The following is a 57671-nucleotide window of genomic DNA, read 5'->3' as shown; positions in this document are numbered from 1 at the left end:
TGTGATTGCTGTTGCCGTTGTAGCGATTCAATTCTTCTCCCGTCGTCAACAGGAGTGAAAGAATTGAGGTTAAGCGTTGGGATGGGATTGGGGATCGATGCTTAGGGGAAGTAAAATTAAATAAAAAGGTGCTTAAAATAAAAGCCGAGGGCTGAGAATTATGGAAAGGCGTGAATTTACAGACGCTCTAGCCTGGACTCCTGAAGCAAAAGCTAAGCTAAAAAATATTCCCTATTTTGTTCGTTCTCAAGCACGGCAACGGATTGAGCATTTAGCTCGTGAAGCCGAATTAGATGTGGTGACAGCGGAAATCGTTGAGCAGGCAAGGGCTGAGTTTGGGCAATAAGCGATCGCCCTAATCCTAAGGAATTTCTATGCTGTGAAATCTACACACAGCAAGGAAAACAAAACAAGCTGACGGCTTTCTGCTATGTTCAACTAGCAGACGTAGAGTTGGCTTGTTGACGTGCCACCTCACCCATCACATCTTCTGGAAACTGCAACAACAAACCATACTCAATACCCTCTACCACAGCCTGATAAGATGCCTCAAGGATATTAGTCGAGACACCCACCGTTGTCCAACGTTGATGCCCATTGCTGGATTCAACCAATACACGAGTCTTTGCCAATGTCCCAGCGCCACTATCGAGAATCCGCACTTTATAGTCTGTCAATTGAAATTGTGCAATCTCTGGGTAGAAGTTTTGGAGAGCTTTTCGCAGCGCTGTATCCAGTGCTGAAACCGGGCCATTTCCTTCCGCTGCTTCCAGGATGTCTTCGCCATTCACAGCAACTTTAATTGTTGCAACAGCGTTATTGTATTGAACGTTTGTCCCTCGCAGCATATCGCAATGAACTTGAAAGCCTTTGAGTTCAAATGGTTGCTTCCGATGTCCCAGTGCTTCTCGCATCAGCAAGTCAAAACTAGCTTCCGCTGCCTCAAATTGATACCCTTCACTTTCAAGTCCTTTAAGGCGATCGAGGATTTGGCGACAAGCAGGGTCTTGTTTGTTGAGGTCATGCCCGAAGCTACGGGCTTTTGCTAAAACATTGCTCAACCCAGATTGGTCTGAAATCACAATTCGACGCCGATTTCCAACCTGTTCTGGTTCAATATGTTCGTAAGTGAGAGGGTTGCGTTCAACGGCTGAAACATGAATTCCACCTTTATGAGCAAACGCTGAACGACCCACAAAGGGGGCATGGTCATCCGGGGCAAGGTTAACCACTTCACTAATTAGTCGGCTAGCTTGCGTCAGTCTCCCTAGCTGCTCATCCTCAATACATCTGTAACCTAGCTTTAACTGCAAATTAGGAATCAACGAACAGAGATTCGCATTACCACAGCGTTCACCGTAGCCATTAATTGTCCCCTGCACCATCCGTACCCCTTCCATCACACCAGCAAGGGCATTGGCAACGGCTGTCTCTGAGTCATTGTGGGTGTGGATACCCAGAAGCGGAGAGTTATGAGTCGGCAATTTACTACTAGGGGCTGATAGCTGAGGGCTGATAGCTGAAGGCTGACTTCCTACTCCCGTCTTCTCAACAACATCTCGAACAATTTGACCCACTTCATGAGGCAGAGTCCCGCCGTTGGTGTCGCAAAGGACTAACCATTCTGCACCTGCATCCTTAGCAGTGATGAGAGTCTTGATTGCATAGTCGGGATTGTGTTTATAGCCATCAAACCAGTGTTCTGCATCGTAAATCACCCGCCGACCTTGGCTACGCAGGTACTCAATCGTATCCTGAATCATCGCCAGGTTTTCTTCCAAGCTTGTATTCAGTCCTTCAGTAACTTGCAAATCCCAAGACTTGCCAAAAATCGTCACCCAGCGAGTACCTGCTGCAAGAATAGGTTGCAACATTGGGTCAGCAGCAGCAGTAATATTGGGTCGTCGAGTCGAACAAAAGGCAACCACTTCTGCCTGAGTCAGTGGTTCTTCTTTGAGTTGCCAGAAAAATTGCACATCTTTGGGATTTGCTCCCGGCCATCCCCCTTCAATGAAGGGAATCCCCAACTGATCTAGTTGCTTTGCTATTCGCAACTTGTCTTCTAGTGACAGCGACAATCCTTCACGCTGGGAACCATCCCGGAGCGTTGTGTCGTAAATCCAGAGGGGGTTTGATTCTTGCAAGGTCATGGGCAGGGAAGAAGAATGGAGTTCGGCACCCGTCATAGTGGCTTTCGTGGACTATTCAAAGAAGTCGGCTTTCTTGTTCACAGTTTGTAAAGAAATGTAAACTGTAAAATGAAAGCAAAAAACGAATGGAGAGATTAGTGAATGCCTAAAGTAACAGCTCAAGGGAAGACATTTGAATGTGATTCAGGCAGTAATCTCCGTAAAGTTCTATTAGAGCATGGCATTGAGCTTTATAACGGCAATGCCAAAATCATTAACTGTATGGGTATCGGTACCTGTGGCACTTGTGCCGTTCAGGTAGAAGGGGAAGTTTCAGAACCCAATTGGAAGGATAAGGCAAGGCGTTAGCCGCAAGGCGGCGCGCTAGCGCCTCGCTTCCTCCCCATTCTCCCACAGCCAATCGTCGCTTAGCCTGTCAGACGCAGGTTCTTGGCGATATCAAGGTGACGAAATTTGAAGGGTTCTGGGGGCAAGGTACAGAAAGTGTATGGACACCAAAAAGCTAATTTCCCTTACTCATAAAAAGCTCCAGAGACAATAAAGAAAAGAGTTTTAAGCTGTGTCACCAAATCTTCAAATTCCATCAGAGTTAAAGCAACCTAACTTATCAATTTTTCGTATTTCTCCTCTAATTCGTCTCACGTTAATGGCGCTTTATCTGGCGCTGACGATTCCTTTACCCTTTCTCTCGCAAGTATCAGCTTCGCCTGTATCACCCGTCATACTATGGACAGGAATTGGATTGGGAGCAACAGCGCTTTTTGGTGCGTTGAGTGAACGGGTGATTGTGGATGAGGAAAAAATTCAAGTCGCTTATCCCCGCTGGGTTCCCCGTTTCTTTCGCAAAGGTTGGTCGCTAGCTTGGGCGGAGGTGAAAGATTTGAAAATGCGAACGACGGGTCAAGGGGGAATGGTTTACTACTTTATCAGCCAGTCCTCAGAAAAAGCATACTTGCTGCCGATGCGTGTGGTGGGATTTGCGCGGCTAGTCAAGCTGGTGGAAGTGCATACTGGGATTGATACAACAGATGTTCGTCCTTTGGCACAGCCTTGGATGTATCTCATTCTGTTGGGATTTACACTGTTGCTGTTTCTCGTAGATGGATGGACGATTTGGACAGCTCTAACTCAGGGTTTGCTGACGTAAAAACGGTAAACTCCTTGCAATTGCAGCTAAAGCAAGTGAGCCTTGTGACCTCACTGGGAGGCAAGATTACAGGCTCACCTATATTAACGGATATTTCGTTTGAGGTTTTAGGAGGCGATCGCATTTGTCTAATCGGACCCTCTGGCGCTGGCAAAACCTCACTATTGCGGCTATTAAATCGGCTGAGTGAACCGACGAGTGGAGCAATTTATCTAGAAAATCAGGACATCAAGAAAATTCCTGTCATCCAGCTACGGCGGCAGGTTATGTTAGTGCCTCAAGAACCAAAGCTCTTAGGGATGACGGTTAAAGAGGCACTAGCTTACCCTTTAGTGTTGCAGCAGTTACCCAAACAGGAGATTTCGCTGCGCTTAGAGGCTTGTCGGGAACAGGCGCACATCCCCGCCGATTGGCTAGAGCGAACCGAGTTACAACTTTCTGTAGGACAACGACAACTAGTTGCGATCGCACGGGCTTTAATTACTCAACCCAAAATTTTACTACTCGATGAGCCAACATCTGCTCTGGATGCTGGCATCGCCTCTCATGTTCTGGCTGTGTTAACTGACTTAACGCTTCAGGGCAAGATGACAATTTTGATGATCAATCATCAGCTAGATATGGCTCAGCTATTTTGTACACGGGTATTGTATTTGCAGGAAGGTCAGCTACTTCAGGATGCTCCAGTTACCCAGATAGATTGGAAGCAGTTGCGAGAAACCCTAGTTCAAGCTGAGGCTAGAGCGTCTCAAGAGTGGATTTGAGGATTTGGTTGTTAGTTGTTAGTTGAGCTTCCACTTACAACAACTACCTTCCTGCAAAAGATTACCAGTTCCTTATTAAGCTACGGCACATCTAATTGGCATTCAGGTAGTCGTCAAGAGCCTAACCATAAACGGATTTTCCCTTTTTGACTTTTGACTTTTGACTTTTGAGTTTTGACTTGCCTAACGCCACTCATCCCAGTTTTCATTGAAAATTGAGGTGTCTGGAAAAGCTGTGGGATTGCCTGTCTTTTCCAAGCGTTGCCGCAGAACTCGCAGTTGGGGTTCTTGTTGCGGAAGTTGATCAGTTAGCTGGTAAGGTGCTACGCCTGTCTCCAAAGCAAATGCTGCCGTAGTACCAGCCGCTGCGCCTGATGACCACTCAAAGGAATGTACGCGATAGGCGGCGGCGGCGATGTGACTTGTGGCGATACTCTTTCCAGCGACTAACATATTGTCGATTTTTTGGGGAATCATCGCTCTGAGGGGAATTTGGAACGGATAGGCTTGTCCTGCGCCCTGTCGCTCTCCCTCGCGCTCTGTATTATTAGGAGCTTCAGGTGGAGTTTGGGTCATGCAGGGGTGAAAGTCGATCGCATAATGCCCAATCCCTACAGAATCAGGATAAATCGAGGAGCGAGTACGCCTCATCACCTCGTCAGGTTGCTTCTGTCCGCCAATAATCGAGAGGGCTTCGCGTCCAGCTAAGGCTGTCCGTAAGTTGCGATACATTTCAGGGGAGAGCGTCTGACGGTAATAATCTTCCTTATAGTCACGCCGAGAGATGTCGATTTCCCAAACTGTAAAGCCTTCAGGATAACCATAGGTGGGGCGTCCAATAATCCGCCGTCCTTCTCGCATATAAGGATACTTAGACAACCCATGGACTGTTCCCATTGGAGAATCTAACCCAGATAGGTAGCGGTTGTTGGGCTGTGGTTTTTTCACACCATCACCCAACTGGGAATCAGTCGTTCCGGCGACAAGCCAGTGAAAATAGCCTTGAGAGATTTCTTCACCTTTGCGTAGACTGTCTGCGCGTAAGCCACCCATCCAGCCACCAGAGGACAGTTGACCTGTGGCTTGTAACTGTTCGCGAGTAAAAACTAAGTTATCCTCAGCATTGCCGGGGCGATAATCATTACCCCAAGTCCAGTTTTGCATCGAGATGTCTCTCGGTGTTGGAGCGGTGAAATTCACACCACCAAATTTTGTTTGTTCACCCTCTTCAGGACTCCAAATACGTCGATAGGTGAATACCAACCCAAAGTCAGCTAGTCTCTGTAGTTCATAGCTGTAGTAGGGTTCATATTGAGGATAAAACGAAGGCATTCTATGGGTTTGGGCTTCCTCGGTGGCTTCCATTGCAAAGGTGTAGGTAAAGCCTTGCGTGCAATAGGCATCATTTGTGGCACTGGAGGAAGACGGTTCCAAGTGAGAACGAGGGTCGATACCAAGACGGTAAGGAACGTCAGCTAGAGCAATCATTTCACCCGTTTCGGTTGCATCAACAACGTACCAGTTCGGGGCATTTCCTTGCTGTTGCTGTTGCCTTTGGGGAACGAAGCGAACAATGCTCTTCTCAAAGCGGGATGAGTTTTCGTAACGATACCAATCTTCAATCGTTTGAGAGAGGGGTTCTGTGTTGAGAGGAGGCGCACCCGCAGCAGGTTTATGCTGAATTGCAATTGCGCCTTCGATTAAATTTCCGGTTGAGCCGATATCTACTTCCTTGACTACAGTTGAGGGGAACCACTTGAGTTGTCCTTTCCCTCGCTTGGCTGCATCCTGCAAGGTATCAAACAATAGGTTGTGAGCATCACGAGGGAGAAAGCAGGATTCACTCACCCAGCAATCTCCAGGGTTGAGTTCGCCGTATTTGCGATTAATGCGTTCTCGCAATTCTAGGTAGCCACGGGAGTAAAATAAACGCGATCGCTGAGTTGGTCGTTCATCGAGTGCGGAGGTTCCCTGAGATGAGATTTGTCCACCTACCCAGTCAGTAATTTCAGTTAGGCAAACCGTTCGTCCTGCTAGCAAGCCTTCGTAGGCAGTAGCCGCACCTGCTAGTCCGCCGCCAACTACCAAAATTTCACAGGTTTCTTGTTTGTCTGGGTTTCTCGGTGGCGCAGCTAAAGCAACTGGAGCAAGGGATGTCAGAGTAACTAAGCTTAGAGTTAAGTGTCGGAGCGATCGCTTCATAAGTTGAGAATAGACAGTCGTATCTTTTGCTACGTTAAGCAAGAGTCTTGACGCTGCCATCCCCCAAGAAGTTCATTCTAGTGTAGAAAATTGAGGACTGGCGTATAAAGCTACTCTTGACAATATTGGGTTTCTTTGATCATCCCTTTCCTAGCGACTGATGTAGCCCACTTATCGCCAACCTTAAGAGCAGCTAGCCCTTCCCTTTCCCCTAACTTGGAGCAGACTGTAACCAAACATACCTAAAGGATGAGGTAGTCAATGCAGGAATGGAGGCACATGGAAGGAAGCTTTGGTAATTTTCTTTAAAAAACTCAACGATGATTAGAAAGGTAACAGTAACTACCGCCCTCATGGCAGCTGGACTATTCTCTGCATTGGGATACTCGGCTGTTGCTCAGACAACCCGACCTGCGCCCTTGCAAAACCAATCTATGCCTGCACAGACTCAATCCGGGCAGCAGCAAAGGAACCAGCTCAGTGCCCTAGACCAGCAGTTTGTAATCGATGCAGCTCATGGTGGAATGGCAGAAGTTCAACTTGGGCAACTTGCCTTGGAGCGGTCAAGGAACCCTGAAGTGAAGCAGTTCGCACGGCAGATGATTCAGGAGCATACAAGAGCGAACGAGCGACTGATGCGGTTAGCGACTCAAAAAGGAATTACTCCTCCGACCACTCCAGGTCCGAAATATGAAGCAGCTATGAGTCGCTTGATGCAGCTATCTGGAGAAGCTTTTGATCAAGCTTACATGAATGAAGCAGGTGTCAACGCTCACATGGAAAGTGCGGCTGTATACCAGCGTCAAGCCGGACTTGGGCAAGACCCAGACCTAAAAGCTTTTGCTGCCACGATATTGCCAAGAGTGCAAGGGCATTTAGAAATGGCTAGCGAAATGACAGGTTACCGTTTTGCACAGCAGAACAATTCTAGACCTGGTATGTCTATGCCTTAGTAGGCTATGGCTATAGACACAATTTAGGAATTGCTATGAAGCGATCGCATCCACTAAGTTAATTGGAGGGTGCGATCGCTTTTCTTTAAGTCTGAGTGATACAAAGGCTATTAATAACGACATAATTGCGCTTGTCGTTGTTCATGAATTTCAGAAAGCCGTGCGATCGCGTCTTCCGTATATCTTTTTGCTTCCTGCTGAATCGCTAACCAAACCACAGCAAGTGCTTTCAAATCCCGGCAAGAACGAATTAAGGTTGAGCAAGCAGCTACCCACTGCTCTAACTTTCGGTAGCTGATGAAGTAGCCGCCTAAGCCTTCAATATTCACCCAAAGTACATGCGCCCACTTTTCCCAGCGCCAAATCCGGTTCAGGTTAATTTTGAGATACTTGGCAAGTTGCCTTTGGGTGATGACGAAAGTTGCAGGGTTGATGCGGCAACGCAAAGTTTTCATGGCTGTTCTGTTCTACATTCATTGCAGTCTGGTTCATCGGGTGTTGGGTCAAAAACAATTGCAAAAGGAGCGTTTGGCACTAGCTGTCGAAGAATTTTCAGATGAGATTCAGCGTCATTCCGGCGACGAAACCGAGCGACAATCCGCCGTTGTAAATTTGGAAGAGGGCGAATAATGCACCACGGAGACAGCCGATTTTTGTAAGTCACGATACACTCCTCTGTAATCTGGTTAATGGACATGAAAAAGCGATCGCCTAGCCAGCCATACACGCTCTAGGCAATTGTTCGTTTTGTTCTGGCAAAAGCTAACTAAGGCAGCTAACTAGCCATACGCTAGTAATTTGGTCTGCCTACCTGTTGTTACCCTTAAAAACCCTATTTAAAACCGATTAATTTCAGTGTTTTTTATAATATGGCAAGACCAAAGAAAGGTCAACCACAGGAGACAGACTCTCCATTTAAAAAACTGCGTCTAGAGGCTGGACTCACTCAAGATGACTTGGTAAGGCTCATGGGTGTAACCTCCTCAACCATTCGTCGTTGGGAAAAGGGAGAAGCAGAACCGACGATGACGGTTTACCAGATGAAGGCTTTCTGCAAAGCGGTTAACAAGACGCTCGACGAACTGCCTGACTCGTTATTGCCGCAATCTGAGGAGGATGAGGCGAAGTAAGATAGGTGTGTCTAGCCACTCAGTTGCATAGCTCATGGTTAATACAGGAACTCAACTCACACTAGAAGAATTTCTGGCACTTCCAGAAGGAGATGTAAACTATGAGTTTGTTGATGGTCAGGCAGTCCCCAAAGTGTCTCCAAAATATTTCCATTCGACCTTACAGCTAGCTTTTTTGCTCCTCATACGTGCATGGTGTAAGGGAAAAGGTAGAGTTGTTCCAGAGTGGGCAATTCTCTTAAAGCGTCAAGGGAAAGATTGGGCACCCGTACCTGATTTGACATACATCTCCTATGAACGTCTACCCAAAAGCTGGAAGCAAAATGAAGCCTGTCCTGCCCTCCCAGAACTGGTAATAGAGATTATCTCTCCAGACCAGACCATGAAAGAATTTGAAGATAAGGCTAACGACTATTTTGCTGCTGGTGTATCAAGAGTTTGGGTTGTAGACCCTGAAGCCATCAGTATCAAGGTCTTTTTTCCAGATGTAGTGAATCAAGTTTATACAGACAATATGCCTATTGTAGATACGCTACTTCCTGGATTGGAACTAACAACAAGGCAGGTTTTTGAAGAGGCAGAATTGCTTTGACTAAAGATATACTTAGAAGCTATTACTATTAATTTGTAAACTTAGGGGCACGAGAAATGAATAACGTTGTACCTTTTCAAACAGTACTTGAATACGTTGAGGCTCTTTCAACTGAAGAGCAAGACTTGCTACTAGAACTGATTTATAAAAGACGGGTTGAACAACGCCGTCGGGAAATCGCTAGAAATGCAGCACCAACACTGGAAGCGCTCAAAACAGGTAAAGCTAAGTGTGGTACACTTGCTGACCTGCGGGCTGATTTACTAAGTCAAGAATGAGTGATGTAGAGAAATACATTCTTCTATGAAATTAACATTCTTACTACCTTTACCTATCATACACTTCTCTTCGATGACGAACTTTACTGATGTCGATAGTGCGAGTATTATCATCAACGCTATAGATTACTCGGTAGTCGCCAACTCGAATTCGCCAACTGTTTTGTTCTCCCTTTAGCTTACTGCAACCATCTGGACGCGGGACACTTGCTAACGCTTCAATCTTAGAAGAAATGCGACTGCTAACTTCAGATGGTAGAGAATCCAGGTCTTTTTGGGCTGAGCGTGCGACAACGATTAGATAATCAGACACTCAACTTACCCTTCTCTATCAGCCCATGTTTAACTTCTTCCCAAGGGACTCTTTGTTCATCCTTTCTTGATTCAATAATCAGGCTATCGTAGATATCTTCCCAAAGTTCGCTGTGTTTCTCAAAGTCAAGGAATACCGCGATTTTTTCTCCTTGGTCATCAATTAGGAACTGGAAGTCTATTGGCTCACCACATTCCTCTACTACATCTGCCCAAAATTCGCTGTGCTCTTTCAAATCAACAAGTACACCTGTTTTCCTGCCTTGATAATCAGTTAAAAATTGAATGCCACGCATGGTTTGTCATCCCCAAATTAGCTAGGTATAAATTCTTAAGAAGTTAATAAGTGTATGGGCGATCGTCCATCTTATTGCTGGTTTATAGTTTAAACTTTTCTTGCGAACTTAAGATTCGCAATAGAACTTCTCTCGATAGCCAATCTTTACAAAAGCCGAAAACATTCAGATGGTACACTTCACAAGTCTCTACGTGAGAGAAGAGACCAATAAACCACGTTGTCACCCAAAAAAGGTCGCACCCGCCATAGTCCATAGACGATGTCTCCGGAGGGGAGATGCCCGTTGGGAGCATCTAGGCTGAAGATAAGGTCATCGTAATCATAGAATGTCCAAGAGCCAAATGCGGTAGGAGAGCATTTCACACACCATCCGACATACTCACCAAAGCGACACCCAGTTTCATAGTCAGCATCAGGTGTTCCCCCAACACTTTCCCAAATGCGCTTCTGTACACTAAACCCGAAGCGCCCATCGCTGTATTTTACCCAAAGACTGTCAATCGTGCAGAGGTCTATACAAGGAAAGCTTTCAATAGACTCAATATTCAGCCAAACCTCTGTTTCGCGTCCTGCTGCCTTAAGCATTACAGCGAAAGTTTCTTCATCCGCTTCTTTCCACTTCCCTGCTGCTAGCAAGTCGCGCAGCCGAGTGTAATCTACTCCTCGCTCAGAACTGAGGTCATCAGTCAAACTTCCTGACCTGACATTAAACGGATGACAAGTAGGCTCAATTGAAGTTGGAAGCTCAACACGAATAGGCGATATTCGAGGAATGTGTTGATCAAAAGAGGGTAGGTAATAGGGTACTCTCTTATGGAAATTCGGCTCAGTCAGACTAGAGGGTGGAGAGGGAGGCTCTGAACGTTTTAATCGCAACCGTTCAATTCTCTGTAATGCCCTCACCGCTTGTAGATCGTTGCCAGAAGCCGCAGCCAGTACCCGAATCCATAACTGCTCTGCCAGTTCCAAATCCTCTTCAACTTCAGCTTGATAAGCATCATTTTTCAAGGAAGCAATATCGGCTAGTGTTGCGTATCGCGGGACAAGAATTAGGTGCGACTTAGTGACAGGCTCAGCAATAGTGTATGGTGTTTGCCGAGCCTTCTTATGTTGTCGAACGAGTTCAGGTACTCGAAAGGCTAGGTACTGGTTTAACCGCTCAACCGTAGCGTATTGACCCCGAATGCCTAACCCTTCCAAGAGCGCATGGGTAAAGGCACCTTGTTGTAATGCCTCGATTTCATAAGAATATTCCTGAGGACTACAGGAAAAGATGCTGATAACTCCAGTAGTTCGTGCTTCTTCAGCCGTTTGCCGTCCAATTCCTTCACCAGCACGAGTACCAAGACTGCGACAAGCATCCAAAATTAAGACAACGTTATCAGCGCCACAGCGACGTAGACGTTCAGTAACTTGATTAATTGAAATTGCAGTATTTTCGATGTCTCCTGGATCGCCATCAGAAGGCATAAGATAATCTCGGTTAGCATGGCGCATCCCGTGACCACTGAAGAAAAACCAAAAGTTATCTCCTGCCTCCATGAAGGGGTTTTTAAATAACTCCCGCAACACTCGCAGCAAATTAGCGCGGTAAGGGCGAGTTGATTTACAACCAACATCAGGTGAGTCATCCGAGAAGAAGAAAATCTTCTCAAATCCTGCGTCCGTGCGAAGAAACTCCTGCATCAATTGAGCATCCCGCTTGGCATACTTCAGGGGTTGCAGAAATTCGTATTGATTAATGCCGATCGCGATCGCCCAATTCTTCGCCATCTCACACTTGTTCTGCTCGTTTGAACTTGAGCTTAATTGCTCCTTTGCCTCCCGCTTTTCCTCCGGTTCCGAGAATGCTCACTTCTCCCTCACCATTAATTTCTACCGATAGCTCAATTTCATCCAACTGCATCTTCGGTTTTCTATTAGCCTGCTGCTCAGTCCGGTCAAACAACCGCTCAACTACTTGCAGCAAGTGAGCCATTTCTTCCTCTAGTTTTTTAACTCTAACTTCATGAACAGCAAGTCCACCATCCTCCTTCACAACAACCTTCCTATTGGAAGCGTCCCGTTGCACTTCCTCACCCCAAGAGTGAACTCCTATATCCATCCCAACTTTTGAGCCGTCAGGAGCAACAATTTGAGGAGTATCATCAGTCACAATCCGGATAGTTTCTTCGTCCAGCATAAAGACTCAAAAATCTAAAGGCTTTACCACATGATTACAGATGTCAGCAGTGGATTAGGGTTAGAGAGCAATAAGCGAGTTGCAGAATTTACGGTAAAAGAGCGATCGCACCCCTTTTGCTTGGAACATCGCATGATAGAAGTAGATACTGCCTTGGGGAACAGTGGATGAGCAACAGCTTTGTAAATAAGCTACCCAAAGATGAAATTGCTGCGTTCTGCGATCGCTGGAAGATAACTGAAATTGCCTTATTTGGCTGAATTTTGCGGGATGACTTTCGCCCAGACAGCGATTTGGATGTGCTGATGACGTTTGCACCAGATGCCAAATGGGACTTATTCAAGGTAGTTGGTACTCTTATATAGCGGTTCTCAGTTGTGCGCGGTACAGTTTTAACCTCTCTCCTTGTAGGAGAGAGGCTTTGAAATTAGCCCCCTTCCCTTGTAGGGAAGGGGGTTGGGGGTTAGGTCAGATTGTACTCAACTCATTTGAGAACCGCTACATTCAGGAATTGATAGTTTCTTCCGTCACCTGAATCTTCCGTTGCCTAACCAATATCTCGAAAAGTACAAATAAGAACAATGTTTCAACACAGATGGCTATACTGACAATTTCAAGCCCAAAATAACGTGATAGAACTCCTGCAAGGCTTGGTAACACTGCTACACCCACTGTCGCTGCTGCAACTTGAAATCCTATAGTATTGCTAACATGATTTCGTCCGACACTTTCAGGTGTCGTTGCAATCAGTGAGGGAAAAATCGGTGCTAGTGAAAATCCAATGAGCATTAACCCAAACATGGTTAGAAAGTTAGCAATATTGAGCCAAATCAAAGTTGCCCCTATGACTGCGCTGGTCATGCATAAGCGTAATAAAAGATTGATAGGTGCTCGATTGGCAATTGCCCCAAAGAACACACGTCCAACCGTGAAGCTGCCCCAATAAAGACTTACCCACTGTCCAGCTATTGTTGTCGAAATTGAGCGTGTCTGAGTAAACAAGCTATAAGTCCACTGCCCAACTGAAACTTCCACTCCCGCATACATGAAAAATACACAAATCCTAATCCAGACCACTGGGATGCAGAGTGTACTCGTTGTGCTTGTATGGGCAGCATCTGCCGATGGGGATTGGCTTGAGGCTGTATGAGGTACCCTCCACCAATCTCGTGTCACCGCGAAACAACCCGTAAGCAGCAGTTGCACAGTTGCGACAATCAAGTAGCCCCATTGCCATGGACGATTGGCATCAAGAACGCTAGTCATGATTAGAGGGCCAGTCGTTGTGCCGATACCGTAGCTGGCGTGCAACCAGTTGAGAATTCGTGGACTGAAATGCGTTGCAACATAGGTATTCAATCCAGAGTCAATTGCGCCTGCACCAAGCCCGGAGAGAAACCCGAAACCAATCAGCACCCACCAAGATGGAGCGATCGCATAGCCAAGTAAGCTGATAGCCGTTGCCCCAGCACTAAGACTCAACAGTACGCCAACACTGATACGCGCCAGAATACGACCGCTATTGAAGCTAGACAGCGTATACCCAGCAGTAGATGCAACCAAGAGCGAACCAAGGGCATCCAGAGAGAGCGAAAAAGAGGTGCGGATAGAGGGCCAAGCAACACCGAGGAGACCATCAGGCAAACCAAGACTGATAAAACCGATGTAGGCAAGACAGATAAGTGCTAAACGTGGACGTTGTTGCATTGCCAATCCTCAATTACTGCTTTGGAATTTATCAGACAGGTTTTGTACGGCTGCAATAACGAGATAGAAAAATGGTAGGGGTAGCCGTACCAAAAGCCGCATTACTTCTACCTTTTGTAGAATTTCTACCACAAAATTGCGGGTTAACAACACCCGTTAATTACTAAAGAATTTGCGAGGATGAATCTAGTGGTCGGAGGGCAATTAATGAAATTTTTACGGCAACCGTTCTACAATGCATATCGCTTGATTCTACAAAATCCCAAGTATCGTTGGTTGGTAATTCTAGGCAGCTTAATCTATCTGGTTAGTCCCTTCGATATTGTCACGGATATTGTTCCGTTTGTGGGCTGGATTGATGATGGTTTTATTGCAACTCTGCTGGTTAGTGAAGTTTCTCAAATTATCTTAGAGCAACGTAAAGACCGTAGAGCAAAGAGTACTAGTGTCGATACTGTTTCAGCTAGCTGACCCATAAATGTCTTGTTCAAATTTATAACGTTGCGAGGAACTAAAGATGTCTGAATCTACGAAAGATCAAATCACAACCGATCTTCAGAAAGCAAAATCCGAAGGGAAAATGCGGGCAGAACGAATTCAGGAAATTGTTCGAGATGCTTTTTCTCAGACTATTGCAGAAGTAAAAGAAGGCTCTGGGGAGATTGGAGCAACTGTCAAAGGAACTTTCTCCAAAATTTTGGAAACGAGGAACGCTAGTGAGGAAACTACTGATAAAGCCCCCTCATCTAGTGCCAAATCTATAGCTGTGGTGGCTTTCAAAGCACTTAGCATTCGCTTATTGTCACGTTTGTACAAAGAATTGATAGGCTTGCCGCATCAGTACGCCAAATTGAAGAATCAAGCCGTTAATCTTGATACAAATTTGACTGAACGTTATGGCGATCGCTATTTGGCTGTGAAGCAACGCTTGGAGAACACAGCAGCTTGGTACAACACTACAACAGCACAAGCTAAAACAATCGAACCCAATGTTCTACAACAGCGGCAAGCCGAGGTTGAGAACAAGCTGGGTGAAGCAGGTGCAACGTTCGCTCAAAAAGAACAACACGTTCAACAACAGCTAAAGCAACTTCTCCAAACTGCCGCAGCTAAGCTTTAATAGGCGTGAAATTATTGAAATTAAAGGATTACTCGTGATGAAACTTGTTCGCTTTGCTCTTTCCATTCTTCTTCCACCTGTTGCTATTTTCCTAACCTATGGATTTAGCGCAACCTTGGTGATTAATATCTTGCTGACGGTTCTCGGTTGGGTTCCCGGTAGCATTCATGCTGTCTGGGCGATCGCCAAACACGAAGAAAAAATTAGCCAACAACAAGGCACTGTTGAAAATCCTCCTACTGCCTTGTCCTGAAAGTTGGATTGGCTGAATTTTATTGTTTACAAAACGGAGAACCAAGATGTTGGGATTCTTTCTAACAACGTTGATTAGTGCATTAGGTCTATTAGTTGTTGACCTTGCAGTTCCAGGAGTAACTATTGCCACGTTTCCTGCCGCTCTACTGGCAGCAATCTCCATTGGACTGGTGAATAGTTTTATTAAACCAGTCTTGTCGGTTCTATCACTACCGATTAACCTCTTGACGTTGGGTTCATTCTCACTACTGGTAAACGGTGTATGTTTCTGGCTAGCTTCTCTGCTAGTTCCTGGCTTTACGGTTCATGGGTTACTTGCGATTGTTCTGGCACCCGTCGCCCTGTCTTTGGCTAGCACGTTCCTGAACAAATACTTTACTCAACGAGGTATTGGTCAATCTCTTCTCGGAAGCAATTCCGAGGCAGTGCTTGAAGTTGGAGAACGGTAGTATCTACTACAAGCTAACAACGCCTATAAAACTGAAACAAGCGATCGCTACTTAAATTATGAGAAGCGATCACTTTTGCGTTGATAGGCTGTAGTTATTTCCTACCAAGGTAACCGACTGCCATCCCACGAAAAAAATTCACCACTATCCTTTTCTTGTAGTTGATCGAGAACTTTCAACAGTTGCCCGACAGTACGCTCAACGGTGAATAGTTTCTCTGGGAGAACATTGCGCTGAAATGGACGAGATAACTGCGTATCCGTTGTACCGGGATGCAAGGTAACAACAATTGCCCGTGGACAGGTTCGCTTATATTCAATTGCGGTTGTCCGCATGAACATATTCAGTGCCGCCTTCGATGCGCGATAGCCATACCACCCACCTAAGTAGTTATCGCCGATGCTGCCAATTTTGGCGGAAATCGTCGCCAGAATAGCGCGATCGCTATGCTTCAACAAGGGCTGTACGTGCTTCGCCAACAGCACAGCACCAAGACTATTCACTTGGAAATAGTGCAATAGCTGTTCTGCATTGAGTTGCCGCAAACTCTTTTCCGGTTGCATCGCTCCCTCATGCAATACACCCACGCAATTGATCACATAATGGAGTGCCTCCGTCTCCGTTTGGATTTCTTTTACGACAGTCGCAATCTGTGCTTCTTCTGTAATGTCCAAAGGTAGGCAGCACAGACGAGAATCGGCAATTGTCAACAATTCTGATTGCGGATTTCGATAGGTGGCGTAGACACGAGCAACGCGATCGCTTTCTAGAAATTGACGAACAAACTCCAAGCCAATTCCCTGACTCGCCCCAACGATAAGTGCAGTTGTTAGATTGCTGTTAACCATAGCTGCCATTGGTACAAGGCGCTTTGAGTATATCACCTGAGATGTGGGGACTGGGGATTGGGAATTGGTAATTAATGACTACAATTTAGATAATTCAGGATTTCCGAGATTCGTGGTAACAGTTTTTATCGGTTCCGAATCATCCTCAATTTTGCTCTGACGAAGCCTTAGCTGAGCCAAAAATTGAGTGGCATAGCCTTCAAGCACTCTGCATCTGAGCGATTTGATAAACTTGTCAAATGGATTTAGATCCACAATGTAGTTACCTACTCTCACGCCTAATGGCTCTAAGTGCTTACCTGGTAGCTCTTTGTGCAAAATCGGAAATTTTCTAGTCTTTAATTGCTCAATTAGCCAAAGCACATCACTGTTTTCGCGGATCTGCTTGTCTTTGAATTGGTCGTTCTCGCTACCAGCTAACGTATCCTTATCTAAGGAAATCATGGCTGTCAGGTTGAATAATTGACTGCGTTCAATAAAACACTGGGTTTGCTCTCTAGTTGGCAATACACCTAGTCCAACTCGGTCGAGGAAACGTGCGATCGCGCGGAGAGGAATCGCACTCTCTGTATTGCTAATATCAGGCGCAATCAATAAAGATGGCTGAGCCAGAATTGAGGCACTATCCAAACCAGCATTGCTAATAGTAGTCTCAATCTGCTGGTAGGCATGTCGTTCAACACAAGACCCCGTAATCTGTTTCCAGTGTTCGCCGCTTAGGAATTCTAGTAAAGCGATGTACTTGCAGCCTAAGCTGTGTCCTAGCCAAAAGTAGTTAGCCTTGTCTTGGTACACATCCTGTCGATAGCCTAATCTACTTGCGATTTCTGAGAGTTCTTGGCGCAGAACCTCCTGTTCCTTCAGTAAATCAATGGCAATTGACCAATGACGAAAGCTAAACCTGAAGGGTAGCGCGATGATTGTGTAACCTTCTTCAAACAACTTCTGTAAGAAATATCTGTAGAAAACGGTTGGAAAAGTACCAAAAAAAGCACCACCGATGAATTGTATGACACCTTTAGGTTCGGGATGAATCGCCACCCAGCTAAAGGAAACCGGACTAAACTTAAAAATTTCACGCATAGCAGTCCTTACATTACGAAAGATGTTTTTAGAGAGTACAAACTTAGATACAACCCTATAGGAGCATCACTAGAGGGGTGGGCTGAATCCACCCCTGCTTATGGGTTAAATCAGTCAGTGAAACAGTATTACGAATTGGAGATCTTGAAGACCCCTCCGTTGCTAACTGGGAGTGGATAGACGATTTGATCGAGTCCAATATCAGCCAAAGTCTTACCCTTTAGGTCTTTGAAGAATGTGCCGCGCTGCTCAGGGGTTACGAGCAGCGTAGCCGTGTCTGAGCCTGAAAGTGAGGACAAGAAGATCTCTACATACCCACGAGCCTCGAAGTTTGCCTCTGTCAGCAGTTCAGGTTGCTTAATGAAATCAGGTTGCAGTATGAGCAAACCAGTGCCATTCTCAGGAAGAGTGAACGTAAGCCGCGCTTTATTGTTTTGTGGAACTATTTCTGGAACTAGCGTTGCTTGAGAAAAAGAACCCGAAAAAAGATTTTGTCCTGAAATATCGACAGCATTAATGAAGTCTTTGAACGATGTGGGGCGCTCTGTTAGGTCAGTAGGATCTGATGGAAACTTGATCGTGAAGACAAGAGAGACGGTCACAGGAAAGAAGTTCACATTAGCGATGGTAAGGAAATAACCTTGAATCACTGTACGGCTAATATTTTTGAAACCTGGTGGGTTACTTGGAAATTGTGGTTTCAGGAGAACTTCAAAAGTAGAAACAAGCATTGAACTTTTCTGTTTTGAGCAACTTACAGCTCAAACATAAGTTGTTAGTCATTGGAATGAGTAGTACCCCATCGGGTACCCTTTTGATGACTTGTTTAGAGCGAGGACAGGGTTACGATTGCCATAGGTAGGCTGTTGAGATGGCGAAACTTTGAGCGAGATCTGCAAAACCTACGAGAATTAGGATGGTTGTAATCGTTATTAGTGAGATACTTCAGCTATCACGAATTGCTCTGCTACCCAGCATCTTCAGCTTTTTCCGTAGCTTTGCGATCGCATCCTAACTCTGGTGTTTAGTGCAATGCACTTATGGGCAGTAAACTTAGCAAGCGCGAGTGTGCCTATCGTTCATTCTCTACAGACTATGCGAGAGCTATGACCATAAAACAGGCAACAACCGCATCTGGAAGCTTGTTTTTGAGCTATTGGTGCAGCCGGAGGCAGCAAAGTTAGTAAGCTCTGTGTTACCTTGATAATACTTGCAATGTCAAGTGGCAACCTATTTAAAATTAAGAGGAGACTCCTATCGTAGCCCAGAAACAACTGATCAACCGTCAAATCAAGGCGACCCAAGTCTTTTTGATTGACCATGAAAATACCAAGCGTGGTTTGACTGACACTTATGAAGCTCTACAAATAGCCGAGAGTGCAGGACTTGACCTAGTAGTGGTCTCTCAGGGTGAAGACGCTCCTGTCGCTAAGATTCTGAACTATGGCAAGCTTCAGTACCAACAGAAAAAACGTCAGAATCAGAGTGCTAGACCAACAGTCAAGGAAGTTAGGCTTCGTCCAAACATTGGTGTGTCTGATTATCAGCTACGCATCAATAACGCTATTCAGTGGTTGAGTAAAGGCGATTCAGTTAAGTTTCTCATTCGTTTACGTGGTCGGGAAAATCAATATCGCGAACAGGCAGCAGAACTGCTAGACCGCATTGCAAATGACTTAAGCCAAGTTAGTAAAGTCCAGACGCTTGATAGGCGCTCCCTGATTGTTCAGCTAATGCCTGTTTAGACTAACTTTCCAGGAATCTCTTGGGAGATTCCTGGATGAAGAGCTTGAAGAAGGATAGTGTTCTAAAGGTACGCGATCGCCTATCTAGATTGTTGAGAGTTAGGCTCGACAGTCGTGATCGCTTTGTGAGTCTATCCCAGAACCCAAGCTCCCAAAGGGTTTCACAAGTTTTTGTCTAAGTCCTATTAGGCAGTTGCAGTGGTTTGCAGGGTAGAGAGAAATTTAAGTAAGAACAATATTGTTTGGCGGTGTCGGAGGTTCGCTTATCCCTGGCACCATCGTTGTGACAACTGGTAGTTTTGATGCTGCTATTTTGATCATTGTTGTGGGTGCTTTTGTTACAGCATTCATCCTATTTGTTTTGGCACGGCAATCCAGTACTGAGTACTTCAGCGCTATAGGAAGAACAAAACATGGCTAAAAATTTCAATCGCAATTCCCCACTCCCCTCGTCAGTCCCATCTCCTATCCGTCGAACATCAACACCAAGTTCTGAATTCTATTCTAGTTTTTCTGAAGAAGAAGTTTTAGGAATAATTCAGGCAATAGAAGTTAGACGTGAAATTCCTTTAAAGTATTCTTACAAAGGCAGAGGAGCAAAAATTTGGGATAATTTTTATCTAAAATATATTATTCCTCGATGGTATCGGACATCAAATGTGGAAATTGACCTTTTAAGGGATAATTTTGAATACCTCAATGGCAATCTACAAAATTGTAAAAAAGTTAATATTGTGGATGTAGGAGCAGGAAATTCCTATCCTGTTAAAGCATTTATCCAGAAACTTAATAAATTGGGCAAAGTCAATAAATATATTGCCTTAGATATTAGTGAAGAATTACTTGCTTTATCTAGGAAAAATTTTAGAAATTGGTTTCCACTAATCGAGTTTGAAAGTTACAGCATTGATATAGAAACTAGTTATCTTCCTAAAACTTCTTCAAAAGATCAGGCTGACATTGAAACTGACGATATCGCAAAAACAATATTACATTTAGGTGTAACAATTGGCAATCATCAAAATAGACTCGAAGTACTAAAAAACTTTAAAAATAGCATGGGTAAGCATGATTTATTGGTCTTGACTAACGAAACTGGTTCTAACGCTCAATGGGATGGAAGAGTGAGAGGTGGTTTCAATTATCATGCAGAACAAATATATACGTGGCTTAAAAACAATATTGGAATTAGACCTGAAGATTGTGAACTTGTGAGAAAGTATGATTTAAAAAGAGATAGTATGGTTGCTAATATGAGAATCATTCATGATTACACAGTGAATTTCAGTTTTAGAGGAATAGATAAAACTATTGAAATTGCTGACGGGGAAGAGATTACTATTTGGAGACATCATAAGCATGAGCTACCTGAACTTCGGCAAGAACTAGAACAAGCTGGACTACAACTCGTCCATTACAGTACTAACAAATACTCATCACATTTTATGGCGATTTGTCAGGTTGCCAGTAATTAGAGTAATCTTCAATGAATTGTAAGAGTCCCTATAAAAGAAGCGATCGCTTATCTCCAAAGAGATTATCAAAAGCGATCGCACAGCTACAGCGTTTTCTAGGCTAATGAGGTACATCTATCCTACTCTCCCATTCTCTATAGGAGAAGAGAGAAAAATTGACTGTACCTCACCAGTATGAAAATTGCTGTATAATTCCTATTTGCTACGAGATTGGTGTGCTACACACTCACTAACGCAAGGTCAGATTCCAGCATGACCAATTGCTAAACCCGCAACTAGCATCCCTAGTACCAAAAAGGGTTGGGCACTGGCTTGATACTTCACATCATTCTTCAAAGGGTCACGCAAGAAGTACATATCCTGGAACGTGATTTGGGGAATGATTAACAGCATCAAAATCGCGGCATAGAGGTTTTGATGGATACCAATCAAGTAACCAGCAATACCCACTTGAAAGACATCAATCATCAGCACGCAAATCCAAGCTGCTGCACCAATACCGAACATCACAGGTAGTGACTGTAACCCCAATTGGCGATCGCCTTCTACACTCTTGAAGTCGTTAACAACAGCAATTCCTAACCCAGCCAAACTATAGAACAGGGTCAAAATCACAATCGTCCAGTTTAGGTCGCCAAACAGCGCGTGACCTGTCCACCAAGGGAGGGCGATGTAGCTTGCCCCTAGAGCATAGTTACCTAGCCAACCATTCTTCTTCAGTTTCAGGGGTGGGGCTGAGTAGATATAAGCCAAGAAGGCACCACCTAAGGCAAGACAAGTAATCGTGGGAAACTCATGACCTACCCACCGATCCAGAATGTAGGAAAGACCGATTCCCGCAATCAGTAGCACCAGAATCTGTGTAACGACCTGGCGTACAGAAATAGCACCAGAAGGGATGGGGCGATAGGGTTCATTGATTGCGTCAATTTCGCGATCGTAGAAATCATTCAGAGTTTGGGTATAACCCACCATCAGGGGGCCAGAAAGCAACATACAGGTTGCTGCTTTGAGGATGTCCTCCAGCGTCCAGCTATACCCACCAGAAGAAGCCGCACCGCAGACAACTCCCCAAATCAAGGGAATCCAGGTAATCGGCTTCATTAGCTGGAGGCGAATTTTCCAAATCGAGGTTTCACCAGGGGCAGCACCTTTCATACCCAGTAGTTGCCGGGTTTTGGCGCTACGTTCGGCTGAGTTGTCGTTAGTCATTTGTTGTTTGTTGTGTGTTGTTTGTTGTTTGTTATTAGTTGTCAATCACCAACAACCAACAACTAATAACCAATAACCAACTAGAGCGATATCGTTAGATAACTATTTTGGAATTTAGCACCCTTTACTGGTTGACCACTCAGTTGGGGGGGCAGCAGGATATTACGCCGTTGGTCACCTGCTTCAATCGTGATTTCAGGACCCGATTGGGTGAGTTTTACCTGCTTTTTGTCAAAACCAGGCAGGAACAAGCGTACCTGACGGGCGGGAATGTCGATGGTGATTGGTCGGGGTGCTTGGGTGGCTTGCTTGAAATCTGGCAAGGCATCCATCAGGGGTTGCCAGTCATCGTCAGTGCGAGAGGGAATGGTGGTTAGTGGCAGAGGCTCAAATTCTGCTGCTACAGCATCGCTGGTCGAAGCACGGTTGAGAAGGGTACCGCCTACGGTTAAGCCTACTTGTTGAGCGCTACCCCAGAGATATTTGGCAGTAGCGATCGCAACTGGGTCATCGGTGGTGACTAAGTATGCCGCCACGCGGTTTGGGTCAGTGAGTGCCGCTTTACCTTGCTCTAGTAGATTGTTCGCCTGGTTAGTGGGTGCCTGGGCGAAGCTATCTCCTGTCCATGAGACAGTTAAGACAGTACTGGTGATCGGTTGAATAAAGGGTGATACGGATTTCCAAACGTCGGAGTCTTCTACGACTTTACGGAAGCGGCGGATGTACCAGCTTAAAATCTCTGGTAATCCCAGCATCCGTAGGGTAGCTTGGTCGCCACTACCGTCGTAGATGATTGCGTCGTACTTGCCGCTATTTTCATACTCGCGAATCGCGTTCAGTGCCAAAGCATTGTCCATGCCTGGTAAGATGCCCAGTTCTTGACTGTGGACACTTGTTAAAACAGGCGATCGCAAATATTGCGCCTCTAGTTTTTTGACCTCTTCCCAGTTACGTTCTAGTAGTACCGTGCTTTGTAGCTGGACAACTTGGAGGTTTGCGCCAATTTCAGTTGGGTCGGGACTCGTTGATGCCCCTAGCAAAATTTCAAAGGCAGGACCGGGGTCTTGTCCTACCAGAAGCACTCGTTGACCGAGGCTGGATAGCTGTTTAGCGGCAGCGATCGCAACAGTTGTGCGACCGATGCCGCCTTTGCCCAAGAAGGTAAGTATCAGGGCCATTGTTAGTTTTCTGCGGGTTTCAGTTCGTCTTCAAAGAACCAGGTGCTTGAGTTATCGTCAAATTGAACAATAACGCCAACGCCACTGCCATCGGTCATTTTGTAACCTTTAATGATACCGACTTTCCCCAGTTTACTTACAACAACGGGAGACACGCGGTCTCTGAGGCGGTAGACTTTTACTTTTTGCCCGATCTCCATTAATGTTTCCAATACAATGAATCATTCCACAGTGTAGCGGAATCCGGGACTCCATAGGCGATTTCAGTTGTTAGGCATAACTAAAGAATGTCTTGTATTGCTGCGAATTTCTTGTAGACTCTTTAACTTAGTAGGAGTGGTTTGTCTCTTTCTTTAGCAGGGCAGCAATACGAAGGGAACTCTCGTGTTTGACCCAGCTTCAATAGGGGGAAAGGTGGTTTGTGTGGTGATTGTGAGCGAGGAAGCGCGTGCTACTTAAAGATATAAAGCTATTTCTCCGTAAGGTTTACCGAGTGAGGCGCTGGCTACCACTGAGTGAACAGTGGTGGGCAAAGTTTGATTTGTTACGGGCACTAGTGCGGCGGGACTTAGAGGCACGGTACAAGGGTTCTGTTCTAGGCAACTTCTGGCCGTTGTTGAATCAGCTATCACAGTTGCTGATTTACACCTATGTGTTCTCAATTGTGCTGGATGTGAGGTTAAGCCTGAAGGGTTTGCCTGAGAATGATGCCACATTTGGTTTGTGGTTGTTTGCAGGCTTACTTCCTTGGATCGCCTTTACGGGAGGGCTAAATCAAGCAGCGAGTTCAGTGCTAACTCAGCCAAATTTGGTAAAGAAGGTGGTATTTCCGCTAGCCTTGTTACCACTGGTGCCAATTTTATCGGCGTTCATTGAGAGTTCCTTCGGCTTGATGGCGTTGATTGTGTTAGTGGCTGTGTCGTCTCAAACATTGCACACTACCTTAGCCTTACTACCGTTGGTTTGGATACCGCAGTTGTTGTTGACGGTTGGGTTGGGATATTTAGCGGCTGGATTTACAGTGTTTTTACGGGATATTCCCCAAACGCTAGGAGTTGTTTTGAATCTTTTGTTTTATCTAACACCAATTGTCTATCCAGCCGCCATTATTCCAGAAGAGTTTAGAGAGTGGGTGTTTTGGTTGAATCCGATTGCTGCGATCACAGAAGTTTATCGCGATCTGATTTTAGTTGGAGAAATCGAACATTGGGCAGAATGGGGAGTCGCTTCTGCAATTTCTCTACTCGTATTTGGGTTAGGTGTCTGCTGCTATCAGCGTTTGCGCTCAGCTTTTGCTGATGTGCTATAGCCCTTAATGACTTGGCTTTTTACAGAGCTATAGTGAATCTCAGTAATCGATTGGATAACTCGTTCAAGGTCTTCACTTGTTAAATTAGAACCAGAGGGCAAGCAAAGACCATGCTCAAATAAATCTTGGGCGATTGCACCTCCAATACTCTCACACTCAGCGAAGACAGGTTGCAGGTGCAAGGGTTTCCAAACAGGACGAGCTTCTATTTGCTTATTCGCAAGAGCTAGGCGGACTTGTTCTCGATCTGCACCAAAGGTGGCTGGGTCAATCGTGAGACAGGTGAGCCAACGAGTTGCACGACCAAAGGAGGCTTCGGGCATGAATGTGATTCCGGGTAGGTTCGAGAGAGCCTGTTGGTATATTTCAAAGTTATGTCGTCGGGCGGCTACCCTATCCTCTAAAACACACAACTGACCACGACCAATCCCTGCTAAAACGTTGCTGAGGCGGTAGTTGTAACCGATTTGAGAGTGTTGGTAGTGAGGGGCAGGGTCACGTGCTTGAGTTGCCAGGAAACGGGTTTTTTCTACCAAATTCGGATCGTCTGAAACCAACATACCACCACCAGACGTTGTGATAATTTTATTACCGTTGAAGGAGTAGATACCAACTTTGCCAAAGGTTCCAGGCGAACGTCCTTTGTAAGTTGCGCCTAAGGATTCAGCGGCATCTTCAATCAAAGGAACAGAGTAGCGATCGCACTCTTCTACAATTGGAGCAATATCGGCACTTTGACCGTAGAGATGCACGAGAACAATGGCTTTGGGTAGTTTACCGACTTGAGCACGGCGATCCAATGCTTCCCGCAACAGGTCAGGATTCATATTCCAGGATGTGCGATCGCTATCAACAAAAACGGGTTTTGCTCCCAAGTAGATAATTGGGTTAGCTGTGGCAACAAAGGTGAGAGTAGAGCAAAAGACTTCATCTCCTGAACCAACATCGACCAGTTGTAGAGCGAGGTGTAAAGCAGCGGTTCCTGAACTAACGGCTGCCGCATACCTAGCACCTACCACTTCACAGAATTCTTGCTCAAAGGCATCTACATGAGGTCCAACTGGTGCAATCCAGTTGGTATCAAAGGCTTCTTTTACGAATTCTAGTTCGCGATCGCCTAGATGGGGAGTTGAAAGGAGGATTGGTTTCGTCAATTTTCAGAGCTACTACTTAAATTGATTTTTACTGGACTCTGAGCCATCAAACTCACTTTTTACACACAAAAGTAAGCATTCCTGTAATTGGTTCATTAACTAATGTCTCAACAGATGAATGCATTTTTTCTTGTTCCATCTGTGTTTTAGAACCAATAGCAACTACTTCAAAACCAATTTCTTTTAAAATTTGATCTACTTCTTTAGTTTTATACCAATATACATAAGGTTCAGCATCAATCAGTGCAGACCAGTTAATTTTTCCTCCATGCTTAAGCCATGGAAGATATTGTAGTGAGCGATTTGAACCACGTAACTTTCTAATAAGGCTTAGATATACCAGATAAGGGACATAGAACAGACTACTGGATCTGGCTTCAAAGCTCAGGAACGAAAATAAAGCAGTCCCTCCTGTTTTTAAGATGCGGTAAGCCTCTTTGAAAGTTTGAAGCCGATTTCCCTCATCTTCTATAGAGCTGATGATTTGGTCTAAATAAAGTATTTGGTCAAAGTAACAGCTTTGGTAATTTAAGTTGGTTGCATCCTGAACCTCAAAACAAATACTTTGACTCCTGTCTTTCTGTTTCGCTCGTTCAATTAATTCTGGTACATAATCAAAACCATAAAGAGAGGTAAAACCCAACCCTCTCATCTCTAATAAAATTCTTCCCCCTCCTGTTCCTGCTTCTAATGTCTTTTCATTTTTATTTAAAAACTTTCCTATTAAATATTTTTCTGAAACATTTAAGTTTTCTCGATTAGCGTAAGTATCAAATTCTACAGTACTGTAAACTTCTTTATTGTTCTTTATTGAAATCATGCTTTTTTCAGCTCCTCTAAAAATTGATATTAACTTTACCAAAGGTCTAGTAGCTATGAAGTTAAAGAAGATCGGTATGCTGGAAAAAAACTGGTTGCCAGTAGTATAGTTGCGTCAGTATTCAGAGACTTTGCTCGTAACTCAACTAACTCACGATACTTTATCTCATCTGTAATTAAGCGTAATGTCATAAAATTATCTCTTTGTTTGGAGAAGCCTGCCTTGAAGTGGTAGAGGCTATCCTTTGCACTGCCAACACCACCGCCGAGATGAAAAACTTCATTTCCACGATCCTTAGCCCAGAATCGCACATAATCAAACATTAGCTTGCTAGGAGCTTGTTTCAAAAAATGGTTCCTTGTACCACCCAAATGATATTGAACTATCCCACAGCATTCAGTAAATAAACCAGCACAAGCAACTTGATTATTCAATTCAACAATACACAAATGAAGTTGTTCACCTAAGGCATCTGTAAGCTCTAAATAGTAATCTTTATTAAAATAATAGGATTGTGCCGCTCCTACACGCTCCATTGTTTCTTCATAAATAATTATAAACTCACTAATATATTGTTCAACTTGTACCATTCGGGCTGTAAAGCCAGCTCGCTTGCAGCGATTAATTTTGTTGCGATGTTCTGGTCTAGTTTCCTGCCAAATTTCAGCTTCAGAAAGCCTCAAATCTATGAATACAGTTTCTCCAGTTTCTCGCAAAGCCAAAGAATGCCAATGTTCATTAAGGCTCCTGTTAAGGAGAGTATGAAGTCGAAAGAAAGCTGAACAGATCTGCTTACTACGAAATACCTCTATTAGCTCATTGATTGCCAAGCTGATAAAGTTTGGGGCGTTCTCGGCTGCTTCACTCCACAAAAATCCTGGATAACCATAAGGTGAAACAATATCGAAGACTTCTTGCTCTAGTAGGTCTTGGTCAAATAGCTCATTACATTGACGCAGTAAATAAGGTACAAACAAGAGTTTGTCATCATCATAAATTAAAATTGCTTCTGGAATGGTTTGAGTTCTTTTCGCTTCTAAAGATAAATATTCAGGTAAATGGTAAATATCATGACGTAACGTTTTCAAGATTTGCAACCATAACGGATTTGACAAATCAATGACTTGAAAATTCATCCAAGTAGTACCCTTTAAATTCTTCCATCGTGGCATGACCTTGTTGACTGATTCCTTCTCGTTTCAGTACTTTCCATACTGTTAGAAGCAGAATTTTAAAGTCAAGCCATAGGGTAGCATGATCAACGTACCAGACATCAAGCTTGAACCGTTCTTCCCAATTGACGGTATTGCGACCGTTGACTTGCGCCCAACCTGTAATCCCTGGTTTGACCTCATGACGACGCGCTTGTTCAGGAGTGTATCGATCTAGGTAGGCTACTAGGAGTGGGCGGGGACCAACGAAGCTCATGTCGCCCTTAAGAACGTTCCACAATTGAGGGAATTCATCCAAACTAGTTTGGCGCAAGAATTGACCAAGGGTTGTAAGACGTTGCTCATCGGGGAGAAGATTACCCGTTACATCACGCTGATCAGTCATGGTGCGGAACTTGTAGAAGGTAAAGATACGACCGTCTTTGCCGGGTCGGGGTTGAGTGAATACAATTGGGCTACCCATACGAATATAGATAGCGATCGCCAACAACAGTAGCAGGGGAGACACAACCAAAAGCGCGATCGCAGCTACAAGTCTGTCCAACACAGACTTCACCAATCTGCTGAATTTAGTGAAATGATTTCCTGCGCTAAATTTTGTACTCATTAATGATTCCCTTTGAATCAAGCATAAGAAACCACACGATCTTCTGCATCTAGTGCTTCAGCATATAGTGTTTCGTGCAGCTTTAGGATCAGTTGAAGTTCATAATGTGTGATGCGTTCCCGCCCACGCCTTCCCGTTGCTTGCGCCTCTTTCGGATGATCCAATACCCAAGCCATTGCCTGAGTTAATCCCTCCACATCCCCAACTTTGACTAAAATGCCGTAGCCACCTTCAAGTAAGTCACGAGTTCCACGAATCTCCGTACCAATCACCGGAATCTCCAGTGACATTGATTCCATGACACTCCTGGGAAGTCCCTCTTGGCTAGAAGACAGGAGTGTTGCAACTGAGGCGCGTATCAAGACCGGAACATCCTGACGGAACCCTAGAAAATGTACCTGATGCTGAATTCCTAACTTGGATGCTAAGTGCTGCATCTCCTCTAGCAGTGGTCCTTCTCCAGCAAAAGCCAAGTGCGCTTCAGAGTGAGCCAGTCGAGCAAATGCTCTTAAAATATCCTCATTCCGCTTGCGAGGAATAAACTCAGATAATGAGAGAAACAAGGGAATCTCCGGAGTTAGCCCTAAATCCTGACGTAGCTTCTCTACTTCCATCTCAGAAACAGCACTAGGATTGTAGTACTGGGCATCCACTCCTATTCCAGGCATATAGCGAACTTGCTCAGGTCGAACGATACTGTAACGCTTTGCAGCTTGTTCATCCTCATGATTGATCACTACTAAGTAATCAGTCCAATGCCCAGCAAGCCACTCTAGACCCAAGAATATTGCATTTTTTAGGAGTGCCCCCCCAGAGTAAAAGTGAAAACCATGGGCTGTGTAGATTACCTTCTGCTTTCCCTTTTTTCTCCAATCCTTGAGAGCATAACGGCTAATAAAGGCAGCCACTGGCGTAGACACATGAACAAGGTCGTACTCTTGCTCGGTACACACCTGAAGCACTTGTTGCGGAGCACTCAGAAAGTTCCGTAAATCTAGGGGATTGCGCGACCATTCTACATCCCAACGCCGCTCAAAGGCATCTAAGCAAGTCTCAGTACTGGTGGAGATTCCCTTAGCCATAGCATCCACTCTCCAACCTTTGGCTCGGAAGTGACGGGCAATCGGGGCAAGGAAATAAAGAGTGCTTGGGATAGTAGTGATAAATAAAAGACGCTTCATGTGTTTTATATAGTCAAATCAAGCTGGCTTTAAAAGCACAAATAAATCACATATACATAGTTCTTCATCAGAAAGATTTCTAAATTCTTTAGATAGATTTTCTCGTGGGGTTGGTAGTCTATCCCAACGTTGCACCTCTAACACCTCAACCTCAAAGCCTGCTTTCTCAAACAGATCTAACATCTGCGAATACCGAATTCGGTTCGTATAAAAGCCTGCTCTTGCCATAAAATCTGACTCCCAAATGGATTCAGAAAATCTAAGATTGTTTAAGGCACAATCTAAATGATCTTTAAAATCAACATAATGGGTACAGACTCCTTGATTGCGAATAATCCTTCGCAGTTCTCGCATAATGTCAAAAAAATCTGCTTTTCTAATATGCTCTAAAACAGCTTGTGACCAGATGAAATCTACAGACTCATCCGGAATGGCTTGCAAGGATGATAATCCAGAAACTAAATAATGAGCAGAACACGATTCCAGAATGGATTTTAAAGATTCAGCGTTTTGCAAATCAGGAGTAGGCAAGCCTTTTTGCTTTAAAAAATCTTCCATAGCTTGATAAAGCTGGATATCTTTCAGAGCAAAATCTCCAACATCAACCAGATAAGAGGCAGAACCGCCCAAAGCCCAGCTAATCATACCAGAGAAAAGAGAGGTTCCGGGTCCAAGTTCTAAGCTAACAAATCCTTTTTCAGGTTTAGCTCTATTTAAATGCTCTTTAAATGTATTGTATGCGTAGATTGGTTCCTCCATCGTTGGTTCGCTGGAAAATATGCTGATGTCATTCAAAAACTTTTCCCGGTTTGGTAATTGAGATAACAACAGCTTAGTCGCGATTTTGCCCCACCATGGAATATACCTTTTTATACCAATAGCTAAGGGCTTTATCGTCACAACTAGAAGCTCCAATGATTAATTGCTTATGGCATTGTAACAGGGTCAAGAACCAATTCAACATTTCTCACATCTAATTAAGATTTTATGGAATTTTAGGCATTCTTGAACTTGGAAGACCTTCGCTTTTACAAATATATTGAATGAGTTTAGTTCGCTTCTCTTTAATATCATTTGGGTGTTATATAATCCGTTCTCCGTAAGAATTTACTGTTACATAGTTGCCTTCTGAATTAACGACATTAACTACACCTCCTAATAATTCTTGAAAAGATTGTTTTTGGGAGTTTAGCATAACTAATCCAGCAAAAGCTCATAGCAATAGAATTACTAAAATAATAATTGTGAATTTTCCATGTATTATATACCCTTGTTTTTTTAATTGTTTTAATCTAACAGTACTTTCTCAGTTAGCTAAATTAAAGCTAATTAATCAAGTTTTTGAAGTTAGTTAATCCTTAGCGTAAAATAAACCATTGGCTTCTGAGAATTTTCCGCACATACCAACTATCCTCTTCTCTTTTGGCATCTTGTTGCTGTCTGCAATTAACCATATTGCTCCAAAACTATTTAAATCGAAAGCATTCATGATTGTTGTGGAAGAACCTAAGCTAGCCAATTCCTTCGCCAACTCAGGATAGCCATTCTCAGCAAGGTTTGTTAGTCCTTCTTTGAAGTCACTTAGACGAACGTTAGGCAAATGTGTTGTTGGGAGAGAGTTATCTGCCATAAGATTAATTGACGAACCAGATATTATACGCAGATATACAGCCTCGGTTGCCTCTGGACAGGATAAAGTAGAAAATTGAGGTACATGGCTAAATACTTTTGTTGTGACAGGAGCTACAAAGATAAATATTGCAAGAATACTACTAAAACTTATTAAAAATAGAGGAGAGTTATCCTGAATCGATGTATCAAACGGCTCTGGTGATTTTATGCCTCTAGCTAGAGCTTCAAATCCTAATGCCGGAAGGACAGAAAAAAATGGTAGAGTAGCCGCATAAATTCGGATACCACCATCCCAAGGCGGTGCAAATGGGACAGACAGCAAAATACCAATGGTAGCCGCAATTAGTAGAGAGTTATGAGGCTCTTGGCGCTGACGATAGCAGAGGAATAAAGCAGTAACACTGAGCAGTTGTAAAAGAAAGTTTCCCTTAAGGTTACTGATAAAAGAGAAAACATAGTCCTTGAATAGGAAGTGATCCCAAGCTCGAAGGCAACCAGTAACTAGAGCAAGTGGATTAGCACGAAGTGCATCAAAGGCAAGGGCATAGATTCTTCGTGCCGCTTCTGAATCACTGAGGCTGCTCAGTTCTGGATAATTTTTGAGAACTTGAGTCCAATTGCCCCCAACAATCAGACCATACAAGGTGTAGGAGAAATTGGAAAAGGCGATCGCATCAGGAGCGCCAATGATTTTATTCAAGATAGAGTTGAGGAGAAAACCGAGCAACACAGCACTGGTTCCACCCAAAAGAAAGCGCCAAGAAAAGCGAGTTGTGCCGCGAAATGACCAAGCTCCCCAAAGAATTAGCACGGGTAAAATAAAAAAGGCTCCAGCACGGGCATTCAAGGCAAGGGTAAGCAAGAAAATGCTACATACGCAGTACTTAATCTGTTTTTGCCATGCGCCACGCCACAAGAGAGCAAAACCAACAGCACCCAGAGCTAGTCCCAGATTTTCGGTCATCACTTGACCGATAGTCAGTCTGTAAAACAGAAATAATATAGTAATCACCATTACTCCTGCTGCTGTTCCGTGGCTACGCTGTACCTCACGAGCGGCAAGGAAACAAGCAATTGCAGTGATGGCAACTAAAATTGCTAGTGTCAGTTGTAGATTCTGATTGGTTAATCCAAGCAGAGGTGCCAACAGAGCAGGAAATAAAGGTCGTCGGCTACCCCATTCTGAAAAATTTTGACCTTCAAGTAAGCGTCTTGCCTCCCAGTAATAACCACTAGCATCACTCCAAGGAAGTAAACCACCAATGAGATAGCCATCACTCATGCCACTATTCCACAAGGCGGTCAATGGTAAGGCAAACAAGAGCAGGGTCAAGCTAAGACTTGCTAATGTTCCTGTCCAGCCAGACCAACGATAGGCTGGGTAAAGCAGCAAGATGAAAGCAACTACGGCTGTAGTAAAGCCAGAACGAGCTACCTCGCCAATTTCTTTAGGTACACCAAGAATTAAAACGGCTGCATAGACCAGTAGCGAAATTGCTAGGCTAATTACTATATAAAGCGATCGCACTCCCCACTTCTTTGATCTGTGAGCTAGCCAATTTGCTGATAATGTTTTTATGTGCTGCATTTTTATATCAATTAAATAATATTCCAGAATTTTTTAAAGTCTATCCCTCATCACTTGGCTGGTATCTTCTGAATTGATTCCGCATAAAATACCCCATAGTATTTTGGAAGAGTTGGCTCAGTCGCCCAGTTTCCACAAACTCCAACAATGCCCTTCTCTTTTGGCAATTTACTAGTTGCTGAAATTAACCATGTCGGTTGCCAGTTTTTTAAATTAAACGTGTTAATCATTGTGGTAGAAGGACTTAGACGAGTAAGTTCCTTTGCTAGTTCAGGATTCTGAACGCTAAAGGTTTCCATGTTGTTCCGGAAGTCACTGATCCGAACATTAGGTAGATGCGTTTTTCTAATTGAGCTATCAGCTACAAGATTAACGAATGAGCCACTACTAAGATGCAGGTATACAGTTTCTTTGCCAGCTTGACAAGAGATATCAGCAAACTTAGGAGTACGACTAAATACTTTTGTCGTAATCGGAGCAACAAAGACAAATATCCCAAAAGTAAGGCTTAATATAAATAAGAGCCTAGAATCATTTATGTGTTCAGGGACTTTGATAATCTGTTGTTCGTTTAGCGTGTTAGCTATCCGTTCAAGTCCTAAAACCGGAAGTACAAGTACGAATGGTATAGTAGCCGCAAAAGCTCTCATTTCAGCATGATCCCAAGGCGGTGCAAATGGCACAGAGATTAAAAGACCAAGGGTAGCCATAATGAGTAGAGAAGCTTTTGGTTCGCGACGATTACGGTAGCAGACAACTAGACCCATTAGGCTAAGGAGTTGTAGAACGAAATTTACCTTTGGATTATGGGTAAAGGAAAAAATATAATCGTCAAATAAAAGTCGTCTCCAAGCTCGAAGTGAACCATGAACTAAACCAAGAGGATTAGCACGTAGTGCCTCAAAAGCTAGTGCATAAATTCTTTGTGATAACTCTGGCTCATTGAGAGCTTCTACCTCTGGATGATCAATTGTGACTTGAGTCCAATCACCACCAACAATCAGACCATAAAGAGTATGGGAGAAATTAGAAAAACCCACTCCATCAGGAGAACCAACAGTTTTAAGCACAATCAAATTTAAGAGGAAACCAAGCAACATTATGCTGCTTCCACCCAATAGGAAGCGCCAGGAAAAGCGAGCAGTACCGCGAAATGACCAAGTGCCCCAAAGGATTATTGCTGGTAAGATAAAAAAGGCTCCGGCACGGGCATTTAAGGCGAGGGTAAGTAAAAATAAACCGAGTAAGCAGTGGTTGACTTGCCTTTGTCCCGCGCCACGCCACAATAGAGTGAAACTTAGTGCACCTAGAGATAACCCTAAGGTTTCTGTTGAGGTTTTACCGAGGAACCATCTGTAAAAAAGAAACTGTAGGATGAGCATCAGCACCCCAGCAGCTGTACCGTGGTTGCGTTGGATTTCACGAGCTAGCAGGAAGCAGCAAATTGCAGTAATGGCAACTAAAATTGCTAATGCGATTTGCAAATTTTGTTGGGTCAATCCAAGAACTGCTGATAACATTCCAATATATAAAGGTCTTCGGGAGGAGAAGTATGAAAAAGTCCCTCCTTCTAGCACTCGTCTAGCATCCCAGTAGTAGCCACTAGCATCACTCCAAGGCAATAATCCACTAATAATATAGGCATCACTAACACCACTATTCCAGAGTGCTGATAACGCTAAAGCAAACAACGTTAGGGTTAAGGTAAAACTAACAAGTGTTCCTGTCCAACCAGTCAGACGGTAAGTCAGATAAAGCAGTAAGATGAACGCAACTAGTCCATAGGTGAAGTCATACCGTACAGCTATACCAACCGCTTGAAAACCACCAATAATTAGAATAACTGCGTACACCAGTAGGGGAATTGTAATGCTAAGGATGGGATAAAGCGATCGCAATTCCCACTTCATCGTTAAGCGGCGACTGAGCAAACTTGCTGATAATCTTTTTAGAAACGGCATTTATTAAAAACTTGATATACAAAATTATCGAAATAAAGCATTTTTTTAGTTGGCAACTAGCTTCTTAAGAGATTCCGCATAAAAAAATCCATAGATCTTAGCCTCCGGATTAGCTGTTAGATTTCCACAGACACCAAATAGTCCACTTTCTTTAGGCATTTGTGGAGTGCTAGTTATTAATAATATGGGTCTTTTATCTTTTAAGTTAAAGGCGTTGATTAGGCTACTATAGACACTAACGCTGTTATATTCTTGAGCAATTGCTGGGGTGTCAAATCCCTCTAACCCCTTCTTGAAGTCGCTTATCTTGATGTTAGGTACACGGGTTTGTTGAATTGAATTATCATCAACAAGATTAATAGATGATCCAGGACTAATCCGTACATATATCGCTTCTGTACCAGCTGGACACGCTATGTCAGTAAATTGAGGAACACGACTGAAAATCTTGGTAGTAATCGGAGCGATACAGACAAATAAAGCAAAAATAGTACTAAAAATGACTAACGATTGAGAAGGGTTTTCCGTAAGTGTCACTCTCACCAATTGCTGCCAATCTATTACCTTGGCGAAAAAGACAAGCCCAAGAGCTGGAAGTATTGCAAAGACGGGTATTGTAGCGGCATAAGGTCTCATTTCTGGAACATCCCAAGGAGGGACAAACGGAACAGACGCTAAAATCCCAATGGTAGATGCAATGATTAGTAGAGCCTCTGGTTCTCGACGTTGACGAAAACAGAAAAATAAACCGAAAATGCTAAGGAACTGTAAAAGAAAATTTACCTTAATACCCCGTGTAAAGGAGAAAACGTAATCATTAAATAGAAACTGATTCCAAGCTCGAAGTGAACCAGTAACTAAACCCAAAGGATTAGCACGTAGTGCCTCAAAAGCCAAAGCATAAATTCTTTCTGATAATTCAGGGTCGCTTAAATTCTCTAGCTCTGGATGATCAGTTAGCACCTGTGTCCAGTTACCTCCAACGATCAAACCATAAAGGCTGTAGGAGAAATTAGAAAAAGCTATTCCCTCCGGAGAGCCAACAACTTTCAGCACAATTGAATTGACAATGAAACCGAGCAACACGACGCTGGCTCCACCAAGGAGAAAGCGCGACGAAAAGCGTGCCATACCGCGAAATGACCAAGTGCCCCAAAGGATGAGGGCAGGCAAGATGAAAAAGGCTCCAGCACGGGCATTTAGGGCAAGAGTGAGTAGAAATAGACCGAGTAAGCAGTAATTAACTCGCCTTTGGCTTGCACCACGCCACAGAAGAGCGAAGCCAACTGCGGCCATTGCTAACCCTAGATTTTCTGTGAAAATTATGCCAGCGTAGCCTCGATAAAAGAGAAAAAGTATTGTTATTACTAATAGCCCCGTGACAGTTCCGTGAGTACGTTGGATTTCACGAGCGAGAAAGAAGCAAGAAATCGCATTGATAGCAACTAAAATAGCTAAAGTCACTTGCAGATTCTGCTGAGTTAATCCAAGGAGGGCTGCCAACATTCCTGGAAATAAAGGTCTCCGTGACGAGAAGGTTGAAAATGTACCACCTTCTAGCACTCGTCTTGCATCCCAGTAGTAACCGCTAGCATCAGTTGAAGGCAGCAAACCACCCATAGCGCCATCAAAACTATCCCCGCTATTCCAGAGTGCTAGCAAGGGTAAAGCAAATAAAATCAGAGTCAAGCTAAGACTAGCTAATGTTCCTATCCACCCAGACAAACGATAAGCAGGATATAGCAATAGGATGAGCGCAATTACTGGTATTAATCCACTCGTAAGGTCATACCGCGCCGCTAAGCCAATCTCTTGGGGTCTAATGATTATCAGTGCTGTATAAATCAGCAAGGGTGCTGCCACGCTGAGAATTGGGAAAAGCGATCGCTGTAGTCCGTTGATGGGTAATTGAGCAAACTTCATTAATTAAAAAATACAGATTGAAGTAGCTTGGAAGAATCACTAGTTAGTGTAGCTTTATCTTTTATCGTAAAAGCTCTTTTCGAGAACAAATTAGATCAATATATCCTCGCTTCTTTAGCGTTTCCTGAATTACCTTGGATTGAGCAGGCTTTAAACTGCCTCTTTTGCCAAGAATATAGATAAAATAGTTTTTACCTTGAAACAACTCCAAGACTTTTTTGGGTTCAAATCCTAATTCGGACATACCGCTTGGCGCATACTCTAAGGCAATGACTGCATCGGGGTTAGCGGCTAAGGTTTGCTCCATACCTAAGCAGACAGGTAATTCATAGCCCTGGACATCAATTTTAATAAACTTTATTTCTGATTTAATCTGCTCTGCCTCTACAAAACTGTCAATACATCGCATCTCAACTACAGAAACTTTCGTCAAATCAATTCCAGATTGGCTATATTTCTTAGTAACAATTCTGTGATCGCCATGATGGTTCTCGTTATACCAAAGTTCTACTGTGCCATCTGTAGCTCCTACGGCTGTACATAGTGGGGTAACTTTGTCTCTAAGTTTGTAGGTATCGATTACTTCCTTTAGAAAGATGAAATTAGATTGGTCAGGCTCGAAAGCATAAACTTTAAAACCTGGTGCCATCACCTTTGCAAATAGTGTAGACGTATAGCCAATATTGGCTCCAATATCTAAAATGTAGCCGTCTCTAAATAGCTCTGGCTTAGCTCTGATCAACCCAAAAAATGGGTCTTCAATATATTTCTTGTAAAGAAAGTAAGAAAATAAAAATACTTTCTTAAACTCTTTATTTTCAGTTAAACCAGTTTGTTTGAAAAAAACATAAACACCTAGTAGAAGTTTTTGTATTAACTCCATACTCAACTCCTTTGGTAGTAAGTTTGCTTTATTTTTTTTCTAAAACCACCAGAATGCGAAAGGCGAGAAACCGGCTCATGGGCGAGAGAGCATTCTCTAGTGCTAAAACAGGTTTTAGCCAACTCATAGGTAGTAGAGACGGTTTATCAAAACCACCACTTAGGGGATAAGCAAAAAATGACAAGCGACGGTGATATCGCTCTACAAATTGTGGGTACTTTTTCTGAAACAGGCTATACTGCCGTTCAAATAAAATTGTTGCAAAGGCTTGATTCGCATCAAATGGCTTCCGTTCCGGAGAAGGTTCAACCCAGTCTAAAGGATTTTGCTTAAAGTCTACTGGCTCTGGGTGTAAAAAATGATAAATTGGCCAAGAAGCGAAGGAAATGTAAGGCTCCATCATTACTACTCTTCCACCCGGACGTAAGACTCGTAATGCTTCATCAAAGAAAAGCGTAACGTTTTCGATGTGGTGCAAGACATCAAACATTACGATATTGTCAAAACTTTGATTATCAAACGGCAGGTTTTGAGCATCGGCAACAGCATCTAACCACGGCAAAGGGACAATATCAGTGGATACGACATTTGGGGCAAAAGCTTTAAAGTTGCCAGTTCCTCCACCAAGCTCTAGGGTATTACCCAAAACAATTTGTGCCGCTATCTCTTTATACCAGCTAGTATATAGGGCACGTAGAATTGGCTTTTGCTCCCAAATGATTTTATGCTGCTGTAAAAGTTCTTCAGACATACTTACAGTGCTTTCAGTTTGCGAAAGGCAAAAATTGTCATTTTTAGGAGTAACCAACCATGCTGAAATCTGCTAATTTTTGTAGAACCATAAGTTCTATCTCGATAGCGAATCGGCACTTCCACAATCTTGAGATTCAGCTTAGAAGCTCCTAGAATTAGGTCAAAATCCCCAAATGGATCGAAGTCACCGAAATAGTGTCGGTTAGCTACCAATTTAAGGTAATCCTCACGTAATATTACTTTTGTTCCGCACAAAGTATCTTTGAGTGGCTGATTCAACAACCAAGAGAAAGCAAGACTGAAAAATTTATTCCCTAAGAGGTTGATAAAGCGCATAGCCTGACCTTCCATTGGGTAGACTAGGCGACAACCATTAATAAATTCTCCCTTCCCTAAAGCGATCGCATCATAAAATTTGGACAAATCTTCGGGCGGTACTGTCAGATCGGCATCTAAAATCATCAGAATGTCACCTGTTGCTGCCGCAAAACCTTTACGAACCGCATCTCCTTTCCCCTTGCCATCCTGAGTGAGAAAACGGATAGTCATTTCAGGGTACTCCTTGATGACTCGCTGAATTTCTTCTACAGTGCCATCTGTGGAATGTCCATCAACAAAGATAATTTCTTGATGCTTGCCAAATTTGGGTAATCTCTGAACAGCCGACTCAATATTCCCTTTCTCATTGCGACAAGGAATTACAATACTCGTAGAATAGGCTTCTTCTTGTGGAGTCAATCGAGGTCTAGCGACTAAGTAGAGCGATAAGCAAAGATGATTAACTCCAGGTAACGTGGCTAGATACTTATTGCACAAAGAAGCAATCAAAGGAAATCGCCTGGGTAGCAAGAGTCGATTCTCTTGCTTGACGACTTCATAATCCGCTAAATTCAGTAAATTAGCAATATCATTTGAGGAAAGCCAGTTCTGTTGGCGCTGAGGCATTTTCAGCCCAAACTTCTCGGCAACGTGAAGTATAGGTTCCCACAAGAAATGGTAATAGGAAATAATAATTCGAGTTTTAGAATTACAATATTTCCGGAGTGTTTTTAATGTTGCTTCAATATCAATGAGATGACCGATGACATCACACAAGATGATGAAATCAAAGGTTTCATCAAGTTCTAGTGTTTCTACATCAGCGACAATGAATTCAAGTTCAGAACACTCTGAGTGTCTTTGTGTCGCTTGCTCAATCATTTTTTCGCTGAAATCGATTCCCAATCCACGAGAGGGCTTCAACGCAGCGAGTAAGTCACCTAAACCACAACCTAGTTCTAGTACCTTGGCTCCCTCAGGTACTAAAAAGCGGTAATAACTATACTGCTGGTCATAGTAATAACTCGCTTTGTCTTGCCATAGGTGGCGTTGTTCAGCTAATTGATCGAATCGATGACGTATCTGCTGTTTGATCGCGCGATCGCGATATGTTTGTTCATCAAAGAAGCTTTGAGAACTAGAAGACTGAGTTTTCATGTCGGTCAAAATTTCGGAACTCCTCACGAAGACGTATGATACACCAGTTTTTCTTGCCTAGTGTAATACATTGGCAGCTAGCCAAGCCTGAAACATTAAGACATCCCACAAGTAATATTGCCAGTCACGAGTGCCTGAAAGATGCTCTATCCATTTTTCTCGGATTGGCTGTGGGTTAAAAAATCCTTCTTCTCGTAATCGACCTTCATCTAAAAGATCTTCTGCCCAATCTCGCAAAGAACCGCGTAGCCACTCGTCTATGGGAACGCCAAAGCCCATTTTGGGTCGTTCAATCAACTTTTGGGGAACATATTGAGATAAAACTTGACGCAACAGCCACTTGCCTTGCTCCTTGTGAATTTTCATTTGTAGAGGAAGCTGCCATGCAAATTCAACCAAGCGATGATCTAGGAGGGGGATGCGCGTCTCTAAACTGACTCCCATACTCGCTCTATCCACCTTTGTCAGAATGTCGTCGGGCAAATAGGTGACAGTATCCAGGAACATCATACGCTCCGTAAAATTGCCTAAATTTGCCCATTTTTCGGGGTTAGTTAGGGTGGTAGAGGGTTCTAAGCTACCTAATACTAGTGATTCTGGTTTTTTCCAATGGGATAACAAGCTTCTATACAAGGTGTCAGGACTCTCAACTGGCAGAAACTCGGCGAGTAAGTGTAAGCGATCGCCATAAATCCTCGATTTAAGTTGCCTAGGCAGGAATGAACCGAATCTAGCGAGGAGTCGATCCCAAGCCTGAGGAGATCGAGCCAGCAAAGCATGAGCTGTCGTTTGTCGAACGCTTAAAGGCAGCCAGCCAATCTTTTGCCAAATCCGCTGACCTAAAAAGTAGCGATCATAGCCTGTAAACAATTCATCCCCTCCATCTCCCGATAGGGCGACTGTGACTTGTCCTCTTGCCAGTTGAGAGACGAGAAAAGTTGGAATTTGGGAAGGGTCGGAAAACGGTTCATCATATAGAGTTGGGAGTTTGGGAATAACAGCGATCGCTTCTTCGGGAGTGACATAAAGCTCTGTATGGTCGCATCCTAAATGTTGGGCAACTTCCTTGGCATAGTGAGCTTCGTTATAAGCGTCCTCGTAGAAGCCAATGGAAAACGTTTTCACAGGTTGGCTACTTTGAGCTTGCATCAAGGCGACTATGGTAGAAGAGTCGATTCCTCCCGATAGAAAGGCACCCAATGGAACATCTGCAACCATGCGTAGCGCTACGGCTTCTCGCAATAGGGCATCCAAGTTAGCGACGGCTTCCGCTTCTGACCCAACAAAGGGTTGGGCAACACCGTTTTCAGCGACTTGCTTGGCAGACCAGTAGGGCACGGTTATGGAATGAGCATATCCCTTCCAGGTGAGGACTATACCCGGTGGCAGTTTATAAATACCTTTATAGATTGAGTAGGGTGCAGGAATATAGTTATGCCGGACGAACAGCGCTAAGGCATCCCGATTAATCTCAGCTTGAAAATAAGGATACGCTTTCAAGGCTTTTAACTCAGAACCGAATACCAGGGTTTGACCAACGCAACCGTAGTAGAGGGGTTTTTCACCCAAGCGATCGCGCCCCAAATGTAAGACTTGTTCTTGTTTGTCCCACAGCGCAAAGGCAAACATTCCATTAAAGTCTTGGATCGCTCGCTCTAATCCCCACAGGCTAAAGCTCGCCAGCATCACTTCCGTATCCGAGCAACCTCGAAACTGATAACCAAGCGCTTCTAACTTTTGCCGAAGTTCTAAAAAGTTGTAAATCTCGCCATTAAAAACGATGACATAGCGACCACAGGCAGAATGCATGGGTTGGTGACCTTCGGGAGAAAGATCGAGGATCGACAGCCGTCGATGTCCTAGAGCAATTCCAACCTCGGCATCGATCCAAATTCCACCATCATCTGGACCTCGATGCAACAGTTTGTCCGACATCTGCCGTACTACCTGCTGTTTCTCTTGTGTGCTTAGTTGCCCAGATGTATCCCAAAAACCTGTAATGCCACACATTCGGTTTAAAGTCTTCAGTTGAGTTTTAATGCGATCGCACTTTCGTACAATGTCTCATACTGTGCCACAACAGAGTCGAGCGAAAAGTGTTCAATTACTCTAGCGCGTGCGGCTTGTCCCAGACTAACTCTCTCTTGACGATCCAACTCAATCAACTCTCTCCAACTTTTAGCCAAAGCTTCCGGATTGCGCGGTGGTACAACTCGTCCTGTACTATCTACCATCCAAGCAGAGTCTCCAATATCTGTGACAACGCAAGGCACACCGCAAGCCATCGCTTCTCCCAAAGCGAGAGAAAAGGCTTCGCCATAGGCAGAAGACAAAGAAGCAATATCTAAAGCCGCCGTCAGACGGTGCATATCTTGGCGCTCACCTAGTAAAGCTACATGATTGAAAAGTCCCAGTTTTTCAATTAACTGATTGAGCGTTTGATTTTCCCGATCTACCTCACATCCTGATAGAAGAAAATGGACGTTGGGATAGTCAGACGCAAGAATTGCAGCCGCTTGGAGAAAGTTACTATGGTCTTTTTGAGGATGAAAGCGAGCCATCATCCCTATCAAGAGAGCGTCCTCTGGTAAACCTAACTCCGCTCTAACACTTAATCTGGCTTCCTCCCACGGCGTAAACTGCTGAGTATCAACTCCATTGGGTATGACGCAGTTATTCTTGCTGTGATAACCTAACGCTTCATGCTGTGACTGAGCAACATGAGAAACAAAGATGATGCTAGCCGTCATTCTGGAGAAATAACTGGATGCTCTAATGACAGCGGCGGTCAGCTTCTTTTCATACGCCAGTGAGTAAACTGAACCCTGGATATTCCAGAAAATAGGGATTCTCTTTACAGAAAAGATCTTAGAAATCTGTGCGGCTAGATTACCGTGGTACATCCACCCTTGAATTAAGTTAGGTTGGAGTTGACGCACTAGAGTAACCAAGCGCCACAGTGCAGATAGAGTCGGTTTTCCCTGTTCCAGGTTAAGGGCATAGACAGGTACATCCAACGCTTCAATGCGATCGCCTATTGTGCCATGATCCATCAACGAGATCACTACTGGCGCGAAACGTTCCCGGCTCATCCTAGATAAGAGTTTGTAAAGCATCATTTGAGCGCCGCCAGTTGAGAGATCAGTAATGATGTAAACAACTTTTATGACTTGCATCTAGCCTGATATTTAATCCCTAGCTGAATTTTTATACTCATTAACCTAAGACATTTCTTTCAGTTTCTTATATTTTCAGCTTTCATGGCTTCAAACTTAAAACTTAAAACAAAGAAAATGAATAAAAAGACTAAATTTACAAAATCATATAGTACTAATCTAGGGAGTCCATTAATAGGATAAACTGCTAGTACAAATATTGCATAGGCGTAGAAGGCAGCAAAGCTTAAATCAAACTCTAAAAGAGACTTGAAGAAAAAATCTACTTTTCTGAAAACATACCCTAAGCCAAAACCAACAATGAAAACACCTGGTACAGATAAGCTATACATAGCAAACCCAATAATGCCTGGTGGCACAAATGACTCGGATAATTCTGGGAGATTTGGATAGTTTTCATAATAAAGAGCCGTATTAAGTTGATTAACTTGGATACCTGTTTGAATATTTAATCTTGAGGGAAGGATGTCAACAATTCCTGTATAAAAATCTCTGAAAAATAACAGTGGATAACTATTGTCTATACTTAGCTGAAGTGACATTTGTACAAAAGTAAAGTAGTTTATACCTTGCAAGTAGGGATTAGCCACATTCTCTTTCAAAAAGGCTTCATATTGGCCTTGACCAAGGGAACCAGAACCAATAGCAGAGAAGATTCTGAGCGGTACAGCGAGAAGACCTTCATCCTGAAAGACCCTGTAGGCAAAAATGAAGAGTTCATCCAGAACAGGAAGTGCAATAAATACAAAAGCAAAGAACAACAGTAAATAGGATATGTATAATCTCTTGCATCTAAGACTCAATGTAAAATAAAAGAGTAATCCTAAAGCAATAAACTTGAGCTTTGAGACTGAAATAAATAGATTGCTAAATAACATCACAAACAAAGGCAAGCAACAAAGTAGAATAAAACTTATTTTTGTTTTACGCTTTTTATAAAGGAAATAAATGAGTGGAATTATTGCTAAATCTATAAACTTCCCAAAAAAAGCATAAGACCCAACTAGAGCTTGATCGAGCTGACCAGATCGGTTAATAATCAGATTAACGGCGAATGATGAAAAGCCTCCAAATTGTTGGATATAAATTAGTAGGGAAACAAAGCAAAACAAAGATAAGAAATATGAAACAGCCTTATACAAGATTACTCGGTTAAGTTTACGAACATGGACGTTGATTGGCTTTAAAACGCTACCTTTGAAAGCCTCACCCACAAAGAAAGACACCAAGAAAATCAATGTTATAAAAAAAGACTGAAGACTGACAAATCTTGAAGCTGGACTAAGATACGATTTAATTGCTGGTTCATATATTTCATGTCCAAAAACAATAATATTGATTGGGATAAAGATGTAAAAAACTACAATTATTGAAAGGAAAAAAACATCGATGCTCCAAGCATCTCTCTTGAGTTTTAAATATAAATAAACTATAGATATTAAAAACAACAGGCAGTAGAAAAGAAGAAGAATCGCCACCTTATTTATTCAAATCCCTACGAAGTAAAGTCTGATTTAGAACATCCGCCACATTTTGCACAAGTTTATTACAGCTAAATTCAGAAACAATTCTCGAACGTGTTTTTGACTTGAGAGCAGCGTCTTTGTATTGTTGTTGTTTTATTAACAGGCTCCAGCCGTTGGCAAGTGCTTCTGGGTTTTGAGGGGATACGATTATACCCGTGTTTTCAACAATCCATGCCGAGTCTCCCACATCAGTGACAACACAGGGAACTTTACAAGCCATTGCCTCTCCTATTACGTTGGCAAAGCCTTCGCCATAGGAAGAAGAAGAAGAAGCAATGTCAAGAGCATTATAGACAGCAGGCATATCGGCACGCGCTCCAGCCCAAATGACTTTTTCAGCGATACCAAATTCTTGAGCTAACCGACATAGTTCCTGTGCATAATCCTCTAGCCCAGTTCCCACACATACAAATTGCACATCTTGCTGCTGTTTAGAGAGGAGGGCTGCCGCCTTAAGAAAAGTGGGATGATCTTTCATTGGATGTAGTCGTCCTACTAAGCCGATTAAGACAGTTTGTTCCGAAATCCCCCATTGTGATCTAACCTTTGCTCTGGCTTCGGAATCGGGTTTAAACCGTTCCGTATCAATACCGTTGGGAATGACCACCATCTTGTGATCAGGGAATCCACAAGCCCGATGATAGTCTCGACCTGCATAAGAGTTGAGAATAATCAAGTCAGCAAAACGAGACATAAACCACTCTAATTGGATCACCAACCGGATTAGCCAATCGTATTGACTTAGATCATCGTTAGAGACTCGAACTCCCCAAACCATCCGGATTGACGGAAAAAAAGGTTTGAGAAAAATCATCAGTAAGTTCGGATCACTGAGATACCCATGTAGGATATCAGGCTGTATAAGCTTCAAGTGGTGAATCAGGCGCTGATAGAAATTAAATAAATCCCATCGTCCACCCTTGTCTAGAGAAATAAGCTTAACGCCACTATTTTTTAGATCGTTCTCTAAAGGACCACCGGAGTAGAAGCATAAAACCGTTACATCAAAGTCTTTTTTATCTAATGCTTTGACTAGGGTTACGAGTTGTCTTTGTGCACCACCGTAGTCAAAATCACGAGCGAGAAAGGCAAGTTTGATCATTGTTTTAGAAAAACGAACTGATTATTTCCGTGACCTCCATCTGTAAGTAAATTTTCCAAGACAAAACCTCGCTCGTGGTAGAAGCTAAAAATCTCATCAGGCGTTGCTACCTCAAAAGGATAGCCCCCAAGCCAGTCGTACCAATCATGAGTCAGAGACATTCCTCTTGACTTTTGATACTCTAGGTAGCGTGAAATGGGATTTCTCCGTTTCAAAAGGTCTACAGCTAAATCCCGAAGCATGAAGTAGGGAATAAAAAAAGCTGAAACTAGGGTTCTACCGAGAAAGCCAGAACAGTAGAGCTTTTTAACTTTCAACCAGCGTTGAGATTTACCCCCTTGGTCGTTATAGATAGCAATAAAAAGTTGTCCTTGATTGACAACAACTAAGATAATATTTTCTAGTGCTTGCCACATATTACCCGTATGATGTAGCACTCCCCAAGAGTAGACAACATCAAACCTTCCTAATGATTTTAGGTAAGCGACATCTAGCACTGAACCTTGCTCAATCGTCCACTTACAATCCTCACAAAAATATCGACGTTTAAGTTCTTGTGTACAAGCCACTGACTGAGGGTCGTAGTCAAAGGAATGAACAGTTGCGCCTAATCGACGGGCAGCCAAAGAGAACAAACCACTGCCGGAACCGATATCTAAAAAGGTTTTACTCTGTAAATCCTCTACTTTTAACATCTGCTTGAGAGAGTTTTCTGCTTCGGTAATGCGTTCATCATTCAGCACCGATAAAAAACGCCTCCAGTTTTCTCCAAACTGAAAGCGATCGCCTTCCTTGATTTCTTGCTCAAATGTGTTCGTCATAACCTAACCTCTCCTCGACAACTTGAGCCAAAAGTTTTTCCCACATTGCCATTACTTTTTCTAAGCTGAACCGTTCTACCACATCTGTTGCACAAGCTGATAACCGTTTCCGCTCTGCTTCATCAGACATTAAGCGATGCATGGCTAGAGCGAGAGCTTTAGCATCTTGGTTCGGCACTAGGATACCATCTACACCATCCTGAATAATCTCTCGTGGTCCACTGGGGCAATCTGTGGAAATGACTGGTAGTCCAGATGCCATTGCTTCACACAGTACGTTAGGAAAACCTTCAAAACGGGAAGATAGGACAAAGATATCGGCTTGCCTGAGAACTTTATCAAGGTTTTTCACGACTCCAGGGAAATGAACTAGTCCAGATAAGGCTAAGCTATCCCGGAGTGATTCAAGTTCTCGACGTAATTCTCCTTCACCAAAAATCGTTAATGTCCATGTAGAATGAAACTCTGTCAAAGACGCAAAGGCTTGCAGTAAAAGGTCAAACCCTTTTTGTTGAGTCAGACGTCCAACTGCAATGATGGATCGCCTAGCCAAGTGCTTGTCAGATGTCGTTTTTTCTCTAGTTGGCAACAAAACTTGGTTAGGAATGATGCAAGTGTGGCTTTGGAGTTTAGGAGAAAAATAAGTCTGTGCCCCTTTCGTCTGGACAACAATTTGATCAGCGAGTGGATACGTCCACTGGCGTAACTTTTCCCAAACCCTGCCGACAGAATACAATGTGGGATCGATCCGCTCTGACACCACTGTTGGTAAATTTAGCGATCTCGTTGCCAGTAGAGTCAGCATATTGACTTGCTCCATAAAACTAATCACAGCGTCAGGCTTACTTTGCGCGATCGCTGATTGTAGGATTTGTACACGCCTTAGATTGTTCCAAAAACCTAGCAATAGGTTAGACGAATCTGCAGCTATCCTCAAGGGAATATGATGCACACGAGAGTCTAGCTCGTAGAATGGCGGTTTGTTGCCATCATCAAACGTGAGTAGCGTGATGTTCCATCCCTTAACTACCCAGTAGTTAGCCATGATTGACATCACTCGTTCCGCCCCACCAGGAGATAGTGAAAAGATAACCAGTGTTAAGCGCATCGCTTTCTGGCAACTAACCAAGTATTGCTGTAAAACGATTCTGTTTTATCAGCATAGTCTAAAATCCATCCTAGCGTATTAATAAATACACACAAAACTATCCAAACAGGAAGCAAAATCCCCTTTAATAAACGAGTGATTTTGTATAAATTCATTTGCATCTCAACCCAATTTAAAATTAACACTCCTACTGTACTACCTACACCTCCTTGAGTTTTTACATTAATAATTTCATATCCTTTTTCCATGATGTTCTTAATTCCATAAATATAAAAACGCCTATAATCATCAGGCGTTCCATGTTGGTTATAAATAAAAGGAACAGAAATTATTGCTATCCCTCCTACCTTTAATACTCGGCTAATTTCTGAAATTATGCTTTCAAGGTTTGCGGTATGTTCTAGAACTTGAGTGCATAAAACGGCATCAAAGGAGGAGGCTTCTAGAGGCCATGTCTCGTCCACTGTGAGTGGAATATCAACGTGATCGCCTAAATAGATATCAAGACCAACATGCTCAATCTTCTCTAAGTTCAAAAAAGCTTCATAAGGTTTATCCCCACAAACTACATCCAGAAGTTTTCCTTGAATTGTTGGGAGAATTTGTTTTAGATCTGGGTAGAGATCTTTAACAGCAAGCCACTGAAAATGTCAAAAATATAAGTTTGGAGGAACTCCACAAATTTTATTATAGATATTAGAGTAGATTTTACCGAATAAACTTATTTCATCATTCATCGCTTAACAAAAAATCTCAGTTTAACTTGAGCTTTCTTTTCTAGACTCATGCTAATGTCTAAGCAAATACGTCATAGTCGGGGAAATAACCATAGTTAATCTTCTTTTCTTAGAACAAAAAATAAATTTTCATCACGACCATGAATGCCTAGCAATGACAATCCTTTCTTAGCCCCTGCCATTAAAATACCCTTCCAATTGAGTGTTAGCAAGTCTACAAAGTAAATAATGTCAATGGTTTTAACAGCTAATGTCTTTGGAAATATTCTTATTAAGCTTTTAACATCGAACGATTGCTGGTGTCCCCATCTATGGAAAATTTCCCCACACTTCGGACAAACGACTTGATTCTCAATAAGATTTTCTTGATAAGGAACAGTTCCAATTAGCACTCCCCCTTTTTTTAAAATTCTTGATATCTCGATTAGACCAAGATTAATCTCCTCCTTTGATAGATGCTCAATTACTTCCGAACAAAAAACAACGTCAAAAAAATCATCAGCATACGGAATGCTTTGGATGTAACCTACCTCTCCTTTGACACCAATTGCCTTAAGGTTTCTAATTGCTTCTTGGCTGGGATCGAGAGCATAAGTTTCCCAACCTTGTTCCTGGCATCTCTTCTCAAGTCCACCATTTCCTACGCCAATATTTAAGATGGTTAGGGTCGTGTCACCAAATATATCTAGAGATTTTTTAAATAGATAGTTTAATCGAGAACTTGCTGGCAAAAACACCTCCGGCGATTTATCTTGGAAATAATTCCATATCTTATCTTGATTCATTCTCAATTTTCCTCAAGTTTCTATAAGCTAATAATAGTACGCTAAAAAAAGAAAATACATAAACACAACTTGTAGACAAAGCAATTCCTTGAACACCTAACCACTGCATGAATAGATAATTTAAGCCAATATTAAAAAGTAAATTCAACCCAGCAATTCCGATGAGAACTTGATTAATATCCATTGATGAGATAAGCCGTACTACTAAAATCCCTGCTACGTAAAAAGGTAATTGTAAGACATACATTGCTTGGACTTTAGCAACAATATAAGTATCTTGGGCAGTGAACGAACCTCTTTGGAGTAAAAGCTCCACAATTGGTTGAGAATACATATATATAAAGCCTGCGATTGGTACAGTCACAAGAAAAATTAGCCAGAGATAGCGCTTCATCGTAGACCGTACTCCTTTCCAATCTTGAGCGGCAACCATTTTTGAAAGGTAGGGAATTATCGCGGTACTTAAGGCTGTAGTAATCAGACTAATCGGCAGGGCAATTACTCTCATCCCATAGTTGAGTGCGGCGACACTTCCAGAAGACAGCCGAGCTGCCATCGCTTGATCGACCAAGGTTGTGCTAGACATTAAAAATGCTCCTGCCATAATTGGAGCATACTGACTAACCACTTGACGCAAGTGAGGGTCAAATCGATAGCAGGTTGGAAGCAATGAAATCCCTTGCCGTTTCAGTGCTACTCCCAAAAGAAGCATCTCTAGCAGGGTGCCGCCAACTAGCCCTCCTGTTAAGGCAAAGATGCCCCAGCTTTTGTTCCCTACTAAAAAAGCAATTGTTACTAATGCTGTCATCGCTGGAGCGATCGCAGCTAGAGCAAAGCGCTCTTGTGCGTTTAAAACGGCACTCCAGATTACAACAATTCCACTCAGCATTACAACTGGTGTAATTGTGCAAAGTAAGTAAAAAGTTAGCTCTAGCTTTTGAGGGCTAAATCCTCTGGCAAGCAAGGGAAGATATAGAGGAGCTGTAGCTACCATTAAGATTGTAGTAATTGCCAGTAAACCTAAACCCCAAACTATTACTTTAGATAAAAGTTGTTGAGCCGCATCTAATCCTTCCTGTTCCCGGACTCGAATATAGGTAGGAATAAGAGCAGCATTAAAAGATTCAGGTAATAAAACAATGATAAAAGAAGGAACCAACCAGGCGATAAAAAAGGCATCTAGCGCATCTCCAGTACCAAACCTCCAAGCAACTACCAATTCTTTACTAATGATCGCGATTTTTACTAGTGCAGTCATTAGACCAACTGTGATTGCTGCACTAAAAATTTGGCGATTGATCGAGCCAGTTGTGATAGTTTTCCAACGTTTGAATAGAGTTTGCACTCTTGACTAGTTCCCAATCGCTAAGTTGTACTGTATCCTAACCTTAGTTTCAGGTAGCGGAGTAGAAGGGATTGTTTCAGCCTACTAAACACAACTCAACTCAGCCTGGAGATGAAATTGGTCTGGTAGATATCGTCCAATTTTTGATTCGCCATATTAAGTTCATAGGACTAACAACAGTTGTCCTATCGAGCGCTGCGATCGCTCTGTCCCTGCTCAATCCCAAACAATACCAGAAACAGCTAACGCTGTCAGTCCGATCTACTTCTATCCCGCTTTCAAGCCAACTACTGCCATTTATAGACATCAATCAAGCGGGTGCCTTGACCGTAGATTTTTTAAGAAGTTCCCAACTAGGCGAAATCACTGTTACAGCACGATATGACATTGAAACCCAAAAAATTGACCTAAACCTACAGTCTCCAAATGCCAAGACTTTGAACACCGTTGCCCCTAAAATTGTCAGCCAACTGAAAACAAGGTTTCAAGAACCCTTGAACCAGTCTCTAACGGCTTGGCTGACTACTACCGAACTACAGCTCGAAAAAGAAAAAAGTATCTTACCCCCGTTGCAGCAAACAATTGCTCAACTACCTCCCACCAATACGGGTAAACTGGATGCGCTAGAAGCAGAGCAGGCTCAGGCGGCGGCTGACATTGCTGCCCTTGAGTTTGACAAAGACTATCTAGAGCAGAGTCAGAAAAATTTGCCTAAGTTTGCTGCCAAGATTATGTCAGTGCAGATTGTGAGCGAATCCGAGGTACAGGAGACTCGATCTTCTGGACAGATGGCTGTAATTGCTGTTATTGCCAGCTTTATGGTGGCAGTTCTTGCTGCCATCATCTGGGATCAAGTAGCGCGTATAAAGAATGATTTGTCCCAACCCAAAAATTGACATCATGTAGGCGTTTAGACAACGGTATGATCAACAATCGTTGCCAATGGTGTGCTGGGACAAGTTTTCTATGCCCAAGCTAGTTATTTCTCCATTTATGTATCGGCTGGGGCAACTCACGCTAGATGGTTTTGTTGCCTGGTCGGCTTGCAGTCTCGCCTTCTTAATTCGTTTTGACGGAGAAGTTGCAGATACTCACCAATTTCTGGCAGGTATTCTACCTCTAGTCGCGATTCCTGGTCGTGTACTGATCCAAAGCGGTTTTGGACTGTACCAACAAGTCTGGCGTCTGTTCGGTCTTAAGGATGCCCTGTCCCTTTTCCAGGTGATTACCCTCTATTCACTGCTAGTTTTAGTTACGACCCGTCTATTAATTCCTCGCTTTGTACCTTTTGATGGGGTTCCTCTGGGCGTTGCGGTAATCGACTGGAGTTTCTGCTTCCTGGGGATGGTTGCCCTTCGGTATGCTCGTCGCTGGTCAGTCCATCATACCCATCAGCGCCGTCAACCTCGCTGCGATCGTTCAGAGCGGCAGAAGGTACTGCTAGTTGGAGCAGGGAAAACTGGTGCCCAGATTGTCCAAGAAGTGCGACAAAGTCCTCAACTGAATCTGGAAGTTGTTGGATTTGTTGATGATGACCCAACGAAAGTAAGACGCAAAGTAGAAGGGGTGCCAGTTCTTGGGTCGTCTAGCCAGTTGGTTGCGATCACTTCTTCTCTCAATGTCAATGAAGTCTTGATTTCCATGCCTTCGGCAAGTGCGGCTCAAATCCGTAAGTTAGTAGATCTTGCGCGTGGAACTGGACTGAAGCTGAAAGTCTTGCCGGGACAGGGAGAGATTCTTCGAGATCGCAACCTCACGCCCCAAGCTAGAGAAATTCAAATCCAAGATATCTTGGGGCGTCCAGAAGTTCGACTTGACTTAGCGGAGGAGTTTGGTTCGCACTTTCCCTCAGCGCGATCGCAAATCTACCAACGTACCATCCTGGTCACAGGTGCAGGCGGTACCATCGGCTCAGAAATCTGTCGCCAGTTGGCTCGTCTAGAACCCAAACACCTGCTGCTACTCGGACGTGGGGAGAACAGCATCTTCCAAATCGAGCAAGAACTGCGACGAGACTTTCCAAACTTAATGACAACTCCAGTCATTGCCGATATCCGTCATCAAGCTCGTATCGAACGGATCTTAAAAAACTGGAAGCCAGAAATCATCTTTCATGCCGCTGCTCACAAGCACGTCCCCTTAATGCAGCATAACCCCACAGAAGCGATCGAGAACAACGCTCTTGCTTCAGCTTACTTGGCGACTCTGGCTGATACCTATGGGGTTGAAACCTTTGTCCTTATTTCTACCGACAAAGCGGTTGACCCCTCTAGCTTTATGGGTCTGAGTAAGCGCTTGGCTGAACTCATGGTCAAGGCACATGCCGCCACAAGTAAGACTCGCTTTCTCGTTGTGCGCTTTGGCAACGTTCTTGGGAGCCGTGGTAGTGTCGTCCCAATTTTTCAAGCGCAAATCGCTCGAGGCGGTCCCGTTACAGTTACCGACCAAGCAATGACCCGCTACTTTATGACGACTCCTGAGGCAGCGCAGCTAGTAATTCAAAGCATAGCTGTAGGTCAATCAGGACAAACACTGATTTTAGACATGGGTCAGCCCGTCAATATTTTTGACCTGGCAGAACAGATGATCCAGCTAGCCGGGTTCACCCCACAGCAGGACATCCCAATTCAGATTACAGGTTTGCGTCCCGGAGAGAAGCTGCATGAATCTTTAACAGGAGCTACAGAAAATATCATGCCCACACAGCATCCAAAAATCATGGCTGTCTGTAGTAAATTACTGCTCGTTGAAGCACTGTCAGACGTAATAGCTACCCTTTCAGAAGCGACAGCCCATAATGTAGCTTCAGAGGCTTTGTGGGCAGTCGCTCAAAAATGTCTACTTACTTTTGAACATGAATCTCAAAAACATGAAATTATATGACTTAGGTAAAGTCTTATTTGCAGAAGGCTGGTTCTTTTTCGTTCCCTATCTATTTCTTTACCTGGTATTTAAATATTTCCATTTGAAAATATTTTATCTAGAAAATATTTTTATATTTTTGCATTTGTTTAACATTATAGTTTTTATCTATTATTTATGTAAGTTTTATACTAAAAATCATTTATATAAATTAGTATTTTGGATTAACCTAATACTACTGTTTCAGATTCCAGGAGCCTATCTAGAATTCCCCTCTGACTCCTGGGAACACTTCCGACGAATTTTTGAGTGGCAAGGCTATGGTTTCGTAAACGAGCATTCAGCTAATTATAAATTTACTTATTTTTGGGGCTGGACGCTGATGTCTAAAGTCGAGCCTCTCTCTAGAAGATCTGCCCTTGATATCTATAGCACCTTTTGGCAGTTTCTCCTTGCCTACCAATTTTACTTATTTGCTTTGCGAATAGGATTTTCAGAATCTTGGGCAAAAATTCAAGCATTAGGAACTATCTGTTTATTTGGCACTAATGTATTTGGCTTCTATCGCTACTATGCCCTTTCATCAACCCCTTTAGCTTATATAGCCTACCTGCGATCATTAATTGTAATTACTGATATTTTTGATGGAAAAAGAAAGAAAGGCTGTGAACTTATCCTTTTGCTTCCTATAATTTATTACAACCACTATCAAGAACTCTTTCTATTATTAATTTCAAATTTGGCGATTTTTCTTGTAAGGCTGTATGAAAAAAAACAAATTGTATTAGGTAAAAAAATAATCTATATAATCCCTGTAGTTATACTTCTAAGTTTTCTTTTAGGAGTCTTATCTATAAAGTTTTTTCAACAGTATGCGGTTTTAATCTCTAATTTTTATAATTCTTATTTTCAGGATTACTTTAAAGAAAAGACAGCTCAGTATTTAACTTTAGATCCTAATTATTGGTCAAAATGGGGGATTCTTCGGGTTTGGGATCAAAAACTTCCATACTTTCAGACTTTAGGTGTTTATGGCTATTTGAGTATGTTATTCTCCCTGATTTCTTGGAAAAAATATAGATTGTTATCAACTCTGACCTTGTTGCCACTTTTGCTACTATTTTTTCAACCTTTTACGCTTTTCATTGCCATAATAGATGGTCACTATACTACTTTTAGGATTTTGTATGCTTTTCCTTACAGCTTTGTGTTAATAGTGGCTCTAAAGGAAATGTTTGAATTTATTAGTAAGACAAAAAAAATATATATAAATAATCATATTATTGTTGTATTTTTATTATTTTTTTTGTCTGCTCAACCGAGTCTTCCCTGGCGCGGTAGATTATGGCACCAGTTATACAAGACACCAGAACAATTATCCCTTAAAACCCTAGATGTAACTGCACAATGGTTTTTTGAAAATCGTCAACTAGAAGATCAGTATGTAATTGCACAATGGTTTTTTGAAAATCCTACACTAGCCTCTCCATGTAGTATATTAGTAACTGATAATGCGACGAGTTTTAGTTTAGCTACTCATTTTGGTTCAATCCCACCTGACAGATTATCTTCCTATAATCCTAGTCAAAGTATAAAGACGGTTGATAGCTTAAAGAACTACATCAATAATTCACAAAATCAGCAAAAAATATGTAGTTTTTTAGTTGGTATACCTGCCCAAATAAATCCTTCGCCTATCTCAGAAGTAGGGCAAAATTCTGGACATTGGCTACCCGACCTAGTGAGACAAGATCTTAATTACAGCCAACAGTTTGTAGAGATAACTACGGCTTTAACTTCTTTCGGTTGGAGTAAAACATTTGTGCCTCCCTTTTATTGGCTTTATGAAGCTCCCTCACGTGAAACTCTTCAATGAACTAGGGGGATTCAATAATATTGCCCATACTACTCAGTTCTAAAATAGTTATAGCAGTGATCTATTTGGCAATGGGTAATTCCACAAAAGGGACGGAACTTGGGTGTTTTTGCTAAATCCGGTGGCAGCGATCGCATATAATTGCTATACCAAAAGGGTAGAAACCCTAATACAAAAGGAAAATTGGGACTCCAGGCTAACGTGGCTCTCTGTTCAAGTTAGGTGAGCCTAGGAACTCTTAAACCATAAAGTATCCACCTAGTAACGTTGGCGTTCGGCATTTACTGATATGCTATAAGTTTTGATGGAATGGGCAATTTGTAGTGTTGCCAGCATGAGGTGTGATGAGTGAGATTGCGATTTCTGTAAAAAATGTTTCAAAGTGCTTCAAGCGCTATGCTCAGCCTGTAGACCGGTTAAAGGACTTGCTGCTGCCTGGAAAAAGCAGGGCAAATGAATTCTGGGCTTTACAGAATATTGACCTAGAGGTACTGAAGGGACAGACCTTAGGAATTGTGGGGCGAAATGGCTCTGGAAAAAGTACACTACTACAAATTATCGTAGGAACGTTGACACCGACTAGTGGCGAAGTTCAGGTTAGAGGTCGGATTTCGGCATTGCTAGAGTTGGGAAGTGGATTTAACCCGGAATTTACAGGGCGTCAGAATGTCTTTTTTAATGGACGGTTGTTGGGTCTGGATCACAAAGAGATTGAAGCCAAGTTTGATCAGATTGCCGCTTTTGCTGATATTGGAGATTTTATTGAACAACCCGTTAAGACTTATTCAAGTGGGATGTTTGTTCGGCTAGCGTTTGCCGTAGTCACAACGGTCGAGCCTGATATTTTGGTGGTGGATGAGGCGCTGTCGGTCGGTGATGAAGCTTTTCAGCGTAAGTGTTTTGCTCGGCTTCAATCAATTCGGGAGCGGGGAGGAACAATTTTGTTTGTTTCCCATTCAGCGGCTTCAGTTATAGATCTTTGCAATTCAGCTATTTTGATAGATCACGGAGAGTTGCTTCTGTCTGGTAATCCTAAGTCAGTAGTTTTCAATTATCAAAAGTTGATTTATGCGCCAGCCGGGAAAATACAGGCTTTGCGTGAAGACATACGGAGCATGAATCATCAAGGGAAAGTCAATCAATCGCTCAACGATTCGATAACCAAGTCTTCTAGCCCTAGACAAAAGGCATCTGCTCTTTATGATCCCGATATGAAGCCTAAGAGTACTATCTCTTATATATCTATTGGAGCAAAAATTTCTCAGACTCATATTACTAACCTTGAAGGCAAAACTGTCAACATTTTATGCAGACGAAGCAATTATATTTACACTTATCAGGTCAAGTTTTCTGAGACAGCTTACAGAGTTAGGTTTGGGATGTTAATTAAGACCATCAGTGGTTTTGAGCTAGGGGGTGCTGTCTCTCACACTCTAGATAAGGCGATTGAATGTGTAGAGCAAGGTAGTACAGTTCAAGTTCAGTTTAGATTTCATTGTTTGTTACAACCGGGAGTTTATTTCCTCAATGCTGGGGTTCTTGGATTGGTAGATGATACCGAAGTCTTTCTCCATCGCTGTGTTGATACAGCTATGTTTAGAGTACAAATCGAAGAAAATATATTGGAAACCGGTCTGGTAGACTTTAAAGTAGACACTCACGTTTCTTTACTTAACCAAAGTCAAGTTATACCTATCGGGATAGAAAAAAAATCAAAAGAAATTGAGAGAAATTTAGAAGCATAAATATAATAATTTTTGAAATGGTAATATTTTATTTATATTTTTTCTAAAGATATGCAAAATAACGATAGTAAGCAAAGCATTTTTATAATCACTGGAATGCATCGTTCTGGTACCTCTCTTACAGCGTCATTGCTCCAGAGCGCAGGGGTAGATATAGGTAAAAGGCTAATGCCAGCAGGGGCTGGTAATGTAAAAGGGTACTTTGAAAATCTTAATTTTACAGAGTTTCACGAAAATATTTTATTATCTCAAGGAATTAGTAAGGCAGGTTGGACTGTAGAGAAACAGATTAAGGTGCCAGAGCAATTTTTAGGGCGAGCTAAATTACTTGTCCAGGAAAATTCTTCTAGGAAGATTTGGGGATGGAAAGATCCAAGAACAACTCTATTCTTGAATTACTGGGCAGATTTAATTCCTCAAGCCAATTTTTTATTAATATACCGTGCACCGTGGGAAGTGATTGATTCTCTTTACCGACGACGTAATGTAGGAGATGAAGGATTTGATTTTAATCCTAATTTTGCTTTAGAAATTTGGCTGAACTATAACCAAGAAGTTCTAAGATTTTATGAGCAATTTTCGGAACGTTGCCTTTTAATCAGTATTTATAGCATTGCCCACGATCCTAGTTTTCTAATACAAGCTATCAAAGATAAGTTTGGGATTCCCTTAAATTACCCGGATTCAGATATTTACGACGATTCATTACTGAATACGCAGTCGTATAATTTGCATCGACCTGCTTTGATCAAGCATTACTTTCCTCAGGTATGGGAACTTTACCAGGAACTTAATGCTAAGGCAGTGACACCGGAGGCTTTGTCTTCTTCGCTTGTTCCTGAACTCCCACCTCTACCACCTTATGAAGCCTGGGTGCTTCAGGATTGGCTAGATCTTCGGAGATTAGAAAAAGAGTCATTCAAGTTACAAACTCAGTTAGAGCAGTCCCACGAGGAACTCGATCGCAATCGCTCTCAACTGCAACAAACACTACAACAGAATCAGGCAGAACAGGAGCGATCGCATGTTGAGTTAGCGCAATCTCAATC

Annotated in this window: 59 protein-coding genes (1 of these 59 only partly in view); 22 read left to right on the top strand and 37 right to left on the bottom strand. The window is 43.0% G+C overall.

Annotation, left to right across the window (positions count from 1 at the left end; genetic code table 11):
* Positions 1-58, top strand: partial view of an ABC transporter permease gene (locus AC5JL3_RS26290; RefSeq protein WP_496077277.1) — the 3' portion only. It extends 758 nt beyond the left edge of the window; only the last 58 of its 816 coding nucleotides appear in the window; the start codon falls outside the window, past its left edge; it ends in the stop codon at positions 56-58.
* Between the two features lie 102 nt (positions 59-160).
* Complete coding sequence (locus AC5JL3_RS26285) at positions 161-346, top strand: PCP reductase family protein (protein WP_496077276.1); 186 nt, start codon at positions 161-163, stop codon at positions 344-346.
* 88 nt (positions 347-434) lie between these two features.
* Here the strand turns inward: AC5JL3_RS26285 and cimA are convergent, their stop codons facing one another.
* Positions 435-2150, bottom strand: coding sequence for a citramalate synthase (gene cimA / locus AC5JL3_RS26280; protein ID WP_496077303.1), 1716 nt, complete (start codon positions 2148-2150; stop codon positions 435-437).
* A gap of 141 nt (positions 2151-2291) precedes the next feature.
* Here cimA and AC5JL3_RS26275 point away from each other — a divergent pair, with 141 nt between their 5' ends.
* From AC5JL3_RS26275 to AC5JL3_RS26265, 3 genes are all read left to right on the top strand, one after another.
* Complete coding sequence (locus tag AC5JL3_RS26275) at positions 2292-2498, top strand: 2Fe-2S iron-sulfur cluster-binding protein (protein ID WP_496077275.1); 207 nt, start codon at positions 2292-2294, stop codon at positions 2496-2498.
* Between the two features lie 298 nt (positions 2499-2796).
* The gene (locus AC5JL3_RS26270; protein ID WP_496077302.1) at positions 2797-3297 is read left to right on the top strand and encodes a hypothetical protein; all 501 of its coding nucleotides are present in this window, start codon (positions 2797-2799) and stop codon (positions 3295-3297) included.
* A gap of 35 nt (positions 3298-3332) precedes the next feature.
* Positions 3333-4061, top strand: a complete 729-nt coding sequence (locus AC5JL3_RS26265) for an ABC transporter ATP-binding protein (RefSeq protein WP_496077274.1) — start codon at positions 3333-3335, stop codon at positions 4059-4061.
* Positions 4062-4244: 183 nt separating this feature from the next.
* Here AC5JL3_RS26265 and AC5JL3_RS26260 read toward each other — a convergent pair whose 3' ends face one another.
* Positions 4245-6323 (bottom strand): FAD-dependent oxidoreductase, encoded by a 2079-nt coding sequence (locus AC5JL3_RS26260; protein WP_496077273.1) that lies wholly within the window; start codon positions 6321-6323, stop codon positions 4245-4247.
* A 260-nt stretch (positions 6324-6583) separates the two neighbouring features.
* On the opposite strand from AC5JL3_RS26260, the gene AC5JL3_RS26255 reads away from it, so the two are divergent.
* On the top strand, positions 6584-7216 hold the full coding sequence (locus AC5JL3_RS26255; protein ID WP_496077272.1) for a DUF4142 domain-containing protein: 633 nt from the start codon (positions 6584-6586) through the stop codon (positions 7214-7216).
* 110 nt (positions 7217-7326) lie between these two features.
* Here AC5JL3_RS26255 and AC5JL3_RS26250 read toward each other — a convergent pair whose 3' ends face one another.
* Both AC5JL3_RS26250 and AC5JL3_RS26245 read right to left on the bottom strand, forming a co-directional pair.
* Entirely contained in the window at positions 7327-7671 is a 345-nt protein-coding gene (locus AC5JL3_RS26250; protein WP_496077271.1) for a hypothetical protein, read from the bottom strand.
* Positions 7668-7913: a hypothetical protein gene (locus tag AC5JL3_RS26245; RefSeq protein ID WP_496077270.1), complete on the bottom strand. Its 246-nt coding sequence runs from the start codon at positions 7911-7913 to the stop codon at positions 7668-7670. Before AC5JL3_RS26245 ends, AC5JL3_RS26250 begins: the two co-directional genes overlap by 4 nt.
* A 172-nt stretch (positions 7914-8085) precedes the next feature.
* On the opposite strand from AC5JL3_RS26245, the gene AC5JL3_RS26240 reads away from it, so the two are divergent.
* The 3 genes from AC5JL3_RS26240 to AC5JL3_RS26230 are packed head-to-tail and all read left to right on the top strand — an operon-like array spanning position 8086 to position 9216.
* On the top strand, positions 8086-8346 hold the full coding sequence (locus AC5JL3_RS26240; protein ID WP_496077269.1) for a helix-turn-helix transcriptional regulator: 261 nt from the start codon (positions 8086-8088) through the stop codon (positions 8344-8346).
* A 34-nt stretch (positions 8347-8380) separates the two neighbouring features.
* Positions 8381-8938, top strand: a complete 558-nt coding sequence (locus AC5JL3_RS26235; RefSeq protein WP_496077268.1) for a Uma2 family endonuclease — start codon at positions 8381-8383, stop codon at positions 8936-8938.
* A gap of 56 nt (positions 8939-8994) precedes the next feature.
* A complete protein-coding gene (locus tag AC5JL3_RS26230; RefSeq protein ID WP_496077267.1) occupies positions 8995-9216 on the top strand; it encodes a hypothetical protein in 222 nt (73 codons plus the stop codon).
* Between the two features lie 49 nt (positions 9217-9265).
* Here the strand turns inward: AC5JL3_RS26230 and AC5JL3_RS26225 are convergent, their stop codons facing one another.
* The 4 genes from AC5JL3_RS26225 to AC5JL3_RS26210 form a co-directional block, all read right to left on the bottom strand.
* Positions 9266-9529, bottom strand: a complete 264-nt coding sequence (locus tag AC5JL3_RS26225; RefSeq protein ID WP_496077266.1) for a type II toxin-antitoxin system RelE family toxin — start codon at positions 9527-9529, stop codon at positions 9266-9268.
* Positions 9522-9824 carry a hypothetical protein gene (locus AC5JL3_RS26220; RefSeq protein ID WP_496077265.1) on the bottom strand — a complete coding sequence of 101 codons (303 nt, stop codon included), beginning with the start codon at positions 9822-9824 and terminating at the stop codon, positions 9522-9524. The genes AC5JL3_RS26225 and AC5JL3_RS26220 overlap by 8 nt, the downstream gene beginning before the upstream one ends.
* A gap of 179 nt (positions 9825-10003) precedes the next feature.
* A complete protein-coding gene (locus tag AC5JL3_RS26215; protein ID WP_496077264.1) occupies positions 10004-11599 on the bottom strand; it encodes a GUN4 domain-containing protein in 1596 nt (531 codons plus the stop codon).
* Between the two features lies 1 nt (position 11600).
* Positions 11601-12008 (bottom strand): Pepco domain-containing protein, encoded by a 408-nt coding sequence (locus AC5JL3_RS26210; RefSeq protein WP_496077263.1) that lies wholly within the window; start codon positions 12006-12008, stop codon positions 11601-11603.
* Between the two features lie 30 nt (positions 12009-12038).
* Between AC5JL3_RS26210 and AC5JL3_RS26205 the strand changes: the two genes are divergently transcribed.
* The gene (locus AC5JL3_RS26205; RefSeq protein ID WP_496077262.1) at positions 12039-12179 is read left to right on the top strand and encodes a hypothetical protein; all 141 of its coding nucleotides are present in this window, start codon (positions 12039-12041) and stop codon (positions 12177-12179) included.
* 333 nt (positions 12180-12512) lie between these two features.
* Here AC5JL3_RS26205 and AC5JL3_RS26200 read toward each other — a convergent pair whose 3' ends face one another.
* A complete protein-coding gene (locus tag AC5JL3_RS26200; RefSeq protein ID WP_496077261.1) occupies positions 12513-13715 on the bottom strand; it encodes an MFS transporter in 1203 nt (400 codons plus the stop codon).
* A 207-nt stretch (positions 13716-13922) separates the two neighbouring features.
* Here AC5JL3_RS26200 and AC5JL3_RS26195 point away from each other — a divergent pair, with 207 nt between their 5' ends.
* Genes AC5JL3_RS26195 through AC5JL3_RS26180 form a run of 4 tightly spaced genes read left to right on the top strand, consistent with a single transcriptional unit; the run spans position 13923 to position 15539 of the window.
* Positions 13923-14186, top strand: coding sequence for a YkvA family protein (locus AC5JL3_RS26195; protein ID WP_496077260.1), 264 nt, complete (start codon positions 13923-13925; stop codon positions 14184-14186).
* Positions 14187-14232: 46 nt separating this feature from the next.
* Positions 14233-14835 (top strand): hypothetical protein, encoded by a 603-nt coding sequence (locus AC5JL3_RS26190; RefSeq protein ID WP_496077259.1) that lies wholly within the window; start codon positions 14233-14235, stop codon positions 14833-14835.
* A 37-nt stretch (positions 14836-14872) separates the two neighbouring features.
* A complete protein-coding gene (locus AC5JL3_RS26185) occupies positions 14873-15088 on the top strand; it encodes a YqaE/Pmp3 family membrane protein (protein WP_496077258.1) in 216 nt (71 codons plus the stop codon).
* Positions 15089-15134: 46 nt separating this feature from the next.
* The gene (locus AC5JL3_RS26180; protein ID WP_496077257.1) at positions 15135-15539 is read left to right on the top strand and encodes a phage holin family protein; all 405 of its coding nucleotides are present in this window, start codon (positions 15135-15137) and stop codon (positions 15537-15539) included.
* 101 nt (positions 15540-15640) lie between these two features.
* On the opposite strand, the gene AC5JL3_RS26175 is transcribed toward AC5JL3_RS26180, so the two are convergent.
* The 3 genes from AC5JL3_RS26175 to AC5JL3_RS26165 form a co-directional block, all read right to left on the bottom strand.
* On the bottom strand, positions 15641-16396 hold the full coding sequence (locus AC5JL3_RS26175; protein ID WP_496077256.1) for an SDR family NAD(P)-dependent oxidoreductase: 756 nt from the start codon (positions 16394-16396) through the stop codon (positions 15641-15643).
* Between the two features lie 69 nt (positions 16397-16465).
* Positions 16466-17470 (bottom strand): DUF1350 family protein, encoded by a 1005-nt coding sequence (locus AC5JL3_RS26170; protein ID WP_496077255.1) that lies wholly within the window; start codon positions 17468-17470, stop codon positions 16466-16468.
* 128 nt (positions 17471-17598) lie between these two features.
* A complete protein-coding gene (locus AC5JL3_RS26165; RefSeq protein ID WP_496077254.1) occupies positions 17599-18201 on the bottom strand; it encodes a hypothetical protein in 603 nt (200 codons plus the stop codon).
* A 525-nt stretch (positions 18202-18726) separates the two neighbouring features.
* On the opposite strand from AC5JL3_RS26165, the gene infC reads away from it, so the two are divergent.
* Positions 18727-19215: a translation initiation factor IF-3 gene (infC, locus tag AC5JL3_RS26160; RefSeq protein WP_192219352.1), complete on the top strand. Its 489-nt coding sequence runs from the start codon at positions 18727-18729 to the stop codon at positions 19213-19215.
* A gap of 222 nt (positions 19216-19437) precedes the next feature.
* Here infC and AC5JL3_RS26155 read toward each other — a convergent pair whose 3' ends face one another.
* The gene (locus AC5JL3_RS26155) at positions 19438-19566 is read right to left on the bottom strand and encodes a hypothetical protein (protein ID WP_496077253.1); all 129 of its coding nucleotides are present in this window, start codon (positions 19564-19566) and stop codon (positions 19438-19440) included.
* 62 nt (positions 19567-19628) lie between these two features.
* Between AC5JL3_RS26155 and AC5JL3_RS26150 the strand changes: the two genes are divergently transcribed.
* Positions 19629-20690, top strand: coding sequence for an L-histidine N(alpha)-methyltransferase (locus AC5JL3_RS26150; RefSeq protein ID WP_496077252.1), 1062 nt, complete (start codon positions 19629-19631; stop codon positions 20688-20690).
* A 240-nt stretch (positions 20691-20930) separates the two neighbouring features.
* On the opposite strand, the gene chlG is transcribed toward AC5JL3_RS26150, so the two are convergent.
* The 3 genes from chlG to petP form a co-directional block, all read right to left on the bottom strand.
* Positions 20931-21902 (bottom strand): chlorophyll synthase ChlG, encoded by a 972-nt coding sequence (gene chlG, locus AC5JL3_RS26145; RefSeq protein ID WP_496077251.1) that lies wholly within the window; start codon positions 21900-21902, stop codon positions 20931-20933.
* An 80-nt stretch (positions 21903-21982) separates the two neighbouring features.
* Entirely contained in the window at positions 21983-23080 is a 1098-nt protein-coding gene (locus AC5JL3_RS26140; RefSeq protein ID WP_496077250.1) for a Get3/ArsA fold putative tail anchor-mediating ATPase NosAFP, read from the bottom strand.
* A 2-nt stretch (positions 23081-23082) separates the two neighbouring features.
* Positions 23083-23280: a cytochrome b6f subunit PetP gene (gene petP / locus AC5JL3_RS26135; protein WP_192219325.1), complete on the bottom strand. Its 198-nt coding sequence runs from the start codon at positions 23278-23280 to the stop codon at positions 23083-23085.
* A 293-nt stretch (positions 23281-23573) separates the two neighbouring features.
* Between petP and AC5JL3_RS26130 the strand changes: the two genes are divergently transcribed.
* A complete protein-coding gene (locus AC5JL3_RS26130; RefSeq protein WP_496077301.1) occupies positions 23574-24389 on the top strand; it encodes an ABC transporter permease in 816 nt (271 codons plus the stop codon).
* Here AC5JL3_RS26130 and AC5JL3_RS26125 read toward each other — a convergent pair.
* From AC5JL3_RS26125 to murJ, 21 genes are all read right to left on the bottom strand, one after another.
* Positions 24353-25543: a DegT/DnrJ/EryC1/StrS family aminotransferase gene (locus AC5JL3_RS26125; RefSeq protein ID WP_496077249.1), complete on the bottom strand. Its 1191-nt coding sequence runs from the start codon at positions 25541-25543 to the stop codon at positions 24353-24355. The genes AC5JL3_RS26130 and AC5JL3_RS26125 overlap by 37 nt on opposite strands.
* 52 nt (positions 25544-25595) lie before the next feature.
* Complete coding sequence (locus AC5JL3_RS26120) at positions 25596-26405, bottom strand: class I SAM-dependent methyltransferase (RefSeq protein ID WP_496077248.1); 810 nt, start codon at positions 26403-26405, stop codon at positions 25596-25598.
* Between the two features lie 11 nt (positions 26406-26416).
* The gene (locus tag AC5JL3_RS26115; protein ID WP_496077247.1) at positions 26417-27499 is read right to left on the bottom strand and encodes a GNAT family N-acetyltransferase; all 1083 of its coding nucleotides are present in this window, start codon (positions 27497-27499) and stop codon (positions 26417-26419) included.
* Positions 27480-28142, bottom strand: a complete 663-nt coding sequence (locus AC5JL3_RS26110) for a sugar transferase (protein ID WP_496077246.1) — start codon at positions 28140-28142, stop codon at positions 27480-27482. Before AC5JL3_RS26110 ends, AC5JL3_RS26115 begins: the two co-directional genes overlap by 20 nt.
* 17 nt (positions 28143-28159) lie before the next feature.
* Entirely contained in the window at positions 28160-29323 is a 1164-nt protein-coding gene (locus tag AC5JL3_RS26105) for a glycosyltransferase (protein WP_496077245.1), read from the bottom strand.
* A gap of 18 nt (positions 29324-29341) precedes the next feature.
* Positions 29342-30223 (bottom strand): methyltransferase domain-containing protein, encoded by an 882-nt coding sequence (locus tag AC5JL3_RS26100; RefSeq protein WP_496077244.1) that lies wholly within the window; start codon positions 30221-30223, stop codon positions 29342-29344.
* 451 nt (positions 30224-30674) lie between these two features.
* Complete coding sequence (locus tag AC5JL3_RS26095) at positions 30675-32543, bottom strand: hypothetical protein (RefSeq protein ID WP_496077243.1); 1869 nt, start codon at positions 32541-32543, stop codon at positions 30675-30677.
* Between the two features lie 50 nt (positions 32544-32593).
* The gene (locus tag AC5JL3_RS26090) at positions 32594-34504 is read right to left on the bottom strand and encodes a hypothetical protein (protein WP_496077242.1); all 1911 of its coding nucleotides are present in this window, start codon (positions 34502-34504) and stop codon (positions 32594-32596) included.
* A gap of 45 nt (positions 34505-34549) precedes the next feature.
* On the bottom strand, positions 34550-36427 hold the full coding sequence (locus AC5JL3_RS26085; protein ID WP_496077241.1) for a hypothetical protein: 1878 nt from the start codon (positions 36425-36427) through the stop codon (positions 34550-34552).
* 61 nt (positions 36428-36488) lie between these two features.
* Positions 36489-37310, bottom strand: coding sequence for an FkbM family methyltransferase (locus AC5JL3_RS26080; RefSeq protein ID WP_496077240.1), 822 nt, complete (start codon positions 37308-37310; stop codon positions 36489-36491).
* Between the two features lie 28 nt (positions 37311-37338).
* Entirely contained in the window at positions 37339-38061 is a 723-nt protein-coding gene (locus AC5JL3_RS26075; RefSeq protein WP_496077239.1) for a class I SAM-dependent methyltransferase, read from the bottom strand.
* Between the two features lie 2 nt (positions 38062-38063).
* Complete coding sequence (locus AC5JL3_RS26070; protein ID WP_496077300.1) at positions 38064-39539, bottom strand: glycosyltransferase; 1476 nt, start codon at positions 39537-39539, stop codon at positions 38064-38066.
* 57 nt (positions 39540-39596) lie between these two features.
* A complete protein-coding gene (gene asnB, locus AC5JL3_RS26065) occupies positions 39597-41549 on the bottom strand; it encodes an asparagine synthase (glutamine-hydrolyzing) (RefSeq protein WP_496077238.1) in 1953 nt (650 codons plus the stop codon).
* Positions 41550-41563: 14 nt separating this feature from the next.
* Positions 41564-42715, bottom strand: coding sequence for a glycosyltransferase family 4 protein (locus tag AC5JL3_RS26060; protein ID WP_496077237.1), 1152 nt, complete (start codon positions 42713-42715; stop codon positions 41564-41566).
* 59 nt (positions 42716-42774) lie between these two features.
* The gene (locus AC5JL3_RS26055; protein WP_496077236.1) at positions 42775-44193 is read right to left on the bottom strand and encodes a hypothetical protein; all 1419 of its coding nucleotides are present in this window, start codon (positions 44191-44193) and stop codon (positions 42775-42777) included.
* 1 nt (position 44194) lies between these two features.
* Positions 44195-45343 carry a glycosyltransferase gene (locus tag AC5JL3_RS26050; RefSeq protein WP_496077235.1) on the bottom strand — a complete coding sequence of 383 codons (1149 nt, stop codon included), beginning with the start codon at positions 45341-45343 and terminating at the stop codon, positions 44195-44197.
* Positions 45340-46164: a class I SAM-dependent methyltransferase gene (locus AC5JL3_RS26045; protein WP_496077234.1), complete on the bottom strand. Its 825-nt coding sequence runs from the start codon at positions 46162-46164 to the stop codon at positions 45340-45342. The genes AC5JL3_RS26050 and AC5JL3_RS26045 overlap by 4 nt, the downstream gene beginning before the upstream one ends.
* Positions 46148-47272, bottom strand: coding sequence for a glycosyltransferase family 4 protein (locus tag AC5JL3_RS26040; RefSeq protein WP_496077233.1), 1125 nt, complete (start codon positions 47270-47272; stop codon positions 46148-46150). The genes AC5JL3_RS26045 and AC5JL3_RS26040 overlap by 17 nt, the downstream gene beginning before the upstream one ends.
* Complete coding sequence (locus AC5JL3_RS26035; RefSeq protein ID WP_496077299.1) at positions 47263-47847, bottom strand: methyltransferase domain-containing protein; 585 nt, start codon at positions 47845-47847, stop codon at positions 47263-47265. The genes AC5JL3_RS26040 and AC5JL3_RS26035 overlap by 10 nt, the downstream gene beginning before the upstream one ends.
* Before the next feature lie 257 nt (positions 47848-48104).
* Positions 48105-48794 (bottom strand): class I SAM-dependent methyltransferase, encoded by a 690-nt coding sequence (locus AC5JL3_RS26030; RefSeq protein ID WP_496077232.1) that lies wholly within the window; start codon positions 48792-48794, stop codon positions 48105-48107.
* Positions 48781-50139 carry a murein biosynthesis integral membrane protein MurJ gene (gene murJ / locus AC5JL3_RS26025; RefSeq protein WP_496077231.1) on the bottom strand — a complete coding sequence of 453 codons (1359 nt, stop codon included), beginning with the start codon at positions 50137-50139 and terminating at the stop codon, positions 48781-48783. The genes AC5JL3_RS26030 and murJ overlap by 14 nt, the downstream gene beginning before the upstream one ends.
* A 71-nt stretch (positions 50140-50210) precedes the next feature.
* On the opposite strand from murJ, the gene AC5JL3_RS26020 reads away from it, so the two are divergent.
* The 5 genes from AC5JL3_RS26020 to AC5JL3_RS26000 all read left to right on the top strand — a co-directional run.
* Positions 50211-51035, top strand: coding sequence for a hypothetical protein (locus AC5JL3_RS26020; RefSeq protein WP_496077230.1), 825 nt, complete (start codon positions 50211-50213; stop codon positions 51033-51035).
* A gap of 70 nt (positions 51036-51105) precedes the next feature.
* Positions 51106-53022, top strand: coding sequence for a polysaccharide biosynthesis protein (locus AC5JL3_RS26015; RefSeq protein WP_496077229.1), 1917 nt, complete (start codon positions 51106-51108; stop codon positions 53020-53022).
* Positions 53009-54877: a hypothetical protein gene (locus AC5JL3_RS26010; RefSeq protein ID WP_496077228.1), complete on the top strand. Its 1869-nt coding sequence runs from the start codon at positions 53009-53011 to the stop codon at positions 54875-54877. Before AC5JL3_RS26015 ends, AC5JL3_RS26010 begins: the two co-directional genes overlap by 14 nt.
* 344 nt (positions 54878-55221) lie before the next feature.
* Entirely contained in the window at positions 55222-56622 is a 1401-nt protein-coding gene (locus AC5JL3_RS26005) for an ABC transporter ATP-binding protein (RefSeq protein ID WP_496077227.1), read from the top strand.
* Between the two features lie 51 nt (positions 56623-56673).
* On the top strand, positions 56674-57671 hold a 998-nt coding region (locus tag AC5JL3_RS26000), incomplete at its 3' end, for a sulfotransferase family protein (protein WP_496077226.1).

This window comes from Symplocastrum torsivum (assembly GCF_059505465.1).
The sequence above is the reverse complement of the archived record's forward strand: the minus strand, read 5'-3'. Positions and strand labels throughout refer to the sequence as shown.

Excerpts from the sequence above, each read along its gene's own strand:
- AC5JL3_RS26285 (WP_496077276.1), top strand. The coding sequence starts at position 161 with ATGGAAAGGCGTGAATTTACAGACGCTCTAGCCTGGACTCCTGAAGCA.
- cimA (WP_496077303.1), bottom strand. The coding sequence starts at position 2,150 with ATGACCTTGCAAGAATCAAACCCCCTCTGGATTTACGACACAACGCTC.
- AC5JL3_RS26275 (WP_496077275.1), top strand. The coding sequence starts at position 2,292 with ATGCCTAAAGTAACAGCTCAAGGGAAGACATTTGAATGTGATTCAGGC.
- AC5JL3_RS26270 (WP_496077302.1), top strand. The coding sequence starts at position 2,797 with ATGGCGCTTTATCTGGCGCTGACGATTCCTTTACCCTTTCTCTCGCAA.
- AC5JL3_RS26260 (WP_496077273.1), bottom strand. The coding sequence starts at position 6,323 with ATGGCAGCGTCAAGACTCTTGCTTAACGTAGCAAAAGATACGACTGTC.
- AC5JL3_RS26255 (WP_496077272.1), top strand. The coding sequence starts at position 6,584 with ATGATTAGAAAGGTAACAGTAACTACCGCCCTCATGGCAGCTGGACTA.
- AC5JL3_RS26250 (WP_496077271.1), bottom strand. The coding sequence starts at position 7,671 with ATGAAAACTTTGCGTTGCCGCATCAACCCTGCAACTTTCGTCATCACC.
- AC5JL3_RS26245 (WP_496077270.1), bottom strand. The coding sequence starts at position 7,913 with ATGTCCATTAACCAGATTACAGAGGAGTGTATCGTGACTTACAAAAAT.
- AC5JL3_RS26240 (WP_496077269.1), top strand. The coding sequence starts at position 8,086 with ATGGCAAGACCAAAGAAAGGTCAACCACAGGAGACAGACTCTCCATTT.
- AC5JL3_RS26235 (WP_496077268.1), top strand. The coding sequence starts at position 8,381 with ATGGTTAATACAGGAACTCAACTCACACTAGAAGAATTTCTGGCACTT.
- AC5JL3_RS26230 (WP_496077267.1), top strand. The coding sequence starts at position 8,995 with ATGAATAACGTTGTACCTTTTCAAACAGTACTTGAATACGTTGAGGCT.
- AC5JL3_RS26220 (WP_496077265.1), bottom strand. The coding sequence starts at position 9,824 with ATGCGTGGCATTCAATTTTTAACTGATTATCAAGGCAGGAAAACAGGT.
- AC5JL3_RS26215 (WP_496077264.1), bottom strand. The coding sequence starts at position 11,599 with ATGGCGAAGAATTGGGCGATCGCGATCGGCATTAATCAATACGAATTT.
- AC5JL3_RS26210 (WP_496077263.1), bottom strand. The coding sequence starts at position 12,008 with ATGCTGGACGAAGAAACTATCCGGATTGTGACTGATGATACTCCTCAA.
- AC5JL3_RS26205 (WP_496077262.1), top strand. The coding sequence starts at position 12,039 with ATGATTACAGATGTCAGCAGTGGATTAGGGTTAGAGAGCAATAAGCGA.
- AC5JL3_RS26200 (WP_496077261.1), bottom strand. The coding sequence starts at position 13,715 with ATGCAACAACGTCCACGTTTAGCACTTATCTGTCTTGCCTACATCGGT.
- AC5JL3_RS26195 (WP_496077260.1), top strand. The coding sequence starts at position 13,923 with ATGAAATTTTTACGGCAACCGTTCTACAATGCATATCGCTTGATTCTA.
- AC5JL3_RS26190 (WP_496077259.1), top strand. The coding sequence starts at position 14,233 with ATGTCTGAATCTACGAAAGATCAAATCACAACCGATCTTCAGAAAGCA.
- AC5JL3_RS26185 (WP_496077258.1), top strand. The coding sequence starts at position 14,873 with ATGAAACTTGTTCGCTTTGCTCTTTCCATTCTTCTTCCACCTGTTGCT.
- AC5JL3_RS26180 (WP_496077257.1), top strand. The coding sequence starts at position 15,135 with ATGTTGGGATTCTTTCTAACAACGTTGATTAGTGCATTAGGTCTATTA.
- AC5JL3_RS26175 (WP_496077256.1), bottom strand. The coding sequence starts at position 16,396 with ATGGCAGCTATGGTTAACAGCAATCTAACAACTGCACTTATCGTTGGG.
- AC5JL3_RS26170 (WP_496077255.1), bottom strand. The coding sequence starts at position 17,470 with ATGCGTGAAATTTTTAAGTTTAGTCCGGTTTCCTTTAGCTGGGTGGCG.
- AC5JL3_RS26165 (WP_496077254.1), bottom strand. The coding sequence starts at position 18,201 with ATGCTTGTTTCTACTTTTGAAGTTCTCCTGAAACCACAATTTCCAAGT.
- AC5JL3_RS26155 (WP_496077253.1), bottom strand. The coding sequence starts at position 19,566 with ATGAATGCTGTAACAAAAGCACCCACAACAATGATCAAAATAGCAGCA.
- AC5JL3_RS26150 (WP_496077252.1), top strand. The coding sequence starts at position 19,629 with ATGGCTAAAAATTTCAATCGCAATTCCCCACTCCCCTCGTCAGTCCCA.
- chlG (WP_496077251.1), bottom strand. The coding sequence starts at position 21,902 with ATGACTAACGACAACTCAGCCGAACGTAGCGCCAAAACCCGGCAACTA.
- AC5JL3_RS26140 (WP_496077250.1), bottom strand. The coding sequence starts at position 23,080 with ATGGCCCTGATACTTACCTTCTTGGGCAAAGGCGGCATCGGTCGCACA.
- petP (WP_192219325.1), bottom strand. The coding sequence starts at position 23,280 with ATGGAGATCGGGCAAAAAGTAAAAGTCTACCGCCTCAGAGACCGCGTG.
- AC5JL3_RS26115 (WP_496077247.1), bottom strand. The coding sequence starts at position 27,499 with ATGAATTTTCAAGTCATTGATTTGTCAAATCCGTTATGGTTGCAAATC.
- AC5JL3_RS26110 (WP_496077246.1), bottom strand. The coding sequence starts at position 28,142 with ATGAGTACAAAATTTAGCGCAGGAAATCATTTCACTAAATTCAGCAGA.
- AC5JL3_RS26105 (WP_496077245.1), bottom strand. The coding sequence starts at position 29,323 with ATGAAGCGTCTTTTATTTATCACTACTATCCCAAGCACTCTTTATTTC.
- AC5JL3_RS26095 (WP_496077243.1), bottom strand. The coding sequence starts at position 32,543 with ATGCAGCACATAAAAACATTATCAGCAAATTGGCTAGCTCACAGATCA.
- AC5JL3_RS26090 (WP_496077242.1), bottom strand. The coding sequence starts at position 34,504 with ATGCCGTTTCTAAAAAGATTATCAGCAAGTTTGCTCAGTCGCCGCTTA.
- AC5JL3_RS26085 (WP_496077241.1), bottom strand. The coding sequence starts at position 36,427 with ATGAAGTTTGCTCAATTACCCATCAACGGACTACAGCGATCGCTTTTC.
- AC5JL3_RS26080 (WP_496077240.1), bottom strand. The coding sequence starts at position 37,310 with ATGGAGTTAATACAAAAACTTCTACTAGGTGTTTATGTTTTTTTCAAA.
- AC5JL3_RS26075 (WP_496077239.1), bottom strand. The coding sequence starts at position 38,061 with ATGTCTGAAGAACTTTTACAGCAGCATAAAATCATTTGGGAGCAAAAG.
- AC5JL3_RS26070 (WP_496077300.1), bottom strand. The coding sequence starts at position 39,539 with ATGAAAACTCAGTCTTCTAGTTCTCAAAGCTTCTTTGATGAACAAACA.
- asnB (WP_496077238.1), bottom strand. The coding sequence starts at position 41,549 with ATGTGTGGCATTACAGGTTTTTGGGATACATCTGGGCAACTAAGCACA.
- AC5JL3_RS26060 (WP_496077237.1), bottom strand. The coding sequence starts at position 42,715 with ATGCAAGTCATAAAAGTTGTTTACATCATTACTGATCTCTCAACTGGC.
- AC5JL3_RS26050 (WP_496077235.1), bottom strand. The coding sequence starts at position 45,343 with ATGATCAAACTTGCCTTTCTCGCTCGTGATTTTGACTACGGTGGTGCA.
- AC5JL3_RS26045 (WP_496077234.1), bottom strand. The coding sequence starts at position 46,164 with ATGACGAACACATTTGAGCAAGAAATCAAGGAAGGCGATCGCTTTCAG.
- AC5JL3_RS26040 (WP_496077233.1), bottom strand. The coding sequence starts at position 47,272 with ATGCGCTTAACACTGGTTATCTTTTCACTATCTCCTGGTGGGGCGGAA.
- AC5JL3_RS26030 (WP_496077232.1), bottom strand. The coding sequence starts at position 48,794 with ATGAATCAAGATAAGATATGGAATTATTTCCAAGATAAATCGCCGGAG.
- AC5JL3_RS26015 (WP_496077229.1), top strand. The coding sequence starts at position 51,106 with ATGCCCAAGCTAGTTATTTCTCCATTTATGTATCGGCTGGGGCAACTC.
- AC5JL3_RS26010 (WP_496077228.1), top strand. The coding sequence starts at position 53,009 with ATGAAATTATATGACTTAGGTAAAGTCTTATTTGCAGAAGGCTGGTTC.
- AC5JL3_RS26005 (WP_496077227.1), top strand. The coding sequence starts at position 55,222 with ATGAGTGAGATTGCGATTTCTGTAAAAAATGTTTCAAAGTGCTTCAAG.